Origin of the sequence: Streptococcus sp. HMSC062B01, assembly GCF_001811085.1 — a bacterium.
GTDB lineage: Bacteria > Bacillota > Bacilli > Lactobacillales > Streptococcaceae > Streptococcus > Streptococcus gordonii.
On sequence record NZ_KZ672780.1, the window covers coordinates 201,601 to 259,271 of the forward strand.

Sequence of the window (57,671 nt, forward strand, 5' to 3'; positions counted from 1 at the left end):
ATGGCGAACCAGAAGTTCAACCGGAGAAACCAGCTTATACAGAGCCGATAGGTACAGCAGGAGATACGGCCCCAGTCGAGCCTGCGCTTCCAGAATACACGGGTGGTGTTAACGGGGAATCAACAGTTCAAGCTGAACTGCCTAGTTTGCATACAGAGGTCAAGCTAGAAACAATTGAACCAAAGGTTGTTCACAAAACTGATGATAGCAAGTATCTTGATGAAGAGACAACTGTAGAAGGAACTCCAGGCCAAAAAGAAATTGTAACCAGCTATGAAGTCTTGGATGGCAAGCGGATATCGGAGCCACAAACAACTGAGCGCACCTTGCATGAAGCAGTTGATACAGTGGTCACTCGAGGTACTAAGACTCGCGTTAATAAAGAAGAATTAAGTAAGCAGCTAGCTTTAGCAGCGGCTGTGGATCCTGCAGTTTACACTAATCAATCCTACCAGCAATTGCAAGCAATTAAGAATATGGCTGAGTCGGTTTATCAAACTTCGTCGAGTCAAGATGAAGTAGATGCAGGTGTCAACCAACTCAAGCAGGCTTTAGCCGACTTATTGGCTCTTAAAACAGCGCCAACTCTGACTGTTTCAGCGGTTAAGAAGGATGAATTGCAGAAATCGGCGCAAATTCAATACCAGCTGACGGACAGGGATCAAGCCTTTACTAGTGCTCATGTTCGCCTGAAGAAGGATGGTCAATTAATAGCAGAGCAAAACTTGGCGACCGGTCAGTTGACTGCCAGCTTTAGTGGTTTGGACTACTACACACCTTATGATATCGAGACGACCCTGTCTTATGACTTAGGAAATGGCTCTGAAAGCAAAGAGTTAGCTCGAGAGACAGTTCAGCTTAACCTGAAGAAGGTGGAACTCAAGTCCATCACTAATGTCGCCTTGATGAAGGTTGAGAATGGCCAGACAAAATTGATGCCTACTTTGGCTGAAAAACCAGCAAATCTGGATCAATATTACCTGCACTTTACATCCGACCAGTTCAAGGACACTGTCCTGCCGGTTACCTCTATCGAGGAAGTGGTCGTTGATAACCAGCCTGTCTTCAAGATCAAGGCTCAGCTACCAGACTTGCTGCAAAGAAGCGCAACTGGCCTTCAAAACAGCTTTGACTTCTATCTGGAAAAGGCCAAGAAGCGTGAAGGGAATGTCTATTATGACTTCCAAGACCTTTTGGACGGTATCAAGGAAAATCCTTCTGGGACATTTATTCTGGGTCGCAGTATCAGTGCTAAGTTGATTGACAAACCTGCCAACAGCAAGTCTTACTTGCCAGGAGAATTCAAAGGTCAGCTGATTGGTGGTCAAAATGGCGAGCGTCATGCAATTTTAGACTTAGCGCATCCTCTATTTGATACGATTACTGGCGGAACGGTCAAGGATATTGACTTTAAGCGAGTCAATATGGTTTATCCAGATTCGCAAGCGGGCGATACTATTGCGACAATTGCTGCTCGTTTGAAGAATAAAGGAGTAATCGAAAACGTCAATGTCCAAGGCTACTTGGAAGGAAGAGACCATATAGCCGGTCTGGTTAACAATATAGAAGGCCAATCTCGAGTTGAAAATGTCTCCTTTAAGGGCCGTATTAAGTCCAAGGGTGGAAACTCTGTTACAGCTGGTATCGCAGGAACCAACGCCATGTCCTTGGTGAAACGTGCCTACGTTGAAGCAGATATTTGGGTTAAGAGTGGACAAAATGCAGGTATGCTGGTCGCTCAAAACTTCACTGACTATTCAGGTTCAGGCTGGGGTAACTGGGGCAGATTGATGCAATCAGTTGCCAAAGGTAAGTTAGAGGATGCGGGCTCAAGAAATGCGGCTGGTATCGCTGCTTCCATTTGGCCGTATGGAACTATCAATGACACTGTCAGCTATGCTACAGTAGTGAACGGAAAAGAGCTCTTTAGCTCAGATAATGAGATTACCGATGCTTGGATGGGGCAAAAACTCCAAAACCTTTTTGGTGTTCAGGGACACAGCTCTGGAACCAAGATAGGAAAAGATGCCAAGTTCCGCCGCTTGACAGAAGCTGAAGCGGAGCAAAAAGTTAAGAGCTATCGGATTACGGCTCTTGAAGAAACCAGCGCCAATGAAGTAACAACTGAGAAGCTAAATGCTGCTATCCTGAGAACAAGTACTTATCAAGATAAGCCAGGTTACAAGGCAGAAAATGAACAGCTTTATCAGAACCTAGAACGTTTTATGCCTTTCTACAATCAAGAGTTCTTGATTCATGAAGCCAATAAGCTGGTGGATGCTGGTAAAGCAGGAGACTTGTTGACTAAGAAAGTTCTATCCGTTCAAGCCCTGAAAGGCAATCAGTTTGTTGCTGGCGGAACAGATGCAGATAAGATCTTAGTCCATTTTGCAGACGGAAGCAAGACCATCTACAATCTTCAAAATCAAGCACGATTTGAACAGACGGTTCTGCCGGAATATCAGATTGCAGAGCTTGGTACAGTCTATACTCCAAATCACTCAACGGCTGTCAAAGAAGACTTGCTGGCTCAGCTGACAGAGAGCTTGAAGAGTTTTGACCTATACAGTGATGAAGTCTATCGTTCTGTTGGTCTGCCTAACGATAATGACAAGGTCAACAAAGTGAAGCGTCTCTTCCTAGATGAATCTCTGGCTGAAGTGAAAGCCAACTTGCAGGATATGCTTGGTAAGCTCCTGGCCAATGAATGGACAAGATTCCATGCTGACAATCCGGCAGCCAACGAAGCTCTGAAAGCTAAAATCGAAGAGAACAAGACCGCTATCATGCTCGGTCTGACCTACCTCAACCGTTATTACGATCTCAAGTTTGGCGACTACAACCTCAAGGAGCTAGTGCTCTTCAAACCAGACTTCTATGGTGAAAAAGTACCATTGTTGGATCGCTTGATTAAGATTGGACGTTCGACAGAAAATCAACTGAAAGGGGCAGACAATGTCAATATGTTTGCACGTCAGTTGAAGGCTGAGTCCAAGTCTAGTGATTTGGTTGCTTACTTGGATTACAACCGTCGCCTGCTGACTGACTTTGCGGACATGGATTCTTGGTTCAAGGATGCAACCCGAGGCTTTATTCAGTTTGAAGAACGCCAGTCAGAAGTCGAGGAGATTAAGTCTGCTAAGTATCGTGTCTTTGATAACCTCAATTCTGAATATTTCAGCAACTATATTCTTCCGCTGCTAACCTTGAAGAATACGCGTTTAGCTATTCTGTCAAACTATAGCACGATGGCTTTTGTCAACAGAGACAAACGCCGGTCATGGTCTGATGAACGATTTAATGCACGCATCAAGGAAGTAGCGACCCAGCATCGAAATCACGTAGACACTTGGTACAAACTGCTCTCAGATGATATCAAGTCCAGAATGGTCAAGCAAAATGTAACGGCTGTATGGGATGGTTTTGATGTGGAAGGACGTGGCTGGATTGATGTCAACGGAAATGATAATAAGGGCAATCCTTATGCTCCATCCCGCGAGTTCTTTAACCTAGTTGGCGGCAGAGCTGGTGGCTGGTACAAGTCAAATGGCTATGGCGCCCATGCTGCTGGTTCAATCCGTGTGAACTTCGAAGCCTTTGACCTCTTGACGGAATACGGTGTATCCGTCTTCACGCACGAACTCACCCACGTCAATGACGGCTATATTTATCTGGGCGGACATGGCAGACGACAAGGTATCGGACCAGAAGGCTATGCCCAAGGGTTGCTCCAATCACCTGTTCCTGGTCAGCCAGGCTGGGGTGCTCTAGGTCTCAATATGGCCTTTGACCGTCCAAATGATGGCAGCCTCATTTTCAATAGCTCGCCAAGTCTCTTCAAGAACCGAGCAGACATTGACCATTACATGAAGGGCTATAATGATACTCTCATGCTGCTGGATTATCTTGAGGGTCAAGCAGTTGTGGATAAAGGAAATGCAGCTGCGGCTAAATGGTTCAAGAAGGTTGAGCCTAAGATTGTAGATGCTCGGACTCAATATGATGTCGTGAGAGAGTTGACAACAGAGGAGAAAGCGGCCATGTCAGTTTCATCTGTAAATGACTTGGTTGACCAAGGCTTGCTTTCTAACCGTGCGGTTGACAATCGAACTTATAACCCAGCTGACTATGACTCTAGTTACATTGCGATCGACTTTATGACGGGTATCTATGGTGGTGGTCAAAACAATACTGGAGCACCAGGCGCCTTGATGTTCAAGCATAATACCTTCAGAATCTGGGGTTACTATGGCTATGAAAAAGGCTTTGTAAGCTATGCTTCCAATAAACACCGTAGGACAGCCAATGAGCAAGGGGTGACTGGCTTGAGTGATAACTTTATCATTAAGCAAATTTCTGGAGGCGAATTTGAAACCATGGAAGCCTTCAAGAAAGCTTACTTCAGAAAAGTTGTGGATAAAGCACAAACTTCAGGTATTAAGCCAGTGACTGTCAACGGAAAAGTCTATCACACTTATGAAGAACTGAAAGCTGGTTTTGCAGAAGCTGTTGACAAGGATCTGAAGAAGTCTCGTGTCGATGAACGGGCAACCAAGGACTTCAAGTATGCTGTCTTTACGCAGTTACTCAAGAACACCAATAGCTTTATGGATGAAAACTCTATTTGGGGTTCTTAAAAAAGTGTCAAATTTATTGCATGTGTAACTGCAAATAATGACCTTTAGCAATATGCAATCAATAACCCATTTGAATTAGCTCTGTTTGTGTTGTCACTGACAGTCTGATTCAGATGGGTTATTTTCTTGCGTATTAGTAATTCCTAACATCAGCCATCTCCGTTTGTTATACTCTATTTTCGAAAATCTGTCCCCAGACAGTTCCTGTTTTTAGTCCTTGCTGGGGTATTTTTTTCCTGCTAAAATAAACTCATAGCACCTTATAAAGCTATTGTTTCGCTGGATTTACGTAAAAAATAGTAGATTTCAGAAGAGAAGACCGCCATCTGGCAGAAGGGCAATAGCAGGTTCAAACGGTATTATCTAAAGGAGATTCGTTATGAAGAATAAACTCATTTTAGCCCTATCGGGTAATGATATATTTAGCGGTGGCGGACTGCATGCTGATTTAGCTACCTATACAGTCAATGGTTTGCATGGTTTTGTGGCTGTGACTTGCCTGACTGCGATGACCAACAAAGGATTTGAGGTCCTTCCGGTTGAGGAAGAGGTTTTTACTCAGCAACTATCCAGCCTCAAAGATGTTCCTTTTTCTGCTATTAAAATAGGGCTTTTACCCAATCTAGCAATAGCAGAGCAGGCATTGGATTTTGTCAAGCAACATGCAGATATACCAGTAGTGCTAGACCCTGTTCTGGTCTGTAAAGAAAATCATGATCTGGAAGTTAGTGCATTGAGAGAAGAACTCACCAGGTTCTTCCCTTATGTCAGCATCATCACGCCTAATTTGGCAGAAGCTCAGCTATTGACCCAAAAAGAAATCAAAAGTCTGGAGGACATGCAGGTAGCAGCGAAGGAGCTTTATGATTTAGGAGCCAAGCATGTGGTGATAAAGGGTGGCAATCGTTTGAGCAAGGAGCGGGCGGTGGATGTTTACTTTGACGGCCGAGATTTTGAGGTATTAGAATCGCCAGTGCTAGCTAGCAACAATACCGGAGCAGGCTGCACATTTGCTTCCAGTATTGCCAGTCAGTTGCTTCTAGGCAAGTCTCCTCTTGTAGCAGTTCAATTTTCTAAAGATTTTGTTTACGGAGCGATTCAGCGCTCAGATCAATATGGGGTAGTTCAATATGAGAAATAATCAAGTTAAAAAATTAGTTATTTTAGCTTTCATCACAGCTCTGTCTGTCGTTTTGGGGAATTTTTTGAAAATCCCTACGCCTACCGGCTTTTTGACCTTGTTGGATGCAGGGATTTATTTTACGGCCTTCTACTTTGGGCGTAAGGAAGCTACTATTGTCGGAGGGCTTTCAGGCTTTATGATTGACCTGATTGCCGGCTATCCTCAGTGGATGTTTTTCAGTTTGATTTGCCACGGACTGCAGGGATTCTTTGCTGGTCTGGAAGGTAAGAGTCGCTATCTTGGTCTAGTTTTGGCCGCAGTTTCTATGGTTGGTGGCTACGCCCTCTTTGACAGTATCATGAATGGTGTTGGAGCAGGTCTAGCTGGGATGTTGGGTAATTTTATGCAGAATGCTTTTGGTTTAGTAGTCGGTTACGTCCTTTACAAAGTCTTTCCAGAGAGTTTGAAAAAGATGGCCACAGTGAAATAAATGAGGTGAGACATGGACTTAGATAAGATTGGAGCAGAAACACGTCAGATTCTTGAAGATGTTTTAGACAAAGCGTCCTTGGATGAGGGTGATATTTTTGTTCTGGGTCTATCCTCTAGTGAGGTTATCGGAGGTCATATTGGCCGAAATTCCAGTTTAGAAGTTGGGCAGATCATTGTCAAAACAATCCTGGATATCTTGGAAGAGAAGGGGATCTTTCTAGCAGTTCAGGGATGCGAGCATCTCAATCGGGCGTTAGTGGTTGAGAGAAGCTTGGCAAAAAAGAAAGATTTAGAAATTGTTAACGTTCTCCCCACTCTTCATGCAGGGGGAAGTGGCCAACTGGCAGCTTTCCAGTACATGAAGGATCCTGTTGAGGTGGAATTTATAGTGGCTCATGCTGGTCTAGATATCGGAGATACTGCTATTGGTATGCATGTTAAGCATGTTCAGATTCCCATCAGGCCAAAGCTTAAATCAGTGGGTGCTGCCCATGTTACAGCTTTAGCTAGCCGCCCTAAGCTGATTGGTGGTTCAAGAGCAGCTTATAGAGAAGACAAAATAAGAAAAGAATAATAGTAAAAAAATATTATATAATTTTGAAAAATTTTTTAAATATGCTATAATGGAGTGTATTCAATAAATTTTAAGGAGAAATGACAGAATGTCTGTATCATTTGAAAAAAAAGAAACAAATCGTGGAGTTTTGACTTTTACTATTAGTCAAGAACAAATCAAACCAGAATTGGACCGTGTGTTTAACTCAGTAAAGAAAACAATTAATGTACCAGGTTTCCGTAAAGGTCATCTTCCACGTCCTGTCTTCAACCAAAAATTTGGTGAAGAAGCGCTTTACCAAGATGCTTTAAACAACTTACTTCCAAATGCTTATGAAGCTGCTGTAAAAGAAGCTGGTATCGAAGTTGTAGCACAACCAAAAATCGATGTCGTTTCTATGGAAAAAGGTCAAGATTGGACTATTTCTGCTGAAGTTGTTACAAAACCAGAAGTAAAATTAGGTGCTTACAAAGACCTTGAAGTATCTGTAGAAGTTTCAAAAGAAGTAACAGACGAAGACGTTGATGCACGTATCGAACGCGAACGCAACAACTTGGCTGAATTGGTCCTTAAAGAAGGTCCAGCAGCTGAAGGTGACACAGTGGTCATTGATTTTGTTGGTTCAGTTGATGGTGTTGAATTTGACGGCGGAAAAGGAGATAATTTCTCTCTTGGACTTGGTAGCGGTCAATTTATTCCAGGATTTGAAGATCAATTGGTTGGTCACAAAGCTGGCGAAACAGTTGATGTGGTTGTAACTTTCCCTGAAGACTATCAAGCAGCAGATCTTGCAGGTAAAGAAGCTAAGTTTGTAACTACAATTCATGAAGTAAAAGAAAAAGAAGTTCCAGCTCTTGACGATGAACTTGCAAAAGATATTGATGAAGAAGTAGAAACTCTTGATGAATTGAAAGAAAAATACCGTAAAGAATTAGCTGAAGGAAAAGAAGCTGCATACAAAGATGCAGTTGAGTCAGCAGCAATCGATCTTGCGGTTGAAAATGCAGAAATCGTAGACTTACCAGAAGAAATGGTTCATGAAGAAGTGCACCGTTCAGTAAACGAATTCCTTGGAAATATGCAACGTCAAGGTATCTCACCTGATATGTACTTCCAAATCACTGGTACTACTCAAGAAGACCTTCACAAACAGCACGAGGCTGATGCAGAAGCTCGTACTAAGACAAACTTAGTGATTGAAGCTATTGCAAAAGCAGAAGGATTTGAAGCTAGTGCAGAAGAAATCGAAGCAGAAATTTCTTCACTCGCAAACGACTACAATATGGAAGCAGATCGTGTTCGTCAACTTCTTTCAGAAGATATGTTAAAACATGATATCACTATCAAGAAAGCTGTTGAAGTCATCACAAGCACTGCTAAAGTAAAATAATGATTTGAAAAGTCCTAGTTTGACTAGTGACTTTTCGTTTTTCTAAAAGGGAAAAAGAGCAAAATTCTTTTGACGAAAATTCAAAAATATCGTACAATAGAAAGTAGCGAAAAAATACAAGAGGGCGAATGTCCTTTATCAGCTTAAAAGGAGACCAACTTTGGAATTAGAAGTATTTGCTGGACAAGAAAAAAGTGAACTTTCTATGATTGAGGTAGCGCGTGCGATTTTAGAATTGCGTGGTCGTGACCATGAGATGTATTTTAATGACCTTGTCAATGAAATCCAAACTTATTTAGAAAAATCAAACAGCGAAATCCGAGAAGCTCTACCATTGTTCTATACTGAGCTAAATGTTGACGGAAGCTTTATTCCGCTTGGTGACAACAAATGGGGCCTTCGTTCTTGGTATGCAATTGATGAAGTGGACGAGGAAATTATCGCGCTTGAAGAGACTGATGAAGAAGATAGTCCGAAATCACGGAAGAAAAAACGCGTTAATGCCTTTATGGATGGTGATGAGGATGCCATCGACTACAGCGATGATGATCCAGAAGATGAGGATTCATACGAAGCAGATCCTGCGCTCAACTATGACGATGAAAATCCAGACGATGAGAAGAATGAAGCAGACGCTTATGATGCTGAAATCAATGAGATTGCTCCGGATGATCTAGACGAAGATGTTGACATCAATGAAGAAGATGATGAATTTTCTGACGATGATGCAGAGGGTGAAGAAGAATAAAAAGAGAGACTGGGGGCAAAAAAGCTCCAGTCTTTTTTGTCAGAATTGTAAATACTAGTCAGAGGGATTTTTTTTAGCCTTGAAACAGACTTAAGAAAGTCGTATAATGATGGGGAATAGATAGAAAATAGCGACAGGGAGGGTGCTGCGATGAAATTTATCCTGGATCGAAGCCTATGTGACTTAGGAATTGAAAGTGTAGTCATTGGTATTGCTAAAAATGTCAATCCGCATGCAGAATTATCTCCAACCTTTCTAAAAAAGAAAAAAGAAAGAGAAGAGTGGGCTCTAAACTGTGACCTGGATCAGGTTCTCCAATCACCGATTATTCAAGGCTATGAAGATATCTTGCAACGTGTAGGTCGCAGTGTCAAGAAAAATCCTCCAACCGTTCCAGCTCTGATAAAAAATATCCGCCATCGCGGGTCTCTTCCTGCTATCAATACGATTATCGATATTTATAATGTAGAAGCCTTGCAATCCCTGTTAGCTATTGGCGGACATGATTATAATAAAATTGGAGAAAAGATTGAGTTCACTGTCAGTCAAAGAGAAGACAGTTTTCTGCCAATTTTGTCTAAGGAGAAACACGTAGCTAAAACAGACTATGTCTATCGCGACGACAAAGGGATTTTAGCTTGGTTAGATATTCGAGATAGTGACCTCTATAAGTTTGATGATGATACCAAAGATGCAATTTTTATCATTCAAGGGAATGCGAATACTTCCGTTGAGATGCGTTTGGAAGCCTTGAAGCGAATCCAGTCTGACTTAAAAGAATGCATGCCAGATATGAAGTTTGAAGCATTGGTTATCAAGCAAGCTGAAGATTGATTTAGTAGCGGGGAATAGACATTATCGGTTTCAGTTTGAAACATTGCTCTCCTATATTTCGTATAAAAAGCCTCTTGGTTGAAAGAGGCTTTTTTCTAACAAAAAGGACAGTTGATTCGATAGAGGGTGTGGAAGGAAAAAATGCTATAACTGACCGGAAAAACTTATCATTATTTATCTTCAATGCTTACTTTGGTACGTGAAATAAAAGTAGAGTTAAATTGTGGGAATGAATCAAAGAGAAGGCTTTGTTTTGGTATAAAAATGCTTAAGTTTCTTGAAAGTTATAGGAGAAAATGCTATAATGAAAAGAACATTCTAAAATCAGAAAGATTATAAAGTAAGGATAAAAATGGCAAATATTTTAAGAACAATTATCGAAAACGATAAAGGTGAATTAAGAAAATTAGAGAAAATGGCAAATAAGGTCATTGCTTATAGTGACCAGATGGCTGCCTTATCCGATGAGGAGCTAAAGGCTAAAACAGATGAATTTAAACAACGTTATCAGAATGGCGAAAGTTTAGATGACTTGCTCTATGAAGCCTTCGCAGTTGTTCGTGAGGGCGCGAAGCGTGTTCTTGGTCTCTATCCTTATCCAGTACAGATTATGGGGGGAATTGTTCTCCATCATGGTGACGTACCAGAGATGCGTACAGGTGAAGGTAAAACTCTTACTGCGACCATGCCTGTTTACTTGAATGCCTTGGCAGGAGAAGGAGTTCACGTTGTAACGGTCAATGAATACCTGACAGAGCGTGATGCGACAGAAATGGGTGAACTGTACTCTTGGTTAGGGCTTTCAGTTGGTATTAACTTGGCTGCTAAATCTCCAGCTGAGAAGAGAGAGGCCTATGCTTGTGACATCACCTACTCAACGAACTCAGAAATTGGCTTTGACTACCTTCGTGATAACATGGTGGTTCGTGCTGAAAACATGGTTCAGCGTCCACTTAACTATGCCTTAGTTGATGAGGTGGATTCCATTCTGATCGATGAAGCTAGAACCCCTCTGATTGTTTCTGGACCAGTTTCATCTGAAACTAATCAGCTTTACCACATGGCGGATAGCTTCGTTAAGAGTCTTAACAAGGATGATTATATCATCGACGTGCCATCAAAAACAATCGGCCTGTCTGACTCTGGAATTGACAAAGCTGAAAGCTATTTCAAATTAGATAATCTATATGATATTGAAAATGTGGCACTGACTCACTTCATTGATAATGCCTTGCGTGCTAACTATATCATGATTTTGGACATCGACTATGTGGTTAGCGAAGAACAAGAAATTCTAATCGTTGACCAATTCACCGGTCGTACCATGGAAGGACGTCGCTATTCTGACGGACTTCATCAGGCCATTGAAGCTAAGGAAGGTGTTCCGGTTCAAGATGAAACCAAGACATCTGCTTCTATTACCTATCAAAACCTTTTCCGTATGTATAAAAAACTGTCTGGAATGACTGGTACAGCTAAGACTGAGGAAGAAGAATTCCGCGAAACTTATAATATCCGTGTTATTCCAATTCCAACTAACCGTCCAATTGCTCGTATTGACCATGAGGATTTGCTGTACCCTAGTTTAGAATCTAAATTTAAGGCAGTTGTAGAAGACGTGAAAGAACGCCATCTTAAAGGACAACCTGTTCTGGTCGGTACGGTTGCAGTTGAAACCAGTGACTATCTTTCTAAAAAGCTGGTTGCAGCAGGAATTCCTCACGAGGTATTGAATGCTAAGAACCACTATCGTGAAGCACAAATCATTATGAATGCTGGCCAACGCGGTGCAGTTACAATTGCAACCAATATGGCTGGTCGTGGTACCGATATTAAGCTGGGAGAAGGTGTTCGTGAATTAGGCGGACTCTGTGTGATTGGTACAGAACGCCATGAAAGCCGTCGTATTGATAATCAGTTACGTGGACGTTCTGGTCGTCAGGGAGATCCAGGTGAATCTCAATTCTATCTATCTCTTGAAGATGAGCTGATGCGTCGTTTTGGTTCTGAGAGAATCAAAGCTGTCTTGGATCGTTTCAAACTGAGCGAAGAAGAGTCTGTTATTAAGTCTAAGATGTTTACGCGCCAAGTTGAAGCGGCTCAAAAACGGGTTGAAGGAAATAACTATGATACTCGTAAGCAAGTCCTTCAGTATGACGATGTGATGCGTGAACAGCGTGAAATCATCTACGCTGAACGTCATGATGTTATCACAGCTAATCGGGATTTGGCTCCAGAGATTCACGCTATGATCAAACGAACTATTGATCGTTTTGTTGATGGAAATAGCAGAGCTCCTCAAGAAGAAAAATTGGATTCAATTTTGTACTTTGCTAAGTATAACTTGGTTCCGGAAGAGTCGATTTCATTGAACGATCTTCAAGGTTTATCTGATGAGGAAATCAAGGCTAACTTATATGAACGTGCTTTAGAAGTCTACAATAGTCAAATTGCTAAACTTCGTGATGAAGAAGCTGTTCGAGAATTCCAAAAAGTATTGATTCTACGTGTTGTAGACAACAAGTGGACAGATCACATTGATGCATTGGATCAGCTTCGTAATGCTGTAGGTCTTCGAGGTTATGCTCAAAATAATCCTGTTGTTGAATACCAATCTGAAAGTTTCAGAATGTTTAACGATATGATTGGTTCAATCGAGTTTGATGTGACTCGTCTCATGATGAAAGCACAAATTCACGAGCAAGAGCGTCCTCGTACGGAGCATAACATTGTAACAACAGCAACACGAAATATCTCAGCGCAAGAATCAGACCTGCCAGCAGATGTTGATTTGGCAAAGGTTGGCCGGAATGAACTATGCCCATGTGGCTCAGGTAAGAAGTTTAAAAATTGCCACGGCCGTCGTTAAAAAAGATTGAGGGGGAGTTGGAATGACATTTACAACAAGAGGTCCTATTGTTGACGTAGAGCAGGTTCGTACCTTGTCTCAGCTTGATGAAAAAGCTTTGGCAACGAAGCAAGTTCGCGACCAAGAGTTGGCTGCTATTCTCAGAGGAGAAGACAAGCGGATTTTATTGGTCATAGGTCCTTGCTCCTCTGATAATGAAGAAGCAGTCATAGAATATGCTGAACGTCTGGCTGCCCTTCAGGAAGAAGTAAAAAAACATGTTTTCATTGTTATGCGGGTCTATACAGCCAAACCCCGTACAAATGGTGATGGTTATAAAGGTTTGATTCATCAGCCTGATGCAGCAGGAGCTCCAGATTTAATAGCTGGTATTAAGGCAGTTCGCCATTTGCACTACCGTGTCATTACTGAGACAGGCCTGACTACGGCTGATGAAATGCTCTATCCTGAAAATGTATCTCTAGTAGACGATTTGGTTTCCTATATGGCTGTAGGAGCACGTTCGGTTGAAGATCAACAACACCGTTTTGTTGCTTCAGGTTTGTCTACTCCTGCGGGAATGAAAAATCCGACTTCAGGTAATTTAGCTGTGATGTTTAATGCCATCTATGCTGCACAAAATAAACAGACCTTCCTATATCGTTCTCAGGAAGTGGAGACATCAGGTAATCCTCTGGCCCATGCCATTCTTCGTGGCGCAATTCATGCCAATGGTAAGAATGAGCCGAATTATCATTATGAACATCTTCTTGAAGCGATTGCTACTTATGAAAAGTTAGGTTTGTCCAATCCTTTCATCATGGTTGATACGAACCATGACAATTCAGGCAAGCAATATTTAGAGCAAGTGCGGATTGTTCGCGAGACTCTTTTAAATCGAGACTGGAATGAAAAGATCAAGCAGAGTGTTCGTGGCTTTATGATTGAATCATATTTGGAAGATGGCCGACAAGATCAGCCAGAGGTCTTTGGAAAATCCATTACAGATCCTTGCTTGGGATGGGACAAGACTGAACAGTTGATTCGAGAAATTTATAGCCATTTAGAAAAATAACTCTATTATTGAAATGAAAGGGACCGTTTGGCAAAAGAAAATGTCGCCAATTGGTCGGAATGCAGCAAGCTCAGTTGGATTTCCAGCTGAGTTTTGTCTCATTCTGAGAACAAAGATGATTATAGGACATGGAATTGATATAGAGGAGCTATCTTCTATTCAGCGGGCCTATGAAAAAAATGCTCGCTTCGCAAAAAAAGTCTTGACAGAGAAGGAATGGCTTCGTTTTGAAGAACTTTCTGGCAAGCGAAAGATAGAATATTTGGCCGGTCGCTGGTCAGCTAAAGAGGCTTTTTCCAAAGCATGGGGGACAGGAATTGGCAAGCTTAGTTTTCAAGATTTAGAAGTCTTGAATGATGAAAGAGGTGCTCCAGTATTTACGAAGACCCCTTTTTCTGGGAAGGTTTGGGTATCTATTAGCCATGCAGGTACCCTAGTGATGGCTAGCGTTATTTTGGAGGAAAGAGATGAAAACTAGTATACATAGGCCAAGTCAAGCACTTGTTGATCTGTCAGCAATTCACTTTAATATTGAGCAATTAAAAGCTCATTTGCCTCAAGATGTTGAAAAATGGGCTGTCGTTAAAGCTAATGCCTACGGCCATGGTGCAGTAGTTGTTTCAAGTTATATTGATGATATTGTAGACGGATTTTGTGTCTCAAATATTGACGAAGCTTTGGAATTAAGAGAAGGCGGCCTGGATAAAAAAATCTTAATTTTAGGTGTCTCAGCCATAGAGGTAGTCCCTCTGGCGGTTGAACACAAGATTACATTGACAGTGGCTAGCTTAGAATGGCTAGATTTGTTGGAGGCTTCAGGCTTGTCTTTGCAAGGTTTAGTTGTTCACCTGAAAGTGGATTCTGGTATGGGCCGGATTGGCTTTAGAGATATCCAGTCACTTCAGATAGCTATCAATCGTCTCCAGTCAGCTGGTGTTCAGGTAGAAGGAATCTTTACTCACTTTGCAACAGCTGACGAGGCAGATGCTAGTAAGTTTGAAGAGCAATTAGTTTGTTTTAAGGGAATCTTAGCGGACTTAGACGATCTTCCACCGATTATTCATGCTAGCAATTCAGCTACTTCTCTTTGGCATGCTGACACTGTTATGAATGCTGTTCGTTTGGGAGATATTATTTATGGTCTCAATCCTAGTGGAAGTGCCCTTGAACTGCCTTATGAGATAAAACCAGCTCTTTCTTTGGTTTCAGAATTGGTTCATGTCAAAGAAGTAGAAGCAGGGGCTGATGTTGGTTACGGAGCAACCTACACAGCAGATGAAGGACAATTTATTGGAACAATTCCACTGGGTTATGCCGATGGCTGGACTAGGGCTATGCAAGGTTTTGACGTTCTCATTGATGGTCAACGTTGCCCAATAGTTGGTCGAGTATCCATGGACCAGATTACAGTTCGCTTGCCGGAGAAATATCCTCTAGGTACACCAGTTGTTTTCATTGGTAAAAGCGGAACAGAAAGTATCTCAGCGACTGATGTTGCTGAGAAACGAGGAACGATTAACTATGAAGTGGTTTGTTTGATTAGTGATCGGGTACCAAGAATTTACAAGAATTAATTAGTTTAAGTCTCCTTGATGAAATATGTAGTTAGCGAAAGCTATTTGATGCTAGAACTGAAAGAGGAACTATGAATTTACACCAACCTTTATCGGTTCTGCCGGGAGTAGGACCGAAATCAGCAGAAAAGTTTGCAAAGCTTGGCATTGAAACTTTGCAGGATTTATTACTGTATTTCCCTTTTCGCTATGAAGACTTTCAAAGCAAGCAGGTACTTGATCTAGAGGATGGAGAAAAGGCCGTCATTTCTGGTATAGTTGCGACACCAGCAAATGTTCAGTATTACGGGTTTAAGCGCAATCGTCTCCGTTTTTCAATCAAGCAAGGGGAAGTCATTCTAGCAGTCAATTTCTTTAACCAGCCTTATTTGGCGGATAAGGTTGAAGTGGGGGCAAATATTGCTGTTTTTGGAAAGTGGGATAAGGCTAAAGCTAGCTTGACTGGGATGAAGCTCTTGGCTCAGGTCGAAGACGACTTGCAGCCAGTTTATCGGGTGGCTCAAGGGATTAGCCAGACAAGTCTGATTAAATTAATTAAAACAGCTTTTGACCAAGGCTTGGATTTACTGATTGAAGAAAATTTACCCCAGGTCTTGTTGGAACGCTACCACTTGCTGTCTCGAGCAGAAGCAGTGAGGGCCATGCATTTTCCAAAAGATTTGGCAGAATACAAACAGGCGCTACGTCGTGTAAAATTCGAAGAATTGTTCTATTTCCAAATGCAACTTCAGGTGCTTAAAATGGAAACGAAGGATGTCAGCAATGGTTTGGTACTGGATTGGCAGGATGAGTTGCTTCAAGAGAAAAAAAGTCAACTCCCTTTCCCACTGACAGGAGCTCAGGAGAGGGCTTTGACTGAAATTTTGTCTGATTTAAAGTCGCCAGCGCACATGAACCGACTCTTACAGGGAGATGTTGGAAGTGGGAAGACAGTAGTGGCTGGTTTAGCCATGTATGCTGTTCATACAGCAGGTTATCAGTCAGCTTTGATGGTGCCTACTGAAATTTTGGCAGAGCAGCACTTTGAAAGCCTCAGTCAGCTCTTTCCTGATTTAAAACTAGCCTTATTAACCGGTAGTATGAAAGCAGCTGAGCGTAAAGAGACTTTGCTGACTATAGAGCTTGGTCAGGTAGATATGGTAATTGGGACCCATGCTTTGATCCAAGATGGTGTTCAATACCATCATCTAGGGTTGGTTATTGTAGATGAACAGCATCGCTTTGGGGTTGCTCAGCGTCGTATCTTACGAGAAAAAGGAGATAATCCTGATGTTCTCATGATGACTGCTACTCCCATTCCCAGAACTTTGGCCATTACGGCTTTCGGGGATATGGATGTGTCCATTATTGATCAAATGCCGGCGGGACGAAAGCCCATTATTACCCGTTGGGTCAAGCATGAGCAACTCGAGATCGTACTCGATTGGATAAAAAAAGAATTAGTAAAGGGAGCTCAGGTTTATTTTATTTCTCCTTTGATTGAGGAATCAGAAGCTCTGGATCTAAAAAATGCTATTGACTTAGAAGAAGAACTGCAAGCTTACTTTGGAGGAGATGCCCGAGTCTCTCTCCTTCATGGGAAGATGAAGAGTGACGAAAAAGAGGCTATTATGCAGGACTTCAAGAATAAAGAAGTAGATATTTTAGTGTCCACAACAGTCATTGAAGTGGGTGTTAATGTGCCCAATGCAACGATTATGGTCATCATGGATGCTGATCGTTTTGGTCTCAGCCAGCTCCATCAGTTGCGCGGGCGTGTGGGGCGTGGTGATAAGCAATCCTATGCCGTTCTTATCGCAAATCCAAAAACAGAGTCCGGTAAGAAACGTATGAAAATCATGACGGAAACGACAGATGGCTTTGTACTTGCTGAAGAAGATTTAAAAATGCGTGGTTCAGGAGAGATTTTTGGAACCCGTCAGTCCGGTATTCCTGAATTTCAAGTGGCTGATATCGTAGAGGACTACCCTATCTTGGAAGAAGCGAGAAAGGTAGCTAGCCAAATTGTGCAGAATAAAGAATGGAGGAGGGATCCTAACTGGCATCTAGTGGCTCTTCATTTAGATAAACAAGATTATTTGGATTAAGCTTCTTGAAAGTTTTTTATAAGAATGTCTTAAGTTTTACTGCCTATAATAAAGTCAATCAAAAGAAAAGAGGTATTGATCATGACAGTAAATATTCACGTAGATTATAAAAAAGTTTTCAAGGATTCGGAAAAGATTTTTTCTACATACGGTAGTAAGTAGGTAGAACATCTATTTTTCATTACCCCTCCTTTCATAATCCTGATGAAAAATAGTAAACCAGTCGAGATTTAATCTCGGCTGGTTTTTGTTTATCCTTCTAGATACTCTTTTAGTTCTTGGCCTGAAAGTCCTGCATTGAGAGCAATGAGGAGTTTAAGACGGGCCTTAGGTGCATTTAGTTCTTTGATGAAATAGACACCGGATTCGTGAAGCTGTACACCACCACCAGGATAGGCATAGACAGGTTCAGCAATACCGTTAAAGCAGCGAGAAACCAAGGCAACAGGGATTCCTTGCTTAATGAAAAAGGTTAATTTTTCAGCGACTTCCTGAGGCAGGTTGCCTGCCCCGAAAGCTTCAATGATCAAGCCATCAAGACGGTTGCAATCAAGCATATCTAGTAATTCAGTCTTCATGCCAGCATAAGCAGGGATGATAGGGACAAAACCGGTGATCTTGTCTAAGTCAAAACGAACACGTGGCTCAGCTGTCTTAAAATATAGAACCTCTTGTTTCATGATAAGTCCAAGGGGGCCGTGGGTTGGAGTTTGGAAGGTGCTGACATTTGTGGTATGAGTCTTGGTAACGTATTTGGCTGCGTGAACTTCATCATTCATAACGACTAAGACGCCCTTGCCGTGAGCCTTCTGGTCAGCAGCTACACGCAAGGCAGAAAGGTAATTATAGACCCCGTCGCTACCTAGCTCGTTTGAACTACGCATGGCACCTGTGAGGACGACTGGGATGTCAGGGATTTCCATAGTGTCTAGGAAATATGCTGTTTCTTCAAGGGTATCGGTCCCATGGGTAATGACGACTCCATCAAAATCCTTAGAAGAGGTTTTGATTTTTTTATAGAGTTGAAGCATATGTTCTGGTGTCATATGGGGGCTAGGGATATTGAAAAAATCGAGAGCCGTAACTTGGATACCTTCCAAGGGGACGGTAACATGATTCATAGGATTTTCGTCGTTTGTTACGACTTTACCAGTTCCATCAGCCTGCATAGAAATGGTGCCACCAGTATGCAATACCAATATTTTTTTGTTCATAGATGAGCTTCTTTCCAAATTGTGTTATAATTTATTTTATCATAAAAGGAAAGAATAAGAAGTATGGAAGTAAAAGCTGTTTTTTTTGATATTGATGGTACCCTGGTCAATGACAGCCGAACTGTCCTCAAATCAACAGAGCAGGCTATTCAGAGTCTGAAAGAACAAGGTATTTTTGTCGGTTTGGCCACAGGAAGAGGTCCCTTTTTCGTCCAATCTTTCATGAAAGATTTGGATTTGGATTTTGCAGTTACCTATAATGGCCAGTATATATTTTCAAAGGAAAAGGTCATTTCTGCGACCCCTATTGATAAGTCTAGTCTTCGAGAAATCATTGATTATGCCAAAAAGCATAAAAAGGAAATTGCTCTTGGAACAGAAACAGATATGGTTGGCAGTCATATTATGCGCTTTGGCATGAGCAAATTCTCTCAGTGGAGCAGTCGCTTTGTGCCTAAAGGTTTTGCACGTTATATTAGTTATGGCTTTAACAGGGTTGTTAGTAAAGCTCTTCCACAACAGAAAGACGATCTGTTAGATATTTCGCGAGAGCCCATTTATCAAGTGGTGATGTTGGCTACACCTGAAGAAACTCAGGCTATGGAGGAATATTTCCCAGATTTGAAGTTTACTCGTTCTAGTCCCTATGCGGCAGACATCATCAATGGGGATACCTCAAAGTTGCAGGGAATCGCGCGTGTAGGAAAAGAATATGGCTTTGATATTAACCAAGTGATGGCTTTCGGCGATTCAGACAATGATCTTGAAATGTTGTCGGGAGTAGGCATGTCGATTGCAATGGGAAATGGAACTAGTAAGGTTAAAGAAGTTGCCAAGCATACAACGACCAGCAATAGTCAAGACGGGATTCATAAAGCCTTGGAGCATTTTGGTATTTTAGCAAGTGAGAAAGTCTTTACTAGTAGTGACCATCATTTTAATAAGGTTAAAGAATTTCATGGAGTCATGGATAAGAAGACTCAGGAAGAACCGATCGCATGGACGCCTGAAGGAGCTCGCCATCGGGCAGCCTTTAAACTTGAAGAATTAGTGGAATTTTTGCGTGCTTCAAGTAGTTCAGAAGAAGAGTTTGACGAGGCAGTTGCCCACTTGCACGATGCTCTAGACAAGGCAGCTACCAAAGTTAAGGGAAAGAATCCAGCAGAGATTTCTTTAGTTGGTCAAGTAGATGCCTTGATTGACACACTCTACTTTACTTATGGAAGTTTTGTTTTAATGGGGGTGGACCCAGAGCGACTTTTTACAATTGTCCATCAAGCCAATATGGGTAAAATTTTCCCTGACGGTAAAGCCCATTTTGATCCAGTAACTCATAAAATTTTAAAACCGGATGATTGGGAAGAGAAATACGCGCCAGAACCAGCCATTAAAGAAGAATTAGAAAGACAGATAAAAGCCTACGAGAAAAATTGTGGCTCCAAAGAAAAAAACTGAGATAATCTCAGTTTTTTTTTAATCTAAAACAAAATGTCTATAAGGTTTTTTCGCTATCACGGACAACGAGCAAGTCAACTTTAGCATGGCGTAGGATATACTCAGATGAAGAACCGACCAATAAACGCTCGAAAGCATTGAGACCTGTTGCTCCAACCATGATTAAGTCAACTTTTTGTTCATCTGGAATTTCTGTTGCTAGTAAAGTTTTAGGATTTCCCAGTTCAACTACAGTAACAACATCACCAACACCAGCCTCACGAGCTTTCTTTTCATAGTCTGCGACTAATTTCTTTGCATCTTCCTGTAGTTCTTCATATACTTCAGCGTCAAATGTTGATACACTTTGAAGAGCGCGAGTATCAATAACATGAGCAATGGTTAAGCGAGATTTGTTTCTAAGCGCAACATTGACCCCTTTTTCAAATGCCAATTCTGCTTCACGGGAACCGTCAATTGCAACTAGAATATTTTCATATTTTTGTAACATAAGCCTACCTCCATAAAGATGCTAAGAAAGTTTCAGCAGTTTAGGAACATGTCGAAAGCGATAGATAGAGAAAGCCTAGCTTTCGGCTTGAATTCTATTTCATAAAATATGAAGAGTGTTTTAAGAGTTCCAATCCTTGCTGAAAATTCTCTTATATTTATATTGTAAACCTTTTCATGAAAGAAGTAAAGCAATTTTCGGTAAGAAGGGGAGAAATTCTCGTTAAAAAATGAAAAGAAATCAAGGCTCAAATAGCTGAACGAAGAGCAAAGAGCTTCCCTTACAGGAATTTATAATCATTTTTTCTATCAATATTTTTGTGATATTTTTTGGATTTTTGAGAAAAATTGAGTTATAATAAGACGATTGATTGAAACGAGGAGTTCAAAATGAAAGAATACAATAAATCTGTCAAACTAGAGCATGTAGCATATGATATTCGTGGCCCAGTCCTCGAAGAAGCTATGCGTATGCGAGCGAATGGTGAACGGATTTTGCGTTTAAATACTGGAAACCCGGCTGAGTTTGGCTTTACAGCTCCAGATGAAGTCATTCATGACTTGATTATCAATGCTCGTAGTAGTGAAGGCTATTCTGATTCTAAGGGATTGTTCTCAGCTCGGAAGGCTATTATGCAATATTGCCAGCTCAAAAATATTCCTAACGTTGGAATTGAAGACATTTACCTAGGAAATGGTGTCAGTGAGCTGATTGTAATGGCTATGCAGGGCTTGCTGGACAATGGAGATGAAGTTCTGGTTCCTATGCCGGATTATCCATTGTGGACAGCGGCAGTAAGCCTAGCTGGAGGAAATGCAGTTCATTATCTTTGTGATGAAGAAGCAGATTGGTATCCAGATATTGATGACATTAAATCAAAAATTACTTCAAACACCAAAGCTATCGTTGTGATTAATCCAAATAACCCAACAGGAGCCCTGTATCCGAAGGAAGTGTTAGAAGACATTGTTGAAGTTGCCCGTCAGAATGATTTGATTATCTTCGCAGACGAGATCTATGACCGTTTGGTTATGGATGGTGAGAAGCATACGGCTATTGCAAGTCTAGCACCCGATTTGTTCTGTGTCAGCATGAATGGTTTGTCAAAATCTCACCGCATTGCTGGCTTCCGGGTTGGCTGGATGGCGTTGTCAGGTCCTAAGAAGCATGTTCAAGGCTATATTGAAGGATTGAATATGTTATCCAATATGCGTCTCTGTTCCAATGTTCTTTCCCAACAGGTGGTTCAAACTTCATTGGGAGGGCATCAGTCTGTAGATGAGTTATTGTTGCCAGGCGGTCGTATCTACGAACAGCGTAACTTCATTTATAAAGCTATCAATGACATCCCGGGTCTTTCTGCAGTCAAGCCTAAGGCAGGTCTATACATTTTTCCTAAGATTGATCGCGAAATGTATGAGATCGATGATGATGAGCAGTTTGTTTTAAATTTCTTAAAACAAGAAAAAATTCTGCTAGTTCATGGCCGTGGCTTCAATTGGAAGGATCCTGATCATTTCCGAATTGTATATTTGCCACGTGTGGATGAATTGGCCCAAGTGCAAGAAAAAATGACTCGTTTCTTGCAACAATACCGGCGCTAATTAAGTTAATAAAAGTGAAAAGAAGAACGAAATGTTCTTCTTTTTTTGTTGTTTAAATGGAATAAGGCTAAATTACTGTATCAGATGGTTTCTAAATTAACTTTTTAAGTTAAATAGTTCTAATTTTAAAATTGTTAAAAAAATGAAATAAATGACATAAAAGCAGATCTAAAAAAATGGGAGTGGAAATTATGTTTGTTTTTATCAAGTTTTCGTATATTTTTTATGTAACATTTTAATGACAAAATTTTCGATTCTCTTGTTTGAAGTCCAAATGAACTGGGTACCTACTTTTCTGTCAAATCTAAAGATGGTAGAATAATTCCATCATTATTTTACTAATGATGAAAAGATTTAAACACAAAGGAGAGTTTTTATGTTTAAAAAAATGCTGAGTGCATTTTCTGTTGGTGCCCTTGCTTTGTCTTTGCTCTTTGCCAAAGAGGCCAAAGCAGATCAAGTGACAGGAGGCAAGCCGGCGCCAGAAGATACGATTGATCAAGGGACAAATACCCAAGCTGTTTCAGCAGTTAATAAGGCTGAAGTTGATGCTGCTAAAGACAGCTTAGATCAAAAGAATGAGCAGGTCAAAGAAGAGGAAGCAGCGGTCAAGGAAGCGGAAAAATCCGTAGAAACTGCCAAAGCGAATGCTGAGCTGGCAAAAGAGGCAGTTAAAACTGCTGAAGAAGGGACTCAAGCATCTTCTGCAACTAAAGAAGCGGCTAGAGAGGCTGTAGCTAATCAAACGGAAGCCGTGAAGGAAGCAGAAAAAGTAGCTCAAGCAAGTCAAACTGAACTGGATAAAAGTCAGAATCAGGCAAACTCTCAAGCTCAAAAAACTCAAGAGGCTAAAGAAGCTCTGAAAAAAGCAGACGAAAAGGTTAGTCAAGCTCAAGCTGATTTGGAACGAACTCAAAAGAGTCAAGAGGGATCGAGTGCAGAAGTTTCTGCAAATCTTGAACAAGCAAAAGCAGATGTAGCCAATAGTCAGGCTGCAGTCAATAAAGCACAGGAGGAAGTGAACAAGGCTGAGCAATCAGATAGTCAGCGTCAAGAAAAAATTGATCAGGCTGTTTCAAATAAAGCTCAGGCAGACTCTGATGCTGAAAAGGCTAAACAAACTTTGGATAAAGCAAGTTCTCAGGAAGCTGAAGCTCAAGCTAAGCTCAGTCAGGCACAGGCAAATTTGGAAGCAGCCCAGGCTACTGAAAATGACAGTCTGAAACCTTCTGTTTCTAACAACAAAAACAGGCTTTACATGACGCCGGAGTATATTGCCGCATTGAAACAGTTGGCTGATCCAAATACACCGCAATCTCAAATCAGTCAGATTGAAGCAACGTTGACAGCAGTTAACGATAGGGCCAAATCTTACAATAACTACATAGCAGATCCGAATGATAGCACTAAAATGTATGATACCAATAATATTCCTTATGAGGTTCGCAGAGAGTTATCGCAGTTTGCTTCAGAATTAATTAACCAATTGCGTGCTCAAATGGGAACGGGTGAAACCTTACTAACTCCATCATCTTTAGAGTTTGCTGACAAGGTTTCCCAAGCATACAGAAATGACAATTGGAACTGGGATTTGATGAATCGCTATCACCATGATACTTGGGGGATAAATCGGGTGGCTCGTGAATATGGATTGGTCACGACCACTTCTGAGCAAGAGCAACAAGGGCTTCAATACTACGAAAATGCCTATATCTGGCGAGCTAATACAGCTCAGATGAGCGTGGCAGATATGAAGCGAGACATCTACTTCTCTCTTGTTGAATTTATGTATAATGGCTATGAATGGGTCCATGCCAAATCAATTTCTGGTCTTAATACAGGAAGCCAGAAAAATTATCTAGGCGTTGATTTTTCGATGGAGAGCGATATCACGGTAGCCCATTTCACTATGGTTTCCGAAGATCAAGTTAAATATGCGACAAAAAATAACTTTGATGCTACACCTTTAACAGCCAGTGGAAATTCTACTTCTAGTGATCCGCAAGCTTTAGCCCAGGCTCAGGCAGCCTATGATCAAGCTAAAAGCGCTCATGATCAAGCGCAAGCAGAAAAAAGTACTGCTCAAACTGCTTATGACCAAACTATAACTGCGGTGCAAGTGGCGCAAAAACAATTAGATGAAGCCAAGCAAGCGCCTCTAGAACTTGCAACTGCCCAAGCCGCCCTAGCTACTGCTAAGCAGGAATTAGAAAAGAATCAAGAAAAATTATCTAAGGCTCAAGAGGCACTGAATCTTGCGAATTCGGATCAGGCAGATAAGGCAGCTGCCCTCTCAAAATATCAAGAGACCTTGTCGGCTGCTCAGGCCGCCCAAGCTGTAGCCAGAGATAGACTAGCTCAAGAAGAAAAAGCATTGGCTCAGGCCAATCAGGCTTTGGAAGAGGCTAGAACAAAGCGTGATGCCACCCAAGCGGCAGTTGCTCAAGCTCAGACCGCTTTGGATCAAGCCCAAAAGAATTTAGCTAACCTGCAGGATGCTCAAACGAATCTGGAACAAGCTCAAGCCAATCTGGCAGCAGCTGAGAAGGATTTAGCTGATAAGACTAGCGATCTAGAAGCTAAACAGCAGACTCTATCAGAGCTGAAAGCTGCTCAGGCCCAAGCAGAGAAAGTTTATAACAGTTTAGCTGCTCAACTCCAAGCTCAAGAGAAACAAAAACGCGATGATCACTATCGAAATATTTTGGATCAGACAGAGAAGCGCTTGAATGGTCCAGTCCAGTCTAATCCAAGTGAGGAAATGCAGACGCAAGAATCTGGTTCAGATCCGCTAGTGAAAACGAAAGAGGAGCCGATCGTTAAAGGAGTTGCTACTCGCAAAGCGGATGCTACTCGCAAAGCGGATGCTAGCAGGGCATCAGCAACGTCATCTGATCCTAGTGAGAATCATTCTATGCAGGACTCTGTAGGCTCTGCAAAATTGCCGAATACAGGAAGCAGGCTTTCTGTCTGGGCGGTAATGAGTGGAATTCTCGCTTTGGTATCTGGTTTTACATTGCTGGTCTGGAAGCATAAAAAAGAGAGTAAAAACTAGATTTTTTGAAAAAACTATAGATATAGCAAACAAGATAATAGGCCGGAAGTTAGGGTAAGTTAAAACCCTAACTTCCTTTTATTTTTCACAAAAAGAAGCATTGAAATCCCAATAAATTCAAATCAGGACCTCGCGCTGTTTTCAAAAATATGTTGGTTTTGAAGGAACTAAAATCGTTCGCTGGATAAATTGTAAAGAATTATTATTCAATAGGCAATTTTCAGATAATTATTGAAATTTCTGTCAATTTATGATATAATCAATCGGACTAAATACGAGGTGGCTTATGGCACATTTATTAGAAAAAACAAGAAAAATTACATCTATTTTGAAGCGCTCTGAAGAGCAACTTCAAGAAGAGTTGCCATACAATGACATTACAAGACAGTTGGCAGAAATTATGGACTGTAATGCTTGTATTGTTAATAGCAAGGGACGTTTGTTGGGTTACTTTATGCGGTACAAAACAAACAATGACCGTGTAGAGGCCTTCTACCAAACTAAAATGTTCCCAGATGATTATATTCGTTCTGCTAATTTAATTTACGATACAGAGGCTAATTTGCCAATCGAGCATGAATTATCAATCTTTCCGGTTGAGACACAGTCGGATTTTCCGGATGGTTTGACAACTATTGCACCTATTCATGTTTCAGGAATTCGTTTGGGATCTTTGATTATTTGGCGAAATGACAAAAAATTTGATAATGATGATTTGGTCTTAGTCGAAATTTCAAGTACCGTTGTGGGCATTCAGTTATTGAATTTCCAAAGAGAAGAAGATGAAAAAAATATCCGTCGTCGTACAGCAGTGACAATGGCAGTAAATACTTTGTCTTATTCAGAATTACGGGCTGTTTCAGCTATCCTAGGAGAGCTAAATGGGAATGAAGGGCATTTGACAGCTTCAGTCATTGCTGACCGTATTGGAATTACGCGTTCGGTGATTGTCAATGCCTTGCGTAAGTTAGAGAGTGCTGGGATCATTGAGAGTCGTTCTTTGGGAATGAAAGGGACCTATCTGAAAGTGTTGATTCCAGATGTTTTTGAGGAAATTAAAAAGAGGGACTACTGATGGCAAAAGCGCTAATTTCCATTGATTATACAGTTGATTTTGTAGCAGATGAGGGTAAATTAACTGCAGGAGCTCCTGCTCAGGCAATTTCTGAAGCCATTGCCCAAGTAACTGAAGAAGCCTTTGAGCGTGGGGATTATATCTTTTTTACTATTGATGCCCACGATGAGAACGATGCCTTTCATCCTGAAAGCAAGCTTTTCCCTCCCCACAATATCAAGGGAACTAGTGGTCGAAACTTATATGGACCTTTGGCAGATTTCTATGAAAAACATAAAGGAGATTCTAGGGTCTTTTGGATGGATAAGCGCCACTATTCTGCTTTTTCTGGGACGGATTTAGATATTCGCCTGAGAGAAAGACATATAGATACGGTCATTTTGACAGGAGTCTTGACGGATATTTGCGTTATGCATACGGCAATTGATGCCTACAATTTAGGCTACCATATCGAAGTGGTGGAACCTGCTGTTGCTTCGATTTCAGAGGAAAATCACAAATTTGCCCTCAATCACTTGCAAAATGTACTAGGTTCGACTATAATAGAAACAATTTAAAAGTAAAAGAGAAACAGAGTAGGTTTGCTAACTTGCACAGAGAGCGCTGGAAGCTGAGAGCAGCGCCAAGAAAGCAAAATTCGAAGAACATGTTTCATAATCTTTTGCGTGATAAAGCGCAAACGTTGCTCACGTTACGAGCTTAGAGGCTACCTTTTTTGGTGGCAAATAACAGTGGTACCACGGTTTTCGTCTGTTTTGCAGAGGAAGCTGTGGTTTTTTCTATATCTCTAAGATTTCATTCAAAATAGACAACGAAGTTCTATCCAAGGCTTTTTGATCAACCATCAGGGAAATTGATAATTGGATTTCTATAATAGCTTTGTGTACTACGGTATAGGCAATCCAGAATATAGAAAAAGAAATTTTTACGAAATGAGAGTATAAAGAAAGAGGAAGAGATGAAAGAAATTTTTATCGGAAACTATGGTTTAGAGCAGGTCGGACAGACTATGACAGCACAAGGCTGGGTGGCTAATATCCGCAATCACGGTAAGCTGGCCTTTATTGAGTTGCGGGACCGTGAGGGCTTGCTTCAGGTTTTTGTTAGCGGTGAAATTGAAGATTTTGCTAAGTTGGAAGAAATCGGCAAGGAAGATCTTATTGCAGTGACTGGACAAGTAGTTCAGCGTGAAGAGCGTTTTGTTAATAAGGCCATTAAGTCTGGTCAGGTTGAGCTGAGAGCTGAGAAAATTGAAGTCATTTCTAGTAGCAAGGCCCTGCCTTTTGAGCTAGACCAACATGCCCATACAGGGGAAGACCTGCGTCAGAAATACCGCTACCTGGACTTGCGCCGTGAGAAGATGACACATAACCTTAAACTTCGTCATCAGGTCACATCAACTATTCGGGAATATTTGAATGGTTTGGACTTTTTGGAAGTGGAGACGCCTTATCTGACTAAGTCAACTCCTGAAGGTGCTAGAGACTTCTTGGTTCCTAGTCGGATCTTTAAAAATCAATTTTACGCCTTGCCACAGAGCCCGCAGATGCTCAAGCAGTTGCTTATGGGAGCTGGCCTCGAGCGATATTATCAGATTGTTCGTTGCTTCCGTGACGAAGACCTGCGGGGGGACCGGCAACCAGAGTTTACTCAGGTGGATTTGGAGTTGAGTTTTGCAAGCGAAGAAGAAATCCGAGCTCTGGTTGAAGCTATGCTCAAGGCTGTTGTCAAGAAAACTCATGGTTTAGAGCTGACGGAAGCTTTTCCGACGATCAGCTATGAAGAAGCAATGAGCCGCTTTGGTTCTGATAAGCCGGATACACGCTTTGGTTTAGAGCTAAAGAATTTGACGGATTTATGCCAGTCCAATGAATCGCTTCTTATCAAGAAAGCCTTGGATAACCAAGAGGAAGTGATGGGAATCTGTGTGCCAGATGCGGCTAGTGCTTTTAGCAAAAAGCAACTAAGTCACTACTATCAGGAAATGAAGGAATTTGGTTGTAGCCGTTTTGCCAGCCTCAAGGTTGAAAATGGCCAGTTAGTTGGGGATTTGGCTAGCACCTTTGAAGTTGAAAGTCAGGAGTTACTGACACGTTTTGAGGCCAAGGATGGAGATCTCATCCTGCTAGTCATGGCTAAGAAGCGTCGGGCTCAGGAAGCTTTGGGACATCTGCGTATAGAAGTCGCGAAAGCTTTAGACTTGATTGATCCGAGTCTGCTTCATTTCCTCTGGGTTGTGGATTGGCCGCTGCTGGAGTGGAATGAAGACCAAAACCGCTATCAAGCTATGCACCATCCTTTCACACAGGGAATTTTTGAAGATGGACAGGAGCCAGGTCAATTCCGTAGCCACGCCTATGACATCGTCTTGAATGGCTATGAAATTGGCGGAGGAAGTCTGCGGATTCATGACCGGAAGGCTCAGGAAGCTATGTTTGAGCTATTAGGCATGAGCCGAGAAGACTATGAGCGGGACTTTGGTTTCTTCTTGGAAGCCTTGGAATACGGATTCCCGCCACATGGTGGTTTAGCTCTAGGATTGGATCGTTTAGTTATGATCTTGGCTGGAGAGCAAAATATCCGCCAGGTCATCGCCTTTCCCAAAAATGGTACAGGCTTTGATCCTATGCTGGAAAGTCCGAGTCTGGTTGACTACAGACAGGTCAAAGAATTGCATTTGGAATTGAAGAAATAGAGCCAAATATGGTAAAATGAAATGATGCGAATTCCTGACAGATAGCAGGAATAAGCCCAAGAAAGGAGTTAGTGGATGCTAAACAAATCGGTGTCCTCTAGCTTATCAAAACAAACGTGAGCTAAGCTCTGGAAATAAAGAACTCATCTCAAATTCTTATTTTCAGTCGCTAAAACTCACATATTCTACGAAAGGAATCAGAGATGAAGATTACTCAAGAAGAAGTAAGTCATGTAGCTAAGTTGTCAAAACTGGCTTTCTCACCAGAAGAAACAGCTGAGTTTGCAACGACTTTGTCTAAGATTGTCGACATGGTCGAATTGCTCAATGAAGTAGATACAGAAGGAGTGCCTTTTACTTCCAATGTAGCTGCCAATATCAACTACATGCGAGAAGATGTGGCTCAGCCAGGCTGGAATCGGGAAGAGCTTTTCCAAAATGTGCCTGAAAAAGAGCGGGGGTACATCAAAGTGCCTGCCATCCTAGATGACGGAGGAGATGCCTAATGACTTTTAATCACAAGACTATTGAAGAGTTGCATGATTTGCTGGTCAAGAAAGAAATTTCTGCGGTAGAGTTAACTCAGGCAACTTTGGCGGATATCAAAGAACGTGAAGGAGCTGTAGACAGCTTCATTACTGTCAGCGAAGAGGAGGCTTTGGCTCAGGCTGCGGCTCTAGATGCCAAGGGCATTGATGCTGACAATCTCATGAGCGGAATTCCGCTGGCGGTTAAGGACAATATCTCAACCAAGGGAATTTTGACAACAGCTGCATCAAAAATGCTCTACAACTACAAGCCAATTTTCGATGCGACCAGTGTAGAGAAGCTCTATGGTAAGGATATGATTATCGTTGGGAAGACAAACATGGACGAGTTTGCCATGGGTGGTTCTAGCGAAAACTCCTACTTTAAGACGACTAAGAATGCTTGGGACAGCAGCAAGGTTCCTGGTGGATCATCTGGTGGTTCAGCGACAGCTGTTGCCTCTGGTCAGGTCCGTCTATCACTGGGTTCTGATACTGGTGGTTCTATTCGCCAGCCTGCTTCCTTTAACGGTGTAGTCGGCCTCAAGCCAACTTACGGACGGGTTTCTCGTTTTGGTCTCATTGCTTTTGGTTCTTCTTTAGACCAGATTGGGCCTTTCTCTCAAACGGTTAAGGAAAATGCACAGCTTCTGAATGTTATTTCTGGTAATGATCCTAAGGATTCGACATCATCACAAGAGGCAGTGCCAGACTTTACCAGCAAGATTGGCCAAGACATCAAGGGAATGAAGATTGCCCTGCCTAAGGAATACATGGGTGAGGGAATTGACAGCAAGGTTAAGGAAACGATTTTAGCAGCTGCGAAGCACTTGGAAAGCTTGGGAGCTATCGTTGAAGAAGTTAGCTTGCCTCATAGCAAGTACGGTGTGGCTGTTTACTATATCATTGCTTCCTCTGAAGCCAGCTCTAACCTGCAACGTTTTGACGGTATTCGCTATGGCTACCGCGCGGAAGACATTGAAAATCTAGAAGATGTCTATGTCAAATCTCGCAGCGAAGGCTTTGGTGAAGAAGTGAAACGTCGGATTATGCTGGGTACTTTCAGTTTGTCATCTGGTTACTACGATGCCTACTTCAAGAAAGCTGGTCAGGTTCGGACCTTGATTATGCAGGATTTTGCCAAGGTTTTTGAAAAATATGATTTGATCTTAGGTCCAACTGCACCAACAGTAGCATATGACTTAGGCAGTCAAAACCAAGATCCAGTGGCTATGTATCTGGCTGACCTTTTGACCATTCCAGTCAATCTGGCTGGCCTACCGGGTATTTCAATCCCAGCTGGCTTTGCAGATGGTCTTCCTGTCGGCTTGCAGTTGATTGGTAACCACTTCGATGAAGCGACTATCTATCAAGCAGCCGCAGCATTTGAAGCGACGACTGACTACCACAAACAGCAGCCAGTTATCTTTGGAGGTGAAAAATAATGAACTTTGAAACAGTTATCGGACTGGAAGTCCATGTTGAATTGAAGACCAATTCAAAAATTTTCTCACCAGCTCCAGCTCACTTCGGTGAAGATCCCAATGCCAACACCAATATCATTGACTGGTCTTTCCCAGGTGTCCTGCCTGTTATGAACAAGGGGGTCATTGACTATGGTATCAAGGCTGCTCTGGCCTTGAACATGGATATTCACCAGAAGATGCACTTTGACCGCAAGAATTATTTCTATCCGGACAATCCAAAAGCTTATCAAATTTCTCAGTTTGATGAGCCGATTGGCTACAATGGCTGGATTGAGATTGAACTAGAAGATGGCACGACCAAGAAAATCCGTATCGAGCGGGCCCACTTGGAAGAAGATGCCGGGAAGAATACCCACGGCAGCGATGGCTACTCTTATGTGGACCTCAACCGTCAAGGAGTGCCACTGATTGAGATTGTATCCGAAGCGGATATGCGCAGTCCAGAAGAAGCTTATGCCTATCTGACTGCTCTCAAGGAAATTATCCAGTACACGGGCATTTCTGATGTCAAGATGGAAGAGGGCTCCATGCGTGTTGACGCCAATATTTCTATCCGTCCTTACGGCCAAGAAGAGTTTGGTACCAAGACTGAGCTGAAAAACCTTAACTCCTTCAACTTTGTCCGCAAGGGTCTAGCATTTGAGGAAAAACGCCAGGCTGAAATCCTACGCAGCGGTGGCCAAATTCGTCAGGAAACCCGTCGTTATGACGAAGCAACTGGCGAAACTCTGCTCATGCGGGTCAAGGAAGGTTCAGCGGACTACCGTTACTTCCCAGAGCCTGATCTGCCTATCTTTGAGATTGAAGATGCTTGGATTGAGCAAGTGCGCAGCAGTCTGCCAGCCTTTCCAAAAGAACGCCGGGCTAAGTATGTGGGCGATTATGGCCTGTCTGACTACGATGCCAAGCAGTTGACAGCGACCAAGGCTGTGTCAGACTTCTTTGAAGCAGCTGTTGCGGCAGGCGGTGACGCCAAGGCTGTTTCTAACTGGCTCCAAGGAGATGTGGCTCAATACCTCAATGCCGAAGGCAAGACCATATCTGAAATTGAGCTGACGCCTGAAAACCTGACTGAGATGATTGCCCTGATTGCAGACGGAACGATTTCTTCTAAGATTGCTAAGAAGGTCTTTGTTCATCTAGCTAAAAACGGTGGCTCTGCAAAAGAGTATGTGCAAAAAGCAGGACTGATCCAAATCTCAGACCCTGCCCAGCTTCTTCCAATAATCCAAGAAGTATTTGCAAACAACGAAAAAGCTATCAATGACTATAAGGGCGGCAACAAGAATGCGGCCAAGTCCCTGATTGGTCAGCTTATGAAGGCTACCAAGGGTCAAGCCAACCCACAAGTAGCACAAAAACTGCTCAATGAAGAGTTGGAGAAATTATAGAAATAAGTGAAAACCAGTCGTTAGGCTGGTTTTTGTTGTGGAAAATAAAATATGCTAAAATATAAAAAAAGCATAGGAGCGATACAGATGAAACATCTCTCGAAACTGATTGTTCTGCTACTGGGTGGACTGTTAATAATGGTGAGTTTAGGAGCATGTGGAGAGAAAATACCAGAAAATCGTACAAAAGAACAGTACGAGTTGGAGAAGGAGTTTCAGCCACTGTTTGATTTTTTAGCGGAAGAAAAGAAAGATTTGTCAAATGTGAAATTATTTAGTAGTAAAATTTTTATGATGGATGAAAGTACTGGTAATAAAATATCAAGGAGTGTTTATTTACAACCTGATAATACGGGAGAGTACATAATTGAGCAAGAAGGACAAACTACGGAGTTTCCTGTTCATTACCATAACATGAAATTACAATATGATAAGGAGGTGTCTCAAGAGTATGATTTAGATGTTTTAAATCTGAAATTAGAACCTCAATTTTTTAAAAAGCTATCTGTTTTTGATGATATGGCCAAACATCCTGGTACAGGAATGAAAAGGATTGATTATGATATTGTAGATACTAGTAAATACTTTAATAATTTAAAAGAAAAGTATGGTTTTAAAAAAGATTGTTCAACTAATGTGGATGTGATGATTAATAGCAAAGGCCATTTTGAGCTGATATTAGAATTCTCTGACAAAGGACGATTACTTGTCATTACGAATTCAATCATGGTAGATCTGGAGTGATAAATGCTTAAACAGATGAATTAAATAAAGTGGACAATGCGAGAAAGTCATTTATTAAACAGAGATATTGAAGGACCTCCGCAAGTAGCACAAAAGCTGCTCAATGAAGAGTTGGAAAAACTATAGAAATAAGTAGAAAACCAGTCGTGAGGCTGGTTTTTTGCTTTTTCTTGAAATATCCGATATGATAGAATAGATAAAAATTAAAGGAGTTAGTTATGTCGGAAATTACAATTACGCGTGATACGGGTATGGTTGGTGTTGCTCAAAAAGTAGCGGTATATCTTAATGGTGAACTTGTACATAAACTTTCAAATAATGAAAGCAAAACTCTGTCATTTGAGGGAGACAGTATTGAGCTACAGGTTGGACAAAGTTTTATGAAGTCTCATAAAATTCAAGTAGAAAATGGCCAAAAGGTACTTGTTAAAGCTTCTGGAATTCGTGTTATGCTTGGAATTCTTGGGACTATCTTAGGCTTACCTTATTTACTTCTTGAAATAGAGGGTTAATATTTCCAAATTGCAGCAGGAGCGGAATTTAACAGTTTCTAAATCATAGAAAAAATCAGTCAAAAGTGACTGATTTTTTGTCTCTACTATGGTTATAACAAATAAAGTGATTTGATTAGAAGTATCAAATTTTTAAAATTAAAACTTTTTTCTGAGATTGTGTTAATCATTTGACAAGAAAAATGAAAAGGCTTACAATTTAGCTAATAATTTATAAAGCGAGGTATGTTTATGGTAAAAATGAAAGCTGCTCGTTGGTATGGCGCTAAAGATGTTCGCATTGAAGAGGTGGATGTACCGGAAGTCAAACCTCATCAGGTCAAGATTGCGGTCAAGTTTACAGGAATCTGTGGTACTGACTTGCATGAATACTTGGATGGACCAATTTTTATTCCGACAGAAACAGAGCATGTCTACTCTGGCCAGAAAGCGCCTGTAACCTTGGGACATGAGTTTGCTGGGGAAATTGTTGAGGTTGGAAGTGACGTAACACGGGTCAAAGTTGGCGATCGGGTAACAGTTGAACCTATTTTAGCTAAGCATAATCTTGTCGGTGATTACAATCTGGACCCCAATCTAAACTTTGTCGGTTTGGCGGCTGATGGTGGTTTTGCCAAATATTGTGTTTTGGATGGAGACATTGTTCACAAAGTTCCAGATAGTCTTAGCTATGAGCAGGCAGCCTTGACAGAGCCTGCTGCTGTGGCAGTTTATGCAGTTCGTCAGTCAGCTCTTAAGACGGGCGATACAGCGGTTGTATTTGGTTTGGGACCAATCGGGCTCTTGATTGTAGAGGCTTTGCGGGCGGCCGGTGCCTCTAAGATTTATGGTGTCGAGTTATCTCCAGAGCGCCAAGCAAAAGCAGAGGAGCTTGGGGCAATTATTGTGCGACCAGAAGAAGGCGAAGACGTGGTAGCTGCTATCCAGCGTTTAACGGGTGGTGGAGCAGATGTGTCTTATGAAGTAACTGGGGTGCCAGTTGTGCTGGGACAAGCTTTGGCTGCTGTCCACAAGGCTGGAGAATGTATGGTTGTTTCTATTTGGGAGCGAGAAGCCAGCATTAATCCAAATGAATTTGCCATCCAAGAAAAATCACTCAAGGGTATCATCGCCTATCGGCATATTTTCCCTAAAGTGCTGGAGCTGATGGAGCAGGGCTACTTCTCTGCAGATAAGCTTGTGACCAAGAAGATTAAGCTGGAGGATATTGTGCAAGAAGGCTTTATCGAGCTGACTCAGGATAAGGCTCAGATTAAAATTTTGGTGTCCCCTGAATAAATTTTTGCTCAACTATGATATGAAAATCAGTCAAAATTGGCTGATTTTTCTTTATGGTTTATGCTATAATAAACGAAGTAATAGGAGAGAGATTTAGGATGTCTAAGACAGTAAGAGGGACCATTTATACATTAGTGGCTGGGACAGCTTGGGGGCTGTCTGGAACAAGTGGTCAATATTTAATGGTGCACGGATTTTCTGCTATGAGTTTGACCAACTTTCGCTTATTAGTGGCGGGTCTAGCTCTGATGGCGATGGCTTATTTTGCTGATCCCAAGTCATTTGGTCAGATCTGGAAGGATAAGCAATCACTTGTCATGATCTTTGTTTTTGCTTTGTTTGGTCTTTTTCTTAATCAATACGCCTATTTGGAGGCTATTCATGAGACAAATGCAGGAACAGCAACTGTACTACAGTATTTATGTCCGGTGGGAATTTTAGCCTACACCTGTATCAAAGACAAGGTCGCCCCAACAGTTTCTGAAGTATGCTCCATGTTTTTAGCGATTGGGGGGACTTTCTTGATTGCCACTCATGGTCAGCTCAATCAGCTTTCTATGACACCAAAAGGTTTGCTTATTGGTCTCTTTTCGGCCTTTACTTATTCGCTCTATATCCTTTTGCCTATTGATTTGATTAAAAAATGGGGCAGTATGTTGGTCATTGGAATTGGCATGACCATGGCAGGTCTTTTGTTATTCCCTTTCAGTGGGCTCATTCAGCATCAATGGCAGTTTCGCCTGGACATTCTCTTTGCCCTGCTCGGTATTATCGTGATTGGAACGATTTTTGCCTACACTGCCTTTTTGAAAGGGACGAGTTTGGTAGGGCCGGTAAAATCAAGCTTACTGGCTTCAATTGAGCCAATTTCTGCTGTTTTCTTTGCCTTTCTAATTATGCAAGAACATTTTTATGCCTTGGATTTTCTGGGAATGGGGATGATTCTAGCTGCCGTTATGTTGATTTCCTTAAAAGATTTATTTATTCAAAGGAAAAAAGGAATTTTATAAAGATACAAAAAAGACGGAGACATTTGCCTCGGTCTTTTAGTTTTCTGATTTTAATTTGTTTATTTGGGGACCATTTGCCAGAAGAGATCAATAATATAAGTCAAACCATAGGTGTAAACAACTAGTGTGAAGGGTTTGCACAGAATGATAATAATCATATAGCGCTTGAAAGTCATCTTGGTCAGGGCAGCCAGCATACAAAGAAAATCTGCAGGGCTGATTGGCCAAATCATCATAAAGATGAAAAAACGATCAAAACGATTGCCTTCATCAAGCCAGCCGATGTATTTATCGTAAGTTCGCTTGCTGACAACGGATTGAACAAAGGCTGGGCCATAGATTCGAACCAGGTAGAAGATGATGGCGCAACCAATGACGATACCGATGTAGTTATAGATCGTTCCTACGATGTGTCCATAGATAAAGACACCAGCGACTGAGGTTAAAGCTCCAGGAATAATTGGGACCACAGTTTGCAGAATTTGTAAAAAAATAAAGAGTGGGGGTCCCCATATGCCTGCTTGTTGGATGAAAGCAGAGAGTGTTTCTTTTGATTGTAAAACTCCGGCTTGATAAGCCCAGATACAAAAGGCGATAGTCCCAACAGCTCCAATAATAGAAGACCAATTAATAACTTTTTGTAAAAAAGGGGACACAGCCTGTAATTGTCGATTTCTTTCTGACATACTCTCCTCCAATGAAATAAACTAATTCTACTATAGCATGTTTTACGTTTTTTGTAAGCTTTGGGCTGTGAGCGCCCAAAATTCTAAAAGATGATAAAATTATATAAGCAATTGACAATAATCTATAATTGTGCAAAAATTGGAAAGATTACATATATCTAGGTTGAAATTTCAGTATGTCAGGAGGTTCTCTAGTGGAAGAATATTTAAACTTATATCATCAAAAATTGTGGGAGATTGCATATGAGAATCTTATAAGAACATTTTTCTATCCAACTACAATCTTGTTGTTCGTATTATTTTTAATTTTTTGGTGCATCTTTTTTAGAAAAAAATGGATTATTCTATTCATATCAAGTTATTTCTTTTTGTTTCTCTTTGCTATAGCTGCTGAATATGTGAATAGCTATGATAAAATTATGAATCCAGCTTCACCATACAACATTTCTATACGTCTTGGTTCATTAAAATATGAAACCGTTCTTCCGATACTTGAGCATGTAGATGAGATTCGCCTAGCTAGTGTTGATGGAGAGCTTAAGAGAGAAGATATTATATTATTTGCGGTATCTAACCCCACTTATTATGATGGTCTGTTTGCAGATGTGGCAAACTCTTTGGCGGGTAGTCAGACAATAGGAACAGATTTTCTAGTTGCTTTAGTAGGCTACGAGGAGAAAAATGGTGAATGGCAATCTGTTGACATTCGCATTGCTCCAGGTGTTGAGGAGAAGGATTTTAAGAAATTTTCTAAGGTTCTTCACATAAAAAAAGATGAAGCAGAGGGTGCTACTGATATTATTCTCAATCTTCAGGAATTATATGAAAAAAAGTTACAGAAAGAAAAAGATGGTCATTGATCTAGCTTGTAAGTAAGATCCTCTTTCCTATATTAAAAATTTAGCTTCCCGTTTGGGGAGCTGTTTTCATTTGCTTGGAAAATAGAAAAGTGAACATCACCTAGCCACTCTAGAAGAAAGAGGACCATGAGTGCCAAAAAGCCTATTTTATGCTATAATAATGAGAATACGAATTTTTGGAGAGAGATGTGGCGATTGAAGATTATATGCCGGATTTTGCGGTCGAGGCAGTTTACGATTTGACAGTAGAGAGTTTGAAAAGGCAGGGCATCAAAGCGGTTTTGGTGGATTTGGATAACACCTTGATTGCTTGGAATAATCCTGATGGGACTCCGGAGATGAAGAAGTGGCTCCATGATTTGCGGGATGCGGGCATTCGGATTATCGTGGTGTCCAATAATAACCAAAAACGGGTCAAGCGGGCAGTTGAAAAGTTTGATATTGACTACGTCTACTGGGCAATGAAGCCTTTCACCTGGGGAATTGACCGGGCGCTCAAGCTTTTTCATTTTGAAAAAAAGGAAGTGGTCATGGTGGGCGACCAGCTCATGACGGATATTCGGGCAGCACATCGGGCCGGGATTCGTTCGATTTTGGTCAAACCGCTGGTCGAGCATGACTCTATCAAGACCCAGATCAATCGAGCGCGTGAACGCCGTGTGCTTAAGAAAATCACTGAAAAATACGGCCCTATTCAATACAAAAAAGGAATTTAAGCATGGAAGAACTTCTCTGTATCGGCTGTGGAGCCACTATTCAGACAGAAGATAAGGGCAAGCTAGGCTACACGCCTCAGTCAGCTCTAGAAAAAGGCTTGGAGACAGGCGAACTCTATTGCCAGCGCTGTTTCCGCCTGCGCCATTATAATGAAATCAGTGACGTTCAGCTGACGGATGATGACTTTCTGCGACTTCTTCACGAAGTTGGGGATAGCGATGCCTTGGTCGTCAATGTTGTCGATATTTTTGACTTCAATGGCTCGGTCATCCCTGGTCTGCCTCGTTTTGTCGCAGGAAATGATGTTCTCTTAGTCGGGAATAAAAAGGACATTCTGCCTAAGTCGGTCAAGGATGGCAAGGTGACCCAATGGCTAACGGAGCGGGCTCACGAAGAAGGTCTGCGTCCAGTTGATGTGGTCCTGACCTCTGCTCAGAACAAGCAGGCGATTAAGGACTTGATTGATAAGATTGAGCACAGTCGTAAAGGGCGTGATGTTTATGTGGTCGGCGTGACCAATGTGGGCAAATCCACTTTGATTAATGCTATTATTCAGGAAATCACAGGCGACAAGGATATTATTACGACTTCTCGCTTCCCAGGTACGACTCTGGATAAAATCGAGATTCCTTTGGCAGATGGCAGTCATATCTATGATACACCGGGTATCATCCATCGTCACCAGATGGCTCACTATCTTTCTGCTAAGAATCTCAAATACGTCAGTCCCAAAAAGGAAATCAAACCCAAAACCTACCAGCTCAATCCAGAGCAAACCCTCTTCTTGGGTGGTTTAGGCCGTTTTGATTTTGTGGCAGGCGATAAGCAGGGCTTCACAGCTTATTTTGACAATGAGCTCAAGCTCCACCGGACTAAGTTGCAAGGCGCTAGCGATTTTTATGACAAGCATGTCGGCAGTCTCTTGGTGCCACCAGTTGGCAAGGAAAAGGAAGAATTTCCAGCCTTGGTCAAGCATGAATTTACTATCAAGGACAAGACAGATATCGTCTTCTCTGGTTTGGGTTGGATTCGCGTCAGTGGTCCTGCTCGAGTAGCCGGCTGGGCGCCAGAGGGTGTGGCGGTTGTCACTCGGAAAGCGATTATATAATACTCAAGAAACAAAGGGGAATAAATCCCCTTAAAACAAGGAAGGAAAAGGCTATGAGCAGTGGGAAGACAAGCAAGTCCTAACTGATTCAAGCCTTATAGAAGAACATGACACTAACATCAAAACAACGCGCCTTTCTCAACAGTCAGGCACATAGTCTCAAACCTATCATTCAGATTGGGAAAAATGGACTCAACGACCAAATCAAAACTAGCGTCCGTCAAGCACTGGATGCTCGAGAACTGATTAAGATCACACTTTTGCAGAATACAGATGAGAATATCCACGAGGTCGCTGAGATTCTGGAAGAGGAAATCGGAGTGGATACGGTGCAGAAGATTGGCCGGATCTTGATTCTCTACAAGCAGTCCAGCAAAAAGGAAAATCGCAAACTCTCTGTTAAAGTGAAACAAATTTAAGGAAAAATTTCTGTGGAGATGTCAGCCTATGGCTATTGAATTACTGACCCCCTTTACCAAGGTGGAATTAGAACCAGAAGTTAAAGATAAAAAACGCAAACAGATTGGCATTTTAGGTGGGAATTTCAACCCTGTCCACAATGCTCATTTGGTCGTGGCGGATCAGGTCCGACAACAGTTAGGCTTGGATCAGGTCCTGCTCATGCCAGAGTACGAGCCACCCCATGTGGATAAGAAAGAGACCATTGATGAAAAGCATCGGCTGAAAATGCTGGAGCTGGCTATTGAGGGCATTGAAGGCTTAGGGATTGAAACTATTGAGCTGGAGCGCAAGGGAATTTCTTACACCTATGACACCATGAAGCTCTTGACAGAGCAGCACCCAGATACAGACTATTACTTTATCATCGGTGCAGATATGGTGGATTATCTGCCCAAGTGGTGCCGGATTGATGAGCTGGTTGAACTGGTTCAGTTTGTTGGTGTTCAGCGGCCACGCTACAAGGCGGGGACTTCTTACCCCGTTATCTGGGTGGATGTGCCCCTTATGGATATTTCCTCCAGTATGGTGCGGGATTTCCTGTCTCAGGGACGGACTCCTAATTTCCTACTGCCTCAGTCAGTTTTAGACTACATCGAGAAAGAAGGGCTTTACCTATGACCTATGAAAGCTATATCAGTATGAGTCGTGAGGCCTTACTGGCTAAGATGGAAACAGTCATGCCTGAGAAACGCCTGCGTCATTGTCTAGGTGTGGAAAAGGCTGCCCGTGAATTAGCGGAGCGTTTTGGTCTTGATGTCGAAAAAGCAGGTCTGGCAGGTCTCCTACACGACTATGCTAAGAAGGTATCGGACGAGGATTTTCTGGCCTTGATTGACAAATACCGGCTGGATCCGGACTTGAAAAACTGGGGCAATAATGTCTGGCATGGTATGGTGGGCATTTACAAGATTCAGGAAGACTTGGGAGTGAAAGATACTGAGATACTGCGGGCCATTGAAATCCATACAGTGGGCAGTGGCACCATGTCTGAGCTGGACAAGGTGGTCTATGTCGCCGACTATATTGAACACAACCGGGACTTTCCAGGAGTGGACAAGGCCAGAGAGCTGGCTAAGCGGTCGCTCAACCAAGCTGTGGCCTATGAAACCGCAAGGACTGTGGAGCATTTGGCTCACAAAGGGATTCCTATCTACCCGCAGACCTTGGAAACCTACAATGCCTTTGTAGGATATTTGAAGGAAATAGAAGAATGAAAACAGCTTTAATCATTATAGATGTACAAAATATCCTAGTGGAGACAGGTTTTCAGTCTGATAAAATGATGGATAAAATTTCCTTTCTGCGGCATCAGGCTAGGAGTAAAGGTGTCGAAATTATCTATATTCAGCATATTGAAAATCCAGAAGATAGTGCATTGGAAGATTGGCAGTTGTCTCCTCTCTTGAATCGAAAGTCAGATGAAAAGGTCTTTCAGAAGAAATATAATAGCATATTTAAAGAGACTGGTTTAAAAGACTACTTGGATAAAGAAGATATTGGCCGTCTAGTTTTATGTGGAATGCAAACGGAATATTGTGTAGATGCATCAGTTAAAGTTGGATTTGAATTTGATTATAAACTTGTCATTCCAGAAGGTGCTTTTACAACTTTTGATGGAGAAGACGCTTCGGCAGAAAAAATAAATACATTTTACCAAAAAATTTGGGATGGACGTTTTGCGGAAGTTCTAGATTACAAAAACATTTTTAATTAAAGAGGAACTATGAAAGAACAAGAATTATTAGAACTGGTCGTGAAGGCGGCCGATGAAAAGCGTGCAGAAGATATTGTGGCTTTGGACTTGCAAGGTCTGACTACTGTGACAGATTACTTTGTCATCGTCAGCTCTATGAACAGTCGTCAGCTGGATGCGGTCGCTGAAAATATCCGTGAGAAAGCTGCTGCGGCGGGTGTTTCTGCTGGTCATGTTGAGGGAGATGCAGCTGGTGGCTGGGTACTCTTAGACTTGGGAGGCATCGTCGTCCATGTCTTTTCTGAGGAAATGCGGGCGCATTACAATCTGGAGAAGTTGTGGCACGAAGCAACTGGTGTGGATGTTGCAGCCTTATTGGAAGAAAAGAATAAGTGATTTTTTGCCCTTGGGCAGAAAGCAGAATTTGGCTCAGTCAGCCTGCTGGCTGGGCTATTTTTGAAAGGAAAAGTATGGCAACTTATGAAACCTTCGCGTCGGTTTACGATGCGATTATGGATGATTCTTTGTATGAGAAGTGGACAGATTTCAGCCTGCGTCATTTTCCCAAGGATAAGAAAAAACTGCTGGAGCTGGCCTGTGGTACGGGTATTCAGTCCATTTATTTTAAGAAGGCTGGTTTTGAGGTGACGGGGCTGGATCTGAGTCATGAAATGTTGGATTTGGCAGAGAAGCGTAGCAGAGAGGCCGGTTTGGACATTCCCTTTATCCAGGGCAATATGCTGGATTTGAGTGGCGTCGGTCAGTTTGATTTGGTGACTTGCTATTCAGACTCGATTTGCTATATGGAGGATGAAGTTGATGTTGGTCAGGCCTTCACTCAAGTTTACCAGCATCTAAATGAGGGTGGTCGCTTTATCTTCGATGTCCACTCGATTTACCAGATTGACGAGGTTTTTCCAGGCTATTCTTATCATGAAAATGCTGAAACCTTTGCTATGGTCTGGGATTCTTATGCGGACGAACCGCCTCATTCCATCGTGCATGAGTTGACCTTCTTTGTCCAAGACGAGGATGGGCGCTTCACGCGCCATGACGAGGTACATGAGGAGCGAACCTATGAGATTCTGACCTATGATATCTTGCTGGAGCAGGCTGGCTTTAAGAATGTCAAGGTTTATGCGGACTTTGAGGACAAGGAGCCAACTGACAAGAGCGCTCGCTGGTTCTTTGTGGCGGAGAAATGAGATGACAGTTACCGGTATTATCGCGGAGTTTAATCCTTTTCATAATGGCCACAAATATCTGCTGGAGCAGGCTGCTGGTCTGAAAATTATCGCTATGAGCGGCAATTTTGTTCAGCGGGGGGAGCCGGCTATCGTGGACAAGTGGACTCGGGCTCAGATGGCTTTAGAAGCTGGAGCGGATCTGGTTCTTGAGTTGCCTTTCTTGGTCAGCGTTCAGGCGGCAGACTTTTTCGCTAAGGGGGCAGTAGACATCTTAGAGAGACTGGGCATCGAACAGCTGACTTTTGGGACCGAGGAAGTGCTGGATTATGAGAGTATTTCCAAGGTCTATGGTGAAAAGGCAGAGCAGATGGAGGCTTATCTGGCAGGCTTGCCTGATTCCCTATCCTATCCTCAGAAGACTCAGGCTATGTGGCAGGAGTTTGCAGGGCTCAATTTCTCAGGCTCTACGCCCAACCACATCTTGGGCTTGGCCTATGCCAAGGCTGTGGCGGGAAGAGATATAAAACTGTGCCCGATTCAACGCCAGGGTGCTGGTTATCATTCCTTATCAGCTGATCAGGAATTTGCTTCGGCAACAGCCCTTCGTCAGAATCTGGATAAGCCAGACTTTCTGAAAAAATTCACCCCAGCCCATCACTTGATTGAAGCGGCTCCCAAGGTGACCTGGTCGGACCTCTTTCCTTATCTCCGTTACCAGATAGTGACTTGTTCGGATTTGACAGACTTTTATCAGGTCAATCAGGAGTTGGCCGTTAGGATTAGAGAGGCCTTGAAAAGCAGTGAGACCATAGAAGAGCTAGTTGAGCAGGTGGCTACAAAGCGCTATACCAAGGCTCGGGTTCGGCGTTTGCTGACCTATATCCTGGTCGGAGCTAGGCAAGAAGAGCTTCCGTCTGGAATCCATATTTTAGGTTTTTCTGAACAGGGGCGTCAACATTTGTCCAAGCTTAAGGGAAAAGTTGAATTGGTCAGCCGTATTGGCAAGGAACCATGGGACAGTTTGACCCAGCAGGCCGACAAGGTCTACCAGCTAGGAAATCCTGCACTTAAGGAACAGAATTTTGGACGAGTTCCGGTGATTTTGTTGTAAAGAAAACTTCTATCTAAACTAGAAAGATAGAAGTCAAAGAATAGAAAAAGGAGTCTTCTTTTATGAGAATGAAAAAATCAATCTTACTTTCCCTCTTGGCTATCATTGCCCTTGGCTTAGGTGCCTGCTCGAACTCAAGCAATAATAAGCAGGCCAATGGTCAAGAAAACAGTGCTCAGAAAAAAACTAGTCAAAGTTCTAGTAAAACTAAGGATATAGCGACTCTTCTAGAAGAAATAGAAACTGCTAATCAAAAAATGACTAGTGTTCGTCAAAAAACCAATATAGGTGGCTTGCTGGGAACAACAGATAAAAAGATTCAAAAAGAACAAAATATGACTTCGCAAGTTATCTATAAGACCGAAAAACAAGAAGTAGAGATGGCAAGCATTACAGTTAAGACTGTGGAAGATGGAGAAGAGAATTTTAAAGAACTCTTGATGCCTGGTGGTGAAAAGGCTCCATTATATACCCGTTATAATAAAACTGGTGAATGGGATAAAGAGGTCCAAGAAAAAGGAGGAAAGTATATTGTTTATCCAGACTATTTCCAACTCTTAAATGGCTTAAATGAACTAGCACAAGACTTAAAACTAGAAGAGACAGATAACGATTATGTCTTTACTTTGAAAACTCAAGATGCGGATATTTTAGGAGTATATGGGAAAGAGTTTCGGTTTAACTTTTCTCAATTTCCTAAATCCAACTTCAAAAAAGAATTGACCGTAAAGATTGACAAAAAAAGCAAATTCCTCAAAGAATTTAAGATGAATATATCTACCTCTGGTGATCAAGGAACACTTGCTATCAAGAGTGAAACGAGTTACTCAGACTGGAACTTGGTTAAAAAGGAAGACATTCCAACTATCTCTGACGAGAAAAAAGAGCAATAAGCCGGTGAGTTGAGCTTTGTTATTCTATTTCAGTTTTCCAAGGCTAAGTTCAGAAAGAGCAAGTCAATGGGGAATTTTAAGTTTAAGGTTAACAGGTAATGATCTTCTTTTCTGTGAAAGAAAAGATATAAAAGAGAGCAAATTAGACTATTTTTCTTAGTGATTTTTCCTTGTTCCTGTGTTATAATAAGAAAGATTAAAATGTAAACTATTAAAAGGAGAACCTCCAATGGGACGTAAATGGGCCAATATTGTGGCAAAGAAAACGGCCAAAGATGGCGCAAACTCAAAAGTATATGCTAAATTCGGTGTTGAAATCTATGTAGCAGCGAAAAAAGGTGATCCAGATCCGGAAACAAATACAGCTCTGAAATTTGTTATCGACCGAGCTAAGCAAGCACAAGTACCAAAGCACGTTATTGATAAAGCTATCGATAAAGCAAAGGGAAATACAGATGAAACCTTTACAGAAGGTCGTTACGAAGGTTTTGGGCCTAATGGTTCAATGTTAATCGTGGATACTTTGACTTCAAATGTGAACCGCACTGCAGCGAATGTTCGTGCTGCTTTTGGTAAAAACGGTGGGAACATGGGAGCAAGTGGTTCTGTTTCTTACCTTTTTGACAACAAAGGAGTTGTTGTGTTTGCGGGAGATGATGCAGATAGTATCTTTGAATTGCTCTTGGAAGCAGATGTCGATGTAGATGATGTTGAAGCAGAAGAAGGAACAATTACGGTTTATACTGCACCAACGGATCTTCACAAGGCTATCGTAGCTCTGCGTGAGTCTGGCATCGAAGAATTTCAAGTTACAGAGTTAGAAATGATTCCTCAGTCAGAAGTGGAACTCTCTGGTGACGATCTTGCAACTTTTGAAAAATTAGTAGATGTCCTTGAAGACGATGAAGATGTTCAAAAAGTCTACACAAACGTCGAAGGCTTTTAATCTACTGGACCTGCAGTTGGGCTGCAGGTTTTTTTATTATAATGAAAAACTTCAAATGACGTTTACCAGTTAAGGCGATTATGATAAAATAGAGAGAATATATTATTTCAAGGAGATAAGGATGAAAAAAATCTTTCAATATGTAGCCATACTTGTAGTCGGATTTAGCTTGATGGCCTGTGACCTACTTCCTGGCCAAAGTAAGGGTGGAGGCACTCCAGCAGAGCAGAAAGAGGCGAAATCAGGTGCCCTATCAGCCAGCAACAAAGAGATAGAAATGAAAGTAAAGGGCGGTCAGTATATTCTGCCAAGTGATGGAAAAGAAAATTCAAAATATTTAGCCTTGGAATTGGAAATTAAGAATAAATCAGACGAAACAGTTAGAATTTCTCCTTCTGATATTGATATCTATAATCCTAATGGTGAAAAAGTTAAGTTAAGCAGAGTCAGTGATTATAAGCATGGTTTTGAGACAATACAATTCGATAATCTCTCGGCAGGAAAATCTCTTTCTGGTTATTTAGTCTTTGAGGTTGAAACCAACGGTAAGTATGAACTTGAGTATGAGAAAAAGATTTATAACCCAAAACAGAAAATCAAAGGATTTAAATTGACTATTGATCCAGCTAAGTATCCTAATCAGGTGGCAGAAAGTAAGAAACTTGCTTTTGACTATCTCAATACTGTTTTCTTGGGCGGAAAAGCTAAAAGTAAGGATGAGGCTAAATCATCTGGTGGTAAGGAAGATTTTGTTTTGGGAGGCGACCTGTCCCAAAATGAAAGTGACTTCAGGGCAGCGTTTACAGAGGATTTCAAGCGTAAATTACATGATTATCCATTTACTGATGACGAAGTTAATGCTTTTATCGATTCTTATGTAGAAATGAATGCCAAAAGGGCTGAGATTTCTTATAGGGTAACTCAGTACCTACCAAATTCGGTTGTGATCAAGATTAGACCAAAAACGATCAGTCTAAGTAGAACGATTTTAAACCATCGTAAAGCGTTTTATGAAAAACATCGTTCAGAATATGCCAATCTGACCGAAATTAATAAGGCAATTGACAAGAATTATGCTGACGTGATGACGGCTGGTTTAGATTCTCATCCTCTTCTTACAACTGAATCTGAATACCAGTTGACATTTGTTAAGACAGATGGGAAATGGGTTGTAGAACCAGATTATACTTATGATTCCATTGTTGTCGCTTTTGAAGGCGATATATCATAAAAAGTAAAAGAAGAGAGCCTGATTCATCCATCAGGTCTCTCTTTTTTGTTTCTTCCTTAAGCTTTGTGCTATACTGGAGAATAGATAAGTTAGAGGAAAAGGAGCCTGCTATGAAGAAATTTTATGACAAACTAATACAAACCCGCCATTATCTCCATCGTCATCCAGAACTGTCTGGTCAGGAATATCAAACAACGGATTTTTTAAAAAAATATCTGGAAGACCTTGAGATTAGAATATTAGATTCTAATCTGAAAACAGGTCTAATTGCTGAAATCGGCTCCGGACAGCCTATAATTGCCCTGAGAGCTGATATAGATGCACTGCCCATTTTTGAACAGACTAATCTGCCTTATGCCAGTCAAAATCCAGGTGTCATGCATGCCTGTGGACATGATTTTCATCAGACAAGTCTCTTAGGGGCAGCTGAACTGCTCAAGGCTATGGAGGAAGATTTGCAAGGGACAATCCGTCTTATTTTTCAACCTGCTGAAGAGACTTCTTGCGGAGCTTTGGAAGTTATAGAGACAGGCTATTTAGATGATGTGAAAGCTATTGTTGGTTTTCACAATATGCCTCAGCTAAAAGCAAATCAGTTAGCTTTAAAGCCAGGGGCTATGATGGCTGGAGTAGAGAAATTCAAGGTAGAAGTGGAAGGGATTAGTAGCCATGCTGCACGGCCGGATCTGGGTGTTGATACAGTCATAACCTTGACTAGTATGGTCCAAGCCTTGCAAGTTTTGGTGGCCAGAACGGTCTCCCCTTTTGAAGCCAATGTTCTTTCTATTACCCATATCGAGGCAGGAACTACCTGGAATGTTCTGCCCCAAAATGGTTTTTTTGAAGGCACCATTCGATCCTTTAGCCCAAACTCTCAAAAAAAATTAAAAGAAGACTTTATTAAAATTGTTGAAAATACAGCAGAAAACTTTGGTGTACGAGTTTCTATTACTTGGGATCAAACACCACCTGTGACTTATAATGATCCGGATTTGACCGAACTCTTATTTGAAAATTCTAAAACATTTGCTGAGGTGGTGGAGGCCAGGCCTTCCACAGCTGGAGAAGACTTTGCTTTTTATCAGGAGAAGATTCCAGGAGTTTTTGCCTTTATTGGTTCAAATGGAGCAGATGCTGCACCAGATCTCCACCATGACACTATGACTATTGATGACGAAGCTTTTAAAGTATCTGTTCCATATTATGTCGAAAGCGCCCTCTGCTTATTAAGATGCTATAAATAACAACTATATCCCTATATAAAAAAATGAAACTAGGCAAATCTCCTTCCTTTTGTTAAGATAGAACAGTGGCAAGGAGATTTTATTGTGCCTTTATTGTGTGCCTGCAATAAATAAAATTTATACCCTTGATAAAAAATATATACTAGGCAAGCTTAGGGATATTTGTTATTATAGGACATAGTTTATAAATGAATAGGAGAATATCTGTGAAAAAATTAGTTAAATATTCTGCCCTTCTTGCTCTTACTTTTGCAGCAGTCGGAACCTTAGCTGCTTGCTCAGCTTCAAATAGCAAGTCTGAATCAGGTAAATCAGATGAGAAGAAGGTAACAGTTGAAATTGCAACCGTTGGAACAACCCGACCTTTCTCATATGATGATGAAGATGGAAAATTAACAGGTTATGAAATTGAAGTGCTTAGAGAGGTCTTTAAGGGATCAGACAAGTATGAAATCAATTTCAATAAAACTAAATGGACTTCTGTCTTTGCTGGTTTGGATAGCGATCGCTTCCAAATTGGTGCCAACAATATTAGTTATTCAAAAGAACGTGCTGGTAAATATCTTTATGGAAACCCATATGCTAAAAACCCAACTGTTTTAGTAGTTCGTAAGGGAACAGATATTAAATCTTTAGATGATATTGGTGGTAAATCGACGGAAGTGGTACAAGGAACTTCTACAGCGAAACAGCTGGAAGACTACAACAAAGAGCATCCTAAAAAGGAAACGAAAATTAACTACACGGACGGAACGATTCAACAAATCCTAGTGAATCTGAATGAGGGTCGTGCAGATTACAAGATTTTTGAACGTATTTCTGTTGATACCATTATCAAAGAACAAAATTTGGAAAATCTAGAAGTCATTGAACTTCCTAGCGATCAACAGCCATATGTTTATCCTTTATTTGCTCAGGGACAAGAAGAATTAAAAACTTTTGTAGACAAACGTATTAAGAAACTATACGAAGATGGTACTCTTGAAGAACTTTCTCAAAAATACTTCGGTGGTAGTTACCTTCCAGAGGCAAAAGATATTAAATAATTAATAAGACTTAAACTATAAGGAGATAAGAATATGAAATTAGCAAAATGGTTTGGAGCAGCTGCAGTTGCGGTTGCAGTCCTTGGTTTGGCAGCTTGTGGAGCTTCTAATAAAGAATCAGGAAATGGCAAAGATAAAACAGTAACCATTAAAATTGGTACAATGACCATTGACAACGATGAGCAACAACGTTGGGATCTCATTCAAAAGAAACTTGAAAAAGAAAACGTGAAACTTGATTTTACTCCATTTACAGAATACCCACAAGTAAATAAGGCCGTGGCAGATGGTGAGCTTGATGTCAATGCTTTCCAACACTACTACTACCTTAACAACTGGAATAAGGAAAATAATCAGGATCTAGTTGCGATTGCGGATACTTACATCGCACCAATCCGTCTCTACTCCGGTACAAAAGACGGTAAAAATAAGTATAAAAAAGTTAACGAACTTCCAGATGGAGCAGAAATCGCTGTACCAAATGATGCGACTAACGAAAGCCGTGCATTGAACTTGCTTCAAGCTGCTGGCCTAATTAAATTGGACAAATCTGGTAACGAGCTTGCAACAGTTGCAAACATTAAAGAAAATCCAAAGAAATTGAAAATTACGGAATTGGATGCTAGTCAAACTGCTCGCTCACTGACTTCAGTAGACGCTGCTGTTGTAAACAACACTTTCGTAAACGAAGCAAAATTAGACTATAAGAAAGCTTTGTTTATCGAACCAAAAGATAAAAATTCTAAACAATGGTACAACATCATTGCAGCTAAGAAAGATTGGGAAAAATCTGACAAGGCTGATGCAATTAAGAAGTTGATTGCAGCCTACCATTCTGACGATGTTAAAGAGTTAACAGAAAAAACTTCAGATGGCTTGCTTGAGCCAGTTTGGTAAGAAGTAAAAGACAGTAGGCACCAGTCTTAATGGATTTATCAAGCATGCAAGACTGAAAGTGTTTAATAAAACTCAGTTGGGATGACCAGCTGAGTTTTATCGCCTTATTTATGGGAGGAATTATGGCTTTTTTCAGTGAAAAAGAGCAGTTACAAAAATTTGAAGAGGATGAACTCGCGCAGGCTTATTTTGAGGTTTTACGGGAGTTGATTGCTAAAAAATCTATTTTTGCTCAGCAGATAGGCTTGAAAGAAGTAGCAGATTATTTGAGAGAAGTTTTTGAAGAGGCTGGTGCAGAAGTGACTGTTGATGCAAGTTACAGAGCTCCTTTTGTCATTGCTCGTTTTAAGAGTTCAGATCCTAATGCTAAAAGTATCATTTTTTACAACCATTATGATACAGTACCTGCAGATAGTGATCAACCTTGGACAGAAGATCCTTTCACCTTGTCTGTCAGAGATGGGGTCATGTATGGCCGAGGTGTTGACGATGACAAGGGGCACATCGTGGCTCGCCTGACAGCCTTGCAGAAGTATCGAGAAGGTAAGCAAGATTTACCTGTGAATGTTACTTTTATTATAGAGGGAGCGGAAGAGTCTGCTTCGACTGACTTGGATCGCTATTTGGAAAAGCACAAGGAGGAATTGTCCGGCGCCGATCTCCTCATCTGGGAACAGGGTAGCCGGAATGCACTGGGTCAGTTAGAAATCACAGGCGGAAATAAAGGCATTGTAACCTTTGATGCCAAGGTGAAAAGCGCTGATGTAGATATACATTCGAGTTTTGGTGGCGTAATTGATTCAAGTAGCTGGTATCTTTTAAATGCCCTAGCTAGCTTGCGAGGAGCTGACGGTCGCATCTTGGTGGAAGGCATCTATGAACAAATTGTCGAGCCAAACGAACGTGAACTAGCTCTGGTTGAGGAGTTTGCGCGACGAAACCCAGAAGAATTAAAACAAATCTATGGTTTAGAATTGCCCCTGCTTGAGGAGGAAGGGCAAAAGTTCCTACGACGCTATTTCTTTGAACCAGCCATTAATATTGAGGGAATATCATCAGGTTATCAAGGTCAGGGTGTCAAGACCATCCTGCCTTCAGAAGCTAAGGCCAAGCTTGAGGTGAGACTCGTACCTGGTTTAGAACCACAAGATGTGCTTGATAAGATTCGACAACAACTGGTCAAGAACGGTTATCCTAAGGTCGAGCTTATTTATACTTTGGGAGAAATGAGCTACCGCAGCGACATGAGTGCTCCGTCTGTTCTTAGTGTTATTGAGTTGGCCAAGAAATATTACAGCGAAGGAGTAGCAGTGCTGCCTACTTCTGCCGGGACTGGACCTATGTTTACTGTTTATGATGCTTTAAAGGTACCAATGATGGCCTTTGGCTTGGGCCATGCTAACAGTCGGGACCATGGTGGAGATGAAAATGTTCGCCTAGCAGATTATTACACCCATATAGAATTAGTAGAGGAGTTGATTGCAAGCTATGAGTAAAGAAATTATTACATTAGATCGGATTGACGTGACCTTCCAGCAGAAGAAACGTCAAATCCAAGCTGTAAAAGATGTGAGTATCCGCATTAACCAAGGAGATATCTATGGAATTGTTGGCTATTCTGGAGCTGGAAAATCTACTCTGGTTCGGGTGATTAACCTATTACAGGTACCGACTGGAGGGACTATTACCGTTGACCATGATGTCATTTTCAAGGACAAAAGAGTTCAACTTTCTGCAGCTCAATTACGTCAAAAGCGTCAGGATATTGGGATGATCTTCCAACACTTCAATCTAATGAGCCAGCTGACGGCTGAAGAAAACGTAGCCTTTGCCTTAAAGCATTCAGGCCTGTCTAAGGAAGAGAAAAAAGAGAAGGTGAAGAAGCTACTAGACTTGGTTGGCTTGGCGGATCGAGCTGAGAACTATCCTTCGCAGCTGTCAGGTGGACAAAAGCAGCGTGTAGCGATTGCTCGTGCCTTGGCAAATGATCCCAAAATCTTGATTTCGGATGAAGCAACATCAGCTCTAGATCCTAAGACGACCAAGCAAATCTTGGCTCTCTTGCAAGACTTGAATCAAAAATTAGGTTTGACGATTGTGCTTATTACTCACGAGATGCAAATCATTAAGGATATTGCTAATCGAGTAGCAGTAATGCAGGATGGACAATTGATTGAAGAGGGTTCTGTTCTCGATATTTTCTCTAATCCTAATCAGGATTTGACGAAAGACTTCATTACAACAGCAACAGGAATTAATGAAGCTATGGTTAAAATCGAAAAGCAAGAAATTGTGCAGAATCTGGCTCCAAATAGTATTTTGGTGCAGTTGGAGTACGCGGGTACAGCAACAGATGAGCCTTTGTTGAATCAAATTTACAAAAAATATCAAGTTACTGCCAATATCTTATATGGGAATATTGAAATTTTGGACCATACACCTGTTGGTGCTTTGGTAGTTGTCTTGTCTGGCGAATCAGAAAATCTTACTGCGGCTAAGACGGCTATTAGTGAAGCAGGCGTTCGTTTGACTGTTCTAAAGGGAGGTGCATAAGATGCTGAAATTAATCGAAACTTATTTGCCAAATGTATATAGGATGGGCTGGACTGGTCAAGCAGGCTGGGGAACAGCTATTTATACGACCCTTTATATGACAGTAATCTCTTTCTTGATTGGTGGTTTCTTTGGCTTGATAACTGGACTTTTTCTAGTATTAACCAAGCCAGGTGGGGTTCTGGAAAATAAGGTGGCTTTCTGGATTTTGGATAAAGTGACTTCTGTCTTCCGTGCGATTCCTTTTATCATTTTGTTGGCTGTCCTATCACCTTTTTCTCACTTGATTGTTGGGACAGGAATTGGACCAAATGCTGCTATTGTGCCACTTTCATTTGCCGTTTATGCCTTTTTTGCACGTCAAGTTCAGGTGGTTTTATCTGAGTTGGACGGTGGAGTGATTGAAGCAGCCCAGGCCAGTGGTGCAACTTTATGGGATATTATTGGTGTCTATCTTATTGAAGGTCTACCAGATTTAATCCGTGTAACGACAGTCACCTTGATTTCTTTGATTGGTGAAACTGCTATGGCTGGAGCAGTCGGTGCAGGTGGTATCGGTAATGTAGCGATTGCTTATGGTTTTAACCGGTATAATAATGACGTTACCATTCTTGCGACGGTTGTCATTGTAGCTATCATCTTTACGATTCAATTTGCAGGAGACTTTTTGACTAAAAAATTAAGTCATAAATAGAAGTTAATTTGCTAGCCATTTTGGCTAGCTTGTTCTTTGATTAAATATTCTGAAAATTTAATTTACATTCGACTTTGTGAATGTTATAATAAGGAGAAAAAACCTACGGAAAGGGAAAGCTATGGCTCAAGAAGAGGAAAAGATCTCAAGAAGCAGGAAAAAACAGCTATTAGCTCGCTTGAAAGAGCAAATTCAACCAAAGAAGGGCATGATTTATCTGGCTGCTTTTTTATCATGGATTCAATTTTTAACGAGAATTACTAGTTTTGCTTTGATTGCTCAAGCATTGACAGAGTTCTACGAAGGAAAACAGCTTGACTTATACACTCTTTTTCTTTATTTGCTAGCCTTAAACGGTTTAGGATTTGGAATTGCTTTATTTGCCAAAAAGTTTCAAGGCATAGCCTCTCAGTTTGCACGAAACAAGCTAAAGAGAGAATTCTTTCAGGCTTTTGTTGCTAAGGACGGTGAGTTTCAAGATAGCCGAACTGCAGCGGATATTCTAACAGTTGCTGCTCAGGGAATTGATAGCTTGGATACCTACTATTCCTACTATCTATCCTTAAATCTACGAACCTATTTTAACTGTTTAACAGTCCTTATCTTAGTCTTTTGGCTCTTTCCCTTGGGTGGTTTAATTTTTATATTATCCTTGCCTTTCATTCCTGTGTCTATCATCCTGATGCAGAAGCGATCGCGTAGGATAATGAATCGATATTGGGGCTCTTATATGGATGTGGGCAACCTTTTTCTGGATGATTTAAAGGGGTTAAACACATTGTATTCTTATCAGGCTGATGAGAAATACGAGCAGGAATTTGCGGAGCAGGCCGAAGATTTTCGCGATGCCACTATGGAACTGCTTGGTTTTCAACTACAATCAGTGGGCTATATGGATGCTGTTATGTATTTGGGAATCGGCCTGTCAGGTTTTTTAGCCCTTTCCTGGCTGGCTACTGGGCAATTATCCTTGTTCAGCATGATTTATTTTATCTTAATTGCAACAGAATTTTTTACTCCGATTCGAGAAGCAGGCTACGGTATGCATTTGGTCATGATGAATACAAAGATGGCTGATCGGATTTTTAATTTTTTGGATTCGGTCCAAGAGACTAAAGTAGAAACAAAACAAGATTTAGCACCATTTCAGCACTTGAGTGTGCAGGATTTGTCCTTCTCCTATGGGGACAAAAAGATTCTGGATAGGGTCTCTTTTAACGTAGAAGTAGGCCAAGTATTTGCTATTGCTGGGGAAAGTGGACATGGTAAGACGACTTTGGGCAAGATTCTACTAGGAAAATTGCAACCCGAGCAAGGTCAGATATTCTTTGGACAAACCTCCTCTAAAAATTTGACACAATCTGCTCTCTATAAAGAGATAATGTATGTGTCGTCAAACAGCTTTCTTTTGAATACCAGTATTTTAGAGAATTTGCAGTTGGCAAGGGATTGGAGTCGGGAGAAAATTCAGCAATGGCTGACCGAGAAGAAGCTTTTATCTTTTATTGAAAATTTACCTGAGGGTCTAGATACCCTTGTTGGTGAAGATGGCAACCAGCTGTCACCAGGTCAAAGACAGCAAGTGATTTGTGCCCGGGCAATTTTTGCTCAAAAATCGCTCTATATCTTTGATGAAATCACTTCTAGCGTTGATAAGGAGAATGAAGATCTTATTTATGAACTGCTAAACGTGCTTTCTAAAGAAGCCCTTGTCATCGAGATTACTCATAAAATGAAGCGCGTAGCAGAGGCTGACCAAGTTCTTTTTATGAGTAAAGAGGGAACGGTTTTGGCTAGTCCGACCCAGCTTTACTGGGAAAATCAGGACTACAGAACTTTAGTGGATAGACAAAGAGAACTGGAGGAGAGAATTCATGGAAGCTAAAAGAACTTATCCAAGCGAGCAACTCCTTTTCAGGCTATTTCAGATCATGAAGCATCTATTACCTGCTCTAGGATTAGCTGTTATTTTTGCAGTTTCAGGCTTTACAGTTTCAGTCGCGATTCCTGTTTTATTGGTAAATCAAGGATTTTTGGCTGTAGGAGGGCAAGCTCCGACTCTAGGTTTTCTGTTTCTTCTTTTAGCTTTGGCCATTGGTCGAGGACTCTTCCGCTATGGAGAGCATTATTTTGGTCATTATGTGGCTTTTCATTCCCTAGCGGATCTGCGAAAGCTTGTCTTTGCTAAACTACGACGTCTTGCACCTGCTAAGTTAGACCGACAAGATAGTGGGAGTTTATTAAAAATGATCGGGGAGGATATTGAAGCAATTGAAGTCTTTTTTGCCCATACAGTTGCACCAGTTTGTACAGGGATTATCTCTGTTTTCATTATGTGGGTCTTTCTCTCTAGGATATCCCCAGCTCTCGGTTTTTTGGCTTTGCTGACTTACCTGCTTTTAGCTGTGGTCTTGCCTCAAAATTTTGCTCGACATTTACAAAAACTCTTATCAAAACAAGCGAATGATCGGACAAGATACATTTCTTATTTCTTGGAGAGCCTGAAGGCAATACATGATTTGTCCCAGCTCGGACAAACTTCAAAACGTTTTGCTTGTTTAGAACAAAAAAGCCAAGGTTTAAATAGCATAGAAAGGCAGGTTGCTCAGAAGCAATTTTTTGAACAAGCTCTAACCTTTTTAGTGGTGGGCTTATCTGTTATGGGCTTTGCCATCTTGTCTCTCTTCCAACTTAATCAAGGTGATATTGATCTGACTCAAGCAGGCCTAGCTCTAGTAGCTTTTACAAGCTCTTTTGCTCCATTTCTGGAATTAGGGCGATTACCTCTAGGTTTTAAAAGAGCAATGAATGCCAGTCGGCAGGTCTTTTCGCTCTTGGATGAGCCAGAGGCAGATAGCAGTGGTTTGAAGACTGATGTCAGGATCGAATCAGTTGATGTTAATCATTTAAACTTTGATTATGAAGGACGAGAGCAAGGACTTTTTCAAGGTTTGTCAGCACGATTTGAGAAAGGTAGAATAATTGGTATTGTAGGTGGAAGTGGAACAGGAAAATCTACTCTCATGAAAATTATCATGCGTTGGTATGATCCTAAGGCAGGACAGGTTTTGCTGTCTGGACAGGATCATCAAACCTTCCATCGCCAGCATTTACAAGCCTCCTTCGCCTATGTTCCTCAAGTTGCTCAGCTTTTCCATAAAAGTCTTCGGGAAAATCTAGTCTTGGGCCGAACTGATATCAGTGATGAGGCGATCTGGACCTTGGCAGCTAAATGTCGCCTCAAGGAACGTTTGGAGCGCTTGCCAGAGGGGTTAGATACTGTAATTGATGGAGAAACAACTTTTTCTGCTGGTGAAGCCCAACGTTTGGAGCTGATGCGAGCCCTGCTTAAGGAGGCAGATTGTTATATTTTTGATGAACCCACCAGCAATCTCGATTCACTTAATGAAGCAGCCTTCCTATCTATTGTCAAAGAAGAATGCCGTGGCATGGTCTTTCTCATCTCCCATCGCTTGTCAACGGTTGCTTTTGCAGATGAGGTTTATGAATTAAATCATTCTCAAGTAAGGAGGATAAAAGGATGAGAAAAGGACTACAAGTAAAAGACCTTGTGATGACAGGTGCTTTTGCAGCCCTCTATTTTCTATGCGTCGGTTTAGGCGTCCTGGTTGGTCTGATTTTCGACCGGTCAGGGAATATGTTCTATGCCCCAGCTGGAGCAGCAATCTTTGGTGGGACGGTTTACATGCTTCTACAAAGCAAGATCAAAAAATTCGGAGCTATCAGTCTCTTGGGAATCGTGATGGGAGGATTTTTCTTCTTATCTGGCCATTTCTTTGTGGCCTTCTTGCCAGGCTTGATTTTTGGCTTTCTAGCTGATTTGTTAGCCAAACAAGGAAATTACCAAAATAAATGGCTAAGTTTAGCGTCATTTGTCCTTTTCTCCTTTGCCAATTCAGGCCCGATTATTATGATGTGGCTGGCTCGGGAGACTTATGTTCAAAGCTTGCTAGCGCGTGGTAAAACTCAAGAGTATATTGACCGGGTTATGGTTCCTGTGAATCCACAAGTGGTTCTTGGTTTTGTAATTATGGTTGTTATTGCCGCTATTATAGGGGGACTATTTGGTCAATATATGGTCAAGAAGCACTTTATAAAGTCAGGGATGGTCTCATGAAATTAGATGTACGAAGTAAGGTCCTTTTGGTTTTATTTGCCAATATGGCCTTTCTTTTTAGAGTATCCGGCTGGCTTGAACTGATAATCGTTTCAGGCTTGGCGATGCTCTTATACTTTGCTGGAAAAGGTAAAATCGCCTTATATAGTTTATTGGCTTTTGTCCTTTTTTGGACTCTAGATGCTTATCTAACTGATTTCTTTTCTTTTCAACTGATACGAAATTTCGTAACTCTGCTCACGGCTGGACGTTTTTTGCTTCCTTCTTTTATGGCTGGGAGTTTGCTTTTGACAACTGCGACAGC

At 41.5% G+C, this 57,671-nt stretch carries 51 protein-coding genes (1 of these 51 running past the window's edge); 48 read left to right on the forward strand and 3 right to left on the reverse strand.

Annotated features, from left to right (window positions below):
- The 12 genes from HMPREF2780_RS04315 to recG form a co-directional block, all read left to right on the forward strand.
- Window positions 1-4,637: ZmpA/ZmpB/ZmpC family metallo-endopeptidase (locus HMPREF2780_RS04315; protein ID WP_199774043.1), on the forward strand; the 4,637-nt coding region annotated here is incomplete at its 5' end.
- Between the two features lie 379 nt (window positions 4,638-5,016).
- On the forward strand, window positions 5,017-5,778 hold the full coding sequence (locus HMPREF2780_RS04320; protein WP_105026226.1) for a bifunctional hydroxymethylpyrimidine kinase/phosphomethylpyrimidine kinase: 762 nt from the start codon (window positions 5,017-5,019) through the stop codon (window positions 5,776-5,778).
- On the forward strand, window positions 5,768-6,250 hold the full coding sequence (locus tag HMPREF2780_RS04325) for an ECF transporter S component (protein ID WP_045772853.1): 483 nt from the start codon (window positions 5,768-5,770) through the stop codon (window positions 6,248-6,250). The genes HMPREF2780_RS04320 and HMPREF2780_RS04325 overlap by 11 nt, the downstream gene beginning before the upstream one ends.
- A 12-nt stretch (window positions 6,251-6,262) precedes the next feature.
- On the forward strand, window positions 6,263-6,826 hold the full coding sequence (locus HMPREF2780_RS04330) for a TIGR01440 family protein (RefSeq protein WP_045772854.1): 564 nt from the start codon (window positions 6,263-6,265) through the stop codon (window positions 6,824-6,826).
- Between the two features lie 88 nt (window positions 6,827-6,914).
- On the forward strand, window positions 6,915-8,198 hold the full coding sequence (tig, locus tag HMPREF2780_RS04335; protein WP_008808427.1) for a trigger factor: 1,284 nt from the start codon (window positions 6,915-6,917) through the stop codon (window positions 8,196-8,198).
- 160 nt (window positions 8,199-8,358) lie between these two features.
- Window positions 8,359-8,946 (forward strand): DNA-directed RNA polymerase subunit delta, encoded by a 588-nt coding sequence (rpoE, locus tag HMPREF2780_RS04340; RefSeq protein WP_045505656.1) that lies wholly within the window; start codon window positions 8,359-8,361, stop codon window positions 8,944-8,946.
- A 150-nt stretch (window positions 8,947-9,096) separates the two neighbouring features.
- Window positions 9,097-9,780 carry a B3/B4 domain-containing protein gene (locus HMPREF2780_RS04345; RefSeq protein ID WP_082307188.1) on the forward strand — a complete coding sequence of 228 codons (684 nt, stop codon included), beginning with the start codon at window positions 9,097-9,099 and terminating at the stop codon, window positions 9,778-9,780.
- Window positions 9,781-10,132: 352 nt separating this feature from the next.
- Window positions 10,133-12,649, forward strand: a complete 2,517-nt coding sequence (secA, locus tag HMPREF2780_RS04350; protein WP_082307187.1) for a preprotein translocase subunit SecA — start codon at window positions 10,133-10,135, stop codon at window positions 12,647-12,649.
- A 22-nt stretch (window positions 12,650-12,671) separates the two neighbouring features.
- Complete coding sequence (locus HMPREF2780_RS04355; protein ID WP_082307186.1) at window positions 12,672-13,703, forward strand: 3-deoxy-7-phosphoheptulonate synthase; 1,032 nt, start codon at window positions 12,672-12,674, stop codon at window positions 13,701-13,703.
- 115 nt (window positions 13,704-13,818) lie between these two features.
- Window positions 13,819-14,181, forward strand: coding sequence for a holo-ACP synthase (gene acpS / locus HMPREF2780_RS04360; protein WP_045506039.1), 363 nt, complete (start codon window positions 13,819-13,821; stop codon window positions 14,179-14,181).
- Window positions 14,171-15,277: an alanine racemase gene (gene alr, locus HMPREF2780_RS04365; protein ID WP_105026227.1), complete on the forward strand. Its 1,107-nt coding sequence runs from the start codon at window positions 14,171-14,173 to the stop codon at window positions 15,275-15,277. Before acpS ends, alr begins: the two co-directional genes overlap by 11 nt.
- A 71-nt stretch (window positions 15,278-15,348) precedes the next feature.
- A complete protein-coding gene (gene recG / locus HMPREF2780_RS04370) occupies window positions 15,349-17,364 on the forward strand; it encodes an ATP-dependent DNA helicase RecG (protein WP_105026228.1) in 2,016 nt (671 codons plus the stop codon).
- A gap of 251 nt (window positions 17,365-17,615) precedes the next feature.
- Here the strand turns inward: recG and HMPREF2780_RS04375 are convergent, their stop codons facing one another.
- Window positions 17,616-18,578 carry an asparaginase gene (locus HMPREF2780_RS04375; RefSeq protein ID WP_105026229.1) on the reverse strand — a complete coding sequence of 321 codons (963 nt, stop codon included), beginning with the start codon at window positions 18,576-18,578 and terminating at the stop codon, window positions 17,616-17,618.
- 63 nt (window positions 18,579-18,641) lie between these two features.
- On the opposite strand from HMPREF2780_RS04375, the gene HMPREF2780_RS04380 reads away from it, so the two are divergent.
- Window positions 18,642-20,033, forward strand: a complete 1,392-nt coding sequence (locus tag HMPREF2780_RS04380) for a Cof-type HAD-IIB family hydrolase (protein ID WP_045505670.1) — start codon at window positions 18,642-18,644, stop codon at window positions 20,031-20,033.
- 37 nt (window positions 20,034-20,070) lie between these two features.
- Here the strand turns inward: HMPREF2780_RS04380 and HMPREF2780_RS04385 are convergent, their stop codons facing one another.
- Window positions 20,071-20,523, reverse strand: a complete 453-nt coding sequence (locus HMPREF2780_RS04385) for a universal stress protein (RefSeq protein WP_061601531.1) — start codon at window positions 20,521-20,523, stop codon at window positions 20,071-20,073.
- 389 nt (window positions 20,524-20,912) lie between these two features.
- On the opposite strand from HMPREF2780_RS04385, the gene HMPREF2780_RS04390 reads away from it, so the two are divergent.
- The 12 genes from HMPREF2780_RS04390 (at window position 20,913) to HMPREF2780_RS04445 (ending at window position 35,901) form a co-directional block, all read left to right on the forward strand.
- Complete coding sequence (locus HMPREF2780_RS04390; RefSeq protein ID WP_105026230.1) at window positions 20,913-22,127, forward strand: pyridoxal phosphate-dependent aminotransferase; 1,215 nt, start codon at window positions 20,913-20,915, stop codon at window positions 22,125-22,127.
- Window positions 22,128-22,503: 376 nt separating this feature from the next.
- Window positions 22,504-25,182 carry an SEC10/PgrA surface exclusion domain-containing protein gene (locus HMPREF2780_RS04395; protein WP_105026231.1) on the forward strand — a complete coding sequence of 893 codons (2,679 nt, stop codon included), beginning with the start codon at window positions 22,504-22,506 and terminating at the stop codon, window positions 25,180-25,182.
- Window positions 25,183-25,468: 286 nt separating this feature from the next.
- The gene (gene codY / locus HMPREF2780_RS04400) at window positions 25,469-26,257 is read left to right on the forward strand and encodes a GTP-sensing pleiotropic transcriptional regulator CodY (RefSeq protein ID WP_061597255.1); all 789 of its coding nucleotides are present in this window, start codon (window positions 25,469-25,471) and stop codon (window positions 26,255-26,257) included.
- Window positions 26,257-26,814, forward strand: coding sequence for a cysteine hydrolase family protein (locus tag HMPREF2780_RS04405; protein WP_105026232.1), 558 nt, complete (start codon window positions 26,257-26,259; stop codon window positions 26,812-26,814). The genes codY and HMPREF2780_RS04405 overlap by 1 nt, the downstream gene beginning before the upstream one ends.
- A 401-nt stretch (window positions 26,815-27,215) precedes the next feature.
- Window positions 27,216-28,952, forward strand: coding sequence for an aspartate--tRNA ligase (gene aspS, locus HMPREF2780_RS04410; protein WP_105026233.1), 1,737 nt, complete (start codon window positions 27,216-27,218; stop codon window positions 28,950-28,952).
- 203 nt (window positions 28,953-29,155) lie between these two features.
- Window positions 29,156-29,458 carry an Asp-tRNA(Asn)/Glu-tRNA(Gln) amidotransferase subunit GatC gene (gene gatC / locus HMPREF2780_RS04415; RefSeq protein ID WP_005591696.1) on the forward strand — a complete coding sequence of 101 codons (303 nt, stop codon included), beginning with the start codon at window positions 29,156-29,158 and terminating at the stop codon, window positions 29,456-29,458.
- Window positions 29,458-30,924 carry an Asp-tRNA(Asn)/Glu-tRNA(Gln) amidotransferase subunit GatA gene (gatA, locus tag HMPREF2780_RS04420; RefSeq protein ID WP_061596127.1) on the forward strand — a complete coding sequence of 489 codons (1,467 nt, stop codon included), beginning with the start codon at window positions 29,458-29,460 and terminating at the stop codon, window positions 30,922-30,924. The genes gatC and gatA overlap by 1 nt, the downstream gene beginning before the upstream one ends.
- Window positions 30,924-32,357, forward strand: coding sequence for an Asp-tRNA(Asn)/Glu-tRNA(Gln) amidotransferase subunit GatB (gatB, locus tag HMPREF2780_RS04425; protein WP_045505680.1), 1,434 nt, complete (start codon window positions 30,924-30,926; stop codon window positions 32,355-32,357). The genes gatA and gatB overlap by 1 nt, the downstream gene beginning before the upstream one ends.
- A 51-nt stretch (window positions 32,358-32,408) precedes the next feature.
- Window positions 32,409-33,101, forward strand: a complete 693-nt coding sequence (locus HMPREF2780_RS04430; protein ID WP_048778235.1) for a hypothetical protein — start codon at window positions 32,409-32,411, stop codon at window positions 33,099-33,101.
- Between the two features lie 218 nt (window positions 33,102-33,319).
- Window positions 33,320-33,613, forward strand: coding sequence for a hypothetical protein (locus tag HMPREF2780_RS04435; protein ID WP_048778237.1), 294 nt, complete (start codon window positions 33,320-33,322; stop codon window positions 33,611-33,613).
- A 231-nt stretch (window positions 33,614-33,844) separates the two neighbouring features.
- Window positions 33,845-34,891, forward strand: coding sequence for a 2,3-butanediol dehydrogenase (locus HMPREF2780_RS04440; protein ID WP_061583335.1), 1,047 nt, complete (start codon window positions 33,845-33,847; stop codon window positions 34,889-34,891).
- A gap of 98 nt (window positions 34,892-34,989) precedes the next feature.
- Window positions 34,990-35,901: a DMT family transporter gene (locus HMPREF2780_RS04445; protein ID WP_105026234.1), complete on the forward strand. Its 912-nt coding sequence runs from the start codon at window positions 34,990-34,992 to the stop codon at window positions 35,899-35,901.
- Window positions 35,902-35,960: 59 nt separating this feature from the next.
- Here HMPREF2780_RS04445 and HMPREF2780_RS04450 read toward each other — a convergent pair whose 3' ends face one another.
- Window positions 35,961-36,587, reverse strand: coding sequence for a TVP38/TMEM64 family protein (locus HMPREF2780_RS04450; protein WP_046165068.1), 627 nt, complete (start codon window positions 36,585-36,587; stop codon window positions 35,961-35,963).
- Window positions 36,588-36,781: 194 nt separating this feature from the next.
- Here HMPREF2780_RS04450 and HMPREF2780_RS11755 point away from each other — a divergent pair, with 194 nt between their 5' ends.
- The 23 genes from HMPREF2780_RS11755 to HMPREF2780_RS04565 all read left to right on the forward strand — a co-directional run.
- Entirely contained in the window at window positions 36,782-37,447 is a 666-nt protein-coding gene (locus tag HMPREF2780_RS11755; RefSeq protein ID WP_233994377.1) for a hypothetical protein, read from the forward strand.
- A 188-nt stretch (window positions 37,448-37,635) separates the two neighbouring features.
- Window positions 37,636-38,163: a YqeG family HAD IIIA-type phosphatase gene (locus HMPREF2780_RS04460; protein WP_172858948.1), complete on the forward strand. Its 528-nt coding sequence runs from the start codon at window positions 37,636-37,638 to the stop codon at window positions 38,161-38,163.
- Window positions 38,164-38,165: 2 nt separating this feature from the next.
- Window positions 38,166-39,272 (forward strand): ribosome biogenesis GTPase YqeH, encoded by a 1,107-nt coding sequence (yqeH, locus tag HMPREF2780_RS04465; RefSeq protein ID WP_105026235.1) that lies wholly within the window; start codon window positions 38,166-38,168, stop codon window positions 39,270-39,272.
- A 107-nt stretch (window positions 39,273-39,379) separates the two neighbouring features.
- Complete coding sequence (gene yhbY, locus HMPREF2780_RS04470) at window positions 39,380-39,691, forward strand: ribosome assembly RNA-binding protein YhbY (protein ID WP_008808453.1); 312 nt, start codon at window positions 39,380-39,382, stop codon at window positions 39,689-39,691.
- A 28-nt stretch (window positions 39,692-39,719) separates the two neighbouring features.
- Window positions 39,720-40,352 carry a nicotinate-nucleotide adenylyltransferase gene (locus HMPREF2780_RS04475; protein WP_061596125.1) on the forward strand — a complete coding sequence of 211 codons (633 nt, stop codon included), beginning with the start codon at window positions 39,720-39,722 and terminating at the stop codon, window positions 40,350-40,352.
- The gene (yqeK, locus tag HMPREF2780_RS04480; protein WP_061596124.1) at window positions 40,349-40,948 is read left to right on the forward strand and encodes a bis(5'-nucleosyl)-tetraphosphatase (symmetrical) YqeK; all 600 of its coding nucleotides are present in this window, start codon (window positions 40,349-40,351) and stop codon (window positions 40,946-40,948) included. The genes HMPREF2780_RS04475 and yqeK overlap by 4 nt, the downstream gene beginning before the upstream one ends.
- Entirely contained in the window at window positions 40,945-41,448 is a 504-nt protein-coding gene (locus HMPREF2780_RS04485) for a cysteine hydrolase family protein (RefSeq protein ID WP_061596123.1), read from the forward strand. Before yqeK ends, HMPREF2780_RS04485 begins: the two co-directional genes overlap by 4 nt.
- A 9-nt stretch (window positions 41,449-41,457) precedes the next feature.
- Window positions 41,458-41,823, forward strand: a complete 366-nt coding sequence (rsfS, locus tag HMPREF2780_RS04490) for a ribosome silencing factor (protein ID WP_002915774.1) — start codon at window positions 41,458-41,460, stop codon at window positions 41,821-41,823.
- 74 nt (window positions 41,824-41,897) lie between these two features.
- On the forward strand, window positions 41,898-42,632 hold the full coding sequence (locus HMPREF2780_RS04495) for a class I SAM-dependent DNA methyltransferase (RefSeq protein WP_061603676.1): 735 nt from the start codon (window positions 41,898-41,900) through the stop codon (window positions 42,630-42,632).
- A 1-nt stretch (window position 42,633) separates the two neighbouring features.
- Window positions 42,634-43,725 (forward strand): nucleotidyltransferase, encoded by a 1,092-nt coding sequence (locus HMPREF2780_RS04500; RefSeq protein WP_105026236.1) that lies wholly within the window; start codon window positions 42,634-42,636, stop codon window positions 43,723-43,725.
- Between the two features lie 62 nt (window positions 43,726-43,787).
- Window positions 43,788-44,618 (forward strand): DUF6612 family protein, encoded by an 831-nt coding sequence (locus tag HMPREF2780_RS04505; RefSeq protein WP_061596120.1) that lies wholly within the window; start codon window positions 43,788-43,790, stop codon window positions 44,616-44,618.
- A gap of 229 nt (window positions 44,619-44,847) precedes the next feature.
- Window positions 44,848-45,564, forward strand: a complete 717-nt coding sequence (locus tag HMPREF2780_RS04510) for a YebC/PmpR family DNA-binding transcriptional regulator (protein WP_011999961.1) — start codon at window positions 44,848-44,850, stop codon at window positions 45,562-45,564.
- 121 nt (window positions 45,565-45,685) lie between these two features.
- The gene (locus HMPREF2780_RS04515; protein WP_105026237.1) at window positions 45,686-46,795 is read left to right on the forward strand and encodes a DUF4352 domain-containing protein; all 1,110 of its coding nucleotides are present in this window, start codon (window positions 45,686-45,688) and stop codon (window positions 46,793-46,795) included.
- 110 nt (window positions 46,796-46,905) lie between these two features.
- Window positions 46,906-48,039, forward strand: coding sequence for an amidohydrolase (locus HMPREF2780_RS04520; protein ID WP_105026238.1), 1,134 nt, complete (start codon window positions 46,906-46,908; stop codon window positions 48,037-48,039).
- Window positions 48,040-48,227: 188 nt separating this feature from the next.
- Entirely contained in the window at window positions 48,228-49,085 is an 858-nt protein-coding gene (locus tag HMPREF2780_RS04525) for an amino acid ABC transporter substrate-binding protein (RefSeq protein ID WP_172455820.1), read from the forward strand.
- A gap of 33 nt (window positions 49,086-49,118) precedes the next feature.
- Window positions 49,119-49,982 (forward strand): MetQ/NlpA family ABC transporter substrate-binding protein, encoded by an 864-nt coding sequence (locus tag HMPREF2780_RS04530; protein WP_045634279.1) that lies wholly within the window; start codon window positions 49,119-49,121, stop codon window positions 49,980-49,982.
- A gap of 122 nt (window positions 49,983-50,104) precedes the next feature.
- Window positions 50,105-51,478 (forward strand): M20/M25/M40 family metallo-hydrolase, encoded by a 1,374-nt coding sequence (locus HMPREF2780_RS04535; protein WP_105026239.1) that lies wholly within the window; start codon window positions 50,105-50,107, stop codon window positions 51,476-51,478.
- Entirely contained in the window at window positions 51,471-52,535 is a 1,065-nt protein-coding gene (locus tag HMPREF2780_RS04540) for a methionine ABC transporter ATP-binding protein (RefSeq protein WP_105026240.1), read from the forward strand. Before HMPREF2780_RS04535 ends, HMPREF2780_RS04540 begins: the two co-directional genes overlap by 8 nt.
- A 1-nt stretch (window position 52,536) precedes the next feature.
- Window positions 52,537-53,229 (forward strand): methionine ABC transporter permease, encoded by a 693-nt coding sequence (locus HMPREF2780_RS04545; RefSeq protein WP_008808468.1) that lies wholly within the window; start codon window positions 52,537-52,539, stop codon window positions 53,227-53,229.
- A gap of 121 nt (window positions 53,230-53,350) precedes the next feature.
- On the forward strand, window positions 53,351-55,114 hold the full coding sequence (locus HMPREF2780_RS04550; RefSeq protein WP_105026241.1) for an ABC transporter ATP-binding protein/permease: 1,764 nt from the start codon (window positions 53,351-53,353) through the stop codon (window positions 55,112-55,114).
- Window positions 55,104-56,774, forward strand: a complete 1,671-nt coding sequence (locus HMPREF2780_RS04555; protein ID WP_105026242.1) for an amino acid ABC transporter ATP-binding/permease protein — start codon at window positions 55,104-55,106, stop codon at window positions 56,772-56,774. Before HMPREF2780_RS04550 ends, HMPREF2780_RS04555 begins: the two co-directional genes overlap by 11 nt.
- Window positions 56,771-57,367, forward strand: a complete 597-nt coding sequence (locus HMPREF2780_RS04560) for an MptD family putative ECF transporter S component (protein ID WP_060553022.1) — start codon at window positions 56,771-56,773, stop codon at window positions 57,365-57,367. Before HMPREF2780_RS04555 ends, HMPREF2780_RS04560 begins: the two co-directional genes overlap by 4 nt.
- Window positions 57,364-57,671 carry the start of an energy-coupling factor transporter transmembrane component T gene (locus HMPREF2780_RS04565; RefSeq protein ID WP_045772885.1) on the forward strand. 373 nt of this gene lie beyond the right edge of the window, so the window shows 308 of its 681 coding nt (coding positions 1-308); its start codon is at window positions 57,364-57,366; its stop codon lies off the right edge, out of view. The genes HMPREF2780_RS04560 and HMPREF2780_RS04565 overlap by 4 nt, the downstream gene beginning before the upstream one ends.

Coding starts and splice junctions, on each gene's coding strand:
- HMPREF2780_RS04320 (WP_105026226.1), top strand. CDS start 5,017: ATGAAGAATAAACTCATTTTAGCCCTATCGGGTAATGATATATTTAGC.
- HMPREF2780_RS04325 (WP_045772853.1), top strand. CDS start 5,768: ATGAGAAATAATCAAGTTAAAAAATTAGTTATTTTAGCTTTCATCACA.
- HMPREF2780_RS04330 (WP_045772854.1), top strand. CDS start 6,263: ATGGACTTAGATAAGATTGGAGCAGAAACACGTCAGATTCTTGAAGAT.
- tig (WP_008808427.1), top strand. CDS start 6,915: ATGTCTGTATCATTTGAAAAAAAAGAAACAAATCGTGGAGTTTTGACT.
- HMPREF2780_RS04345 (WP_082307188.1), top strand. CDS start 9,097: ATGAAATTTATCCTGGATCGAAGCCTATGTGACTTAGGAATTGAAAGT.
- secA (WP_082307187.1), top strand. CDS start 10,133: ATGGCAAATATTTTAAGAACAATTATCGAAAACGATAAAGGTGAATTA.
- HMPREF2780_RS04355 (WP_082307186.1), top strand. CDS start 12,672: ATGACATTTACAACAAGAGGTCCTATTGTTGACGTAGAGCAGGTTCGT.
- acpS (WP_045506039.1), top strand. CDS start 13,819: ATGATTATAGGACATGGAATTGATATAGAGGAGCTATCTTCTATTCAG.
- alr (WP_105026227.1), top strand. CDS start 14,171: ATGAAAACTAGTATACATAGGCCAAGTCAAGCACTTGTTGATCTGTCA.
- recG (WP_105026228.1), top strand. CDS start 15,349: ATGAATTTACACCAACCTTTATCGGTTCTGCCGGGAGTAGGACCGAAA.
- HMPREF2780_RS04375 (WP_105026229.1), bottom strand. CDS start 18,578: ATGAACAAAAAAATATTGGTATTGCATACTGGTGGCACCATTTCTATG.
- HMPREF2780_RS04380 (WP_045505670.1), top strand. CDS start 18,642: ATGGAAGTAAAAGCTGTTTTTTTTGATATTGATGGTACCCTGGTCAAT.
- HMPREF2780_RS04385 (WP_061601531.1), bottom strand. CDS start 20,523: ATGTTACAAAAATATGAAAATATTCTAGTTGCAATTGACGGTTCCCGT.
- HMPREF2780_RS04390 (WP_105026230.1), top strand. CDS start 20,913: ATGAAAGAATACAATAAATCTGTCAAACTAGAGCATGTAGCATATGAT.
- HMPREF2780_RS04395 (WP_105026231.1), top strand. CDS start 22,504: ATGTTTAAAAAAATGCTGAGTGCATTTTCTGTTGGTGCCCTTGCTTTG.
- codY (WP_061597255.1), top strand. CDS start 25,469: ATGGCACATTTATTAGAAAAAACAAGAAAAATTACATCTATTTTGAAG.
- HMPREF2780_RS04405 (WP_105026232.1), top strand. CDS start 26,257: ATGGCAAAAGCGCTAATTTCCATTGATTATACAGTTGATTTTGTAGCA.
- aspS (WP_105026233.1), top strand. CDS start 27,216: ATGAAAGAAATTTTTATCGGAAACTATGGTTTAGAGCAGGTCGGACAG.
- gatC (WP_005591696.1), top strand. CDS start 29,156: ATGAAGATTACTCAAGAAGAAGTAAGTCATGTAGCTAAGTTGTCAAAA.
- gatA (WP_061596127.1), top strand. CDS start 29,458: ATGACTTTTAATCACAAGACTATTGAAGAGTTGCATGATTTGCTGGTC.
- gatB (WP_045505680.1), top strand. CDS start 30,924: ATGAACTTTGAAACAGTTATCGGACTGGAAGTCCATGTTGAATTGAAG.
- HMPREF2780_RS04430 (WP_048778235.1), top strand. CDS start 32,409: ATGCTAAAATATAAAAAAAGCATAGGAGCGATACAGATGAAACATCTC.
- HMPREF2780_RS04435 (WP_048778237.1), top strand. CDS start 33,320: ATGTCGGAAATTACAATTACGCGTGATACGGGTATGGTTGGTGTTGCT.
- HMPREF2780_RS04440 (WP_061583335.1), top strand. CDS start 33,845: ATGGTAAAAATGAAAGCTGCTCGTTGGTATGGCGCTAAAGATGTTCGC.
- HMPREF2780_RS04445 (WP_105026234.1), top strand. CDS start 34,990: ATGTCTAAGACAGTAAGAGGGACCATTTATACATTAGTGGCTGGGACA.
- HMPREF2780_RS04450 (WP_046165068.1), bottom strand. CDS start 36,587: ATGTCAGAAAGAAATCGACAATTACAGGCTGTGTCCCCTTTTTTACAA.
- yqeH (WP_105026235.1), top strand. CDS start 38,166: ATGGAAGAACTTCTCTGTATCGGCTGTGGAGCCACTATTCAGACAGAA.
- yhbY (WP_008808453.1), top strand. CDS start 39,380: ATGACACTAACATCAAAACAACGCGCCTTTCTCAACAGTCAGGCACAT.
- HMPREF2780_RS04475 (WP_061596125.1), top strand. CDS start 39,720: ATGGCTATTGAATTACTGACCCCCTTTACCAAGGTGGAATTAGAACCA.
- yqeK (WP_061596124.1), top strand. CDS start 40,349: ATGACCTATGAAAGCTATATCAGTATGAGTCGTGAGGCCTTACTGGCT.
- HMPREF2780_RS04485 (WP_061596123.1), top strand. CDS start 40,945: ATGAAAACAGCTTTAATCATTATAGATGTACAAAATATCCTAGTGGAG.
- rsfS (WP_002915774.1), top strand. CDS start 41,458: ATGAAAGAACAAGAATTATTAGAACTGGTCGTGAAGGCGGCCGATGAA.
- HMPREF2780_RS04495 (WP_061603676.1), top strand. CDS start 41,898: ATGGCAACTTATGAAACCTTCGCGTCGGTTTACGATGCGATTATGGAT.
- HMPREF2780_RS04500 (WP_105026236.1), top strand. CDS start 42,634: ATGACAGTTACCGGTATTATCGCGGAGTTTAATCCTTTTCATAATGGC.
- HMPREF2780_RS04505 (WP_061596120.1), top strand. CDS start 43,788: ATGAGAATGAAAAAATCAATCTTACTTTCCCTCTTGGCTATCATTGCC.
- HMPREF2780_RS04510 (WP_011999961.1), top strand. CDS start 44,848: ATGGGACGTAAATGGGCCAATATTGTGGCAAAGAAAACGGCCAAAGAT.
- HMPREF2780_RS04515 (WP_105026237.1), top strand. CDS start 45,686: ATGAAAAAAATCTTTCAATATGTAGCCATACTTGTAGTCGGATTTAGC.
- HMPREF2780_RS04520 (WP_105026238.1), top strand. CDS start 46,906: ATGAAGAAATTTTATGACAAACTAATACAAACCCGCCATTATCTCCAT.
- HMPREF2780_RS04525 (WP_172455820.1), top strand. CDS start 48,228: ATGAATAGGAGAATATCTGTGAAAAAATTAGTTAAATATTCTGCCCTT.
- HMPREF2780_RS04530 (WP_045634279.1), top strand. CDS start 49,119: ATGAAATTAGCAAAATGGTTTGGAGCAGCTGCAGTTGCGGTTGCAGTC.
- HMPREF2780_RS04535 (WP_105026239.1), top strand. CDS start 50,105: ATGGCTTTTTTCAGTGAAAAAGAGCAGTTACAAAAATTTGAAGAGGAT.
- HMPREF2780_RS04540 (WP_105026240.1), top strand. CDS start 51,471: ATGAGTAAAGAAATTATTACATTAGATCGGATTGACGTGACCTTCCAG.
- HMPREF2780_RS04545 (WP_008808468.1), top strand. CDS start 52,537: ATGCTGAAATTAATCGAAACTTATTTGCCAAATGTATATAGGATGGGC.
- HMPREF2780_RS04550 (WP_105026241.1), top strand. CDS start 53,351: ATGGCTCAAGAAGAGGAAAAGATCTCAAGAAGCAGGAAAAAACAGCTA.
- HMPREF2780_RS04555 (WP_105026242.1), top strand. CDS start 55,104: ATGGAAGCTAAAAGAACTTATCCAAGCGAGCAACTCCTTTTCAGGCTA.
- HMPREF2780_RS04560 (WP_060553022.1), top strand. CDS start 56,771: ATGAGAAAAGGACTACAAGTAAAAGACCTTGTGATGACAGGTGCTTTT.